Here is a 47,386-nt window from a genome sequence, read left to right as displayed (position 1 = left end):
GGCAACCCGACAAAGCACTAGAAGTCCATGACTCCCGCGCGGGTCACGAAGTTCGCGCCGCCCTTGAAGATCCGCACGTTGAAGCGCGTGCCGTCCTTCACGTCGGTCGCGATGTTGACCCAGCTCCCGCCGCCGGGGACGGAGGTCTGGTAGTTGCACGCCGACGTGTGGTTCACGAAGATCACGCACGCCTTGTAGCTGGTGCCGTTGGTCGACCTGAGGTTGATGTCGTTGCACTGCGAGGTGGTGGTGTAGGTGCCCAGGTCGATGTACGCCTCGGTCTCGAAGTACAGGCTGAACGACGCCGAGCAGGGCGCGGCCCGGCACCCGGCGGCCGCGTTGATCGATCCGCCCTCTGCCGACGCGGCCTGGGCCGGGGCGAACGACCCGAGGGCGCCCAGCAGCGCGAGCGCGGGCAAGACCCTGGTGACTGTCCTGTGCATCTGGATTCCTCCCTGTTCCAGTGGTGCTGGAGGAATCCTGGGCAGGGCCGGTTTCACAGTCGCACCACCGCGCCGGCCAATGCCCGTTTAAGAGTGCTGTTAGAACGGACTCCTAGCGTCGCCCGCAGACCATCCGACGGAATCGGTCCCGGGGAGGGGCGACGGTGGGCTTGTTGACTGAAGCGCTGGTGGACGGCGCGGTGGCGGAGGAGATCGAGCGGCTGCCGTTGCCGGAGGACTACCTGGCCGCGCACCTGCGGGCCGAGGACGCCGGGATGTTCAGCGGGGTCGTGGACAAGGACGTGCGCAAGTCCCTGCGGGTCGGCCGCGTGCCGCTGCCCGAGCTCGCGCCGGACGAGGTGCTGGTCGCGGTGATGGCGAGCGCGATCAACTACAACACGGTGTGGTCGGCGATGTTCGAACCTGTGCCGACGTTCCGGTTTCTGGCGCAGTTCGCGAAACAGGGCGGCTGGGCGAGCCGGCACGACCTGCCGCACCAGGTCGTGGGCTCCGACGGCGCCGGGATCGTCGTGCGGGTCGGCAGCGGGGTGCGGCGCTGGCGGGCCGGTGACCACGTGGTGATCAGCCCGGCCTACGTCGACGACCAGGAGCCGGGAACGCACGAGGACGGCATGTTCGGCGCCGAGCAGCGGGCGTGGGGGTTCGAGACCAACTTCGGCGGGCTGGCCGAGTTCGCCGTGGCCAGGGCGAGTCAGCTGATCCCCAAGCCCGGCGTGCTGACCTGGGAGGAGGCCGCCTCCACCACGCTGTGCGCCGGAACCGCGTACCGGATGCTGGTGAGCGACCGCGGCGCCCGGCTCAAGCAGGGCGACGTGGTGCTGATCTGGGGCGCCGCGGGCGGGCTCGGCGGGTACGCGGTCCAGTTCGTCAAGAACGGCGGGGGAATCCCGGTCGGCGTGGTCAGCTCCGAGGAGAAGGCCGAGGCGGTGCGCCGGCTCGGCTGCGACGTCGTGGTGAACCGCGCGGAGATCGGGCTGACCGGCGACCCGTCCGGCGACCCGAGCCAGGTGATCGACATCGGCAAGCGGCTCGGCTCCCTCATCCGCCGGCGGGTGGGGCGCGACCCGGACATCGTGTTCGAGCACGTCGGCAAGGCGACCTTCGGCATCTCGGTGTTCGTGGCGCGGCGCGGCGGCGTGGTGGTCACGTGCGGTTCGAGCAGCGGGTACCAGCACGTCTACGACAACAGGTACCTGTGGATGAAGCTCAAACGGGTGATCGGGAGCCACGTGGCGAACCTGCGGGAGGCGTGGGACTGCACCAGGCTGATCGAGTCCGGCCGGATCGTCCCGACCGTGTCGGCGGTCCACCCGCTCGCCGAGGTCGGCGAGGCGTGCCGGGTCGTGCAGACCAACCAGAACATCGGCAAGGTCGCCGTGCTGTGCCTCGCGCCGCGTCCCGGGCTGGGCGTCACCGACGAGCAGGGACGTGCCCGGATCGGCGCCGCGCGGTTGAACCCGTTGCGGAACGACTTCTCCGGGGAGCGGTGAGCGCGGTGGAGGCCATCGGGATTCTCGGCACCGGCTCGTACCTGCCCGAGCGGGTGGTGTCCAACGAGGACGTCCACGCGCTGGTGCCGGACGCGCCACCGGAGTGGATCGAGCGCAAGACCGCGATCCTCGGCAGGCGTTACGCGGCGGACGGTGAAGCCACGTCGGACCTCGCGGCGGCGGCGGCGCTCAGGGCGCTGGAGAGGGCCGGCGTCGGCGCGGGCCGGATCGACTACCTCGTCCTGTCCACCTCGACCGGCGACTCACCGCAGCCACCGACGTCGTGCGTGGTGCAGCAGCTGATCGGCGCGCAGTCCGCTGCCTGCTTCGACATCAACGTCGTGTGCGCCGGTTTCGTGTACGGACTGGAGCTGGCGCGCAGTCTCGTCGCCGTCAACCCGGGAAGCCTCGCGCTGGTCGTGGCCGCCGACCTGTACTCGCGGATCCTCGACTACGGCGACCGCAGGACGTCCGTGCTGCTCGGTGACGGCGCCGGCGCGGCGGTCGTCGGCGCGGTTCCGGCCGGGCGCGGGATCATCCGCAGCGATCTGAGCAGCCGCGGTGACGCACAGGAGCTGATCAAGGTGAAGGCGGGCGGCAGCAGGGTGCCCACGACGGTGCGCACAGTCGAGGCCGGCGAGCACTTCTTCACCATGAACGGCCGCGGTGTGCGCGACTTCGTCATGACGAATGTCCCGCCCGCGTTGGAGAAACTGCTCGCCGGTTCGGGTGTGGACGCGTCCGACGTCGACTGCTTCGTGCCGCACCAGGCGAACGGCGTGCTGCTCGACGAACTCGTGTCGCGGTGCGGTCTCGCGCACACGCACACCCACCGCGTCCTCGAGAGGTACGGCAACATCGGCAGCGCCTCGGTGGCGGTCGCGCTGGACGACGCCGTCGAGTCCGGCGCGGTCACCGACGGCGATCTCGTGCTGCTGGCCGCTTTCGGGGGCGGGATGTCGCTCGGCGCCAGCCTGGTGCGGTGGTCGGCGTGATCCGGCGGGTGGGTGTGGTCGGCTGCGGGCTGATGGGCGCCGGTCTCGCGGCGGTCTGCGCGCGCAACGGGGCCGAGGTGACGGTGGTGGCGTCGACGGAGTCCGGGCTGGAGCGCGGCCGGGAACGGGTGGCCAGGCTGCTCGGCCGGGCCGCGGCGAAGGGCGAGCTCAGCGGGTCCGAAGTGGACTCGATCACGGCCGGGATGGTCTGGGGCACCGATCTGAAGTTGTTGCGCGACAGCCAGCTCGTCGTGGAGATGGTGCCCGAGACCCTGCCGGGCAAGCTCGAGGTGCTCGGCGTGCTCGACGCCGTCGTGGAGGACGAGGACGCCGTGCTCGCGTCCGGCACGTCGTCGATCCCCATCATGAGGCTGGCCGGCGCCACCGCGAACCCAGGTCGCGTCCTCGGCCTGCACTTCTTCAACCCCGTGCACGTCATGCCGCTGGTCGAGCTGATCGGCTCGCTGCACACCGAGCAGGCGGCCCTCGACCGCGCGCGGTCCTACGTCACCGACGTGCTCGGCAAGCAGGTGATCCACAGCCAGGACCGGCCGGGATTCGTGGTGAACGCCCTGCTGGTGCCGTACCTGCTGGCGGCGGTGCGGATGGTGCAGGCGGGGACCGCCTCGGCGGAGGACGTCGACAAGGCCATGACGCTGGGCTGCGGTCATCCCATGGGGCCGCTCGCGCTGATCGACATGATCGGCCTGGACACCATCGTGTCCATCGGCGAGGCGCTCTACGCCGAGCACCGGGAGTCCCACTACGCGCCACCGTCGTTGCTGCGCCGCATGACCGAGGCCGGCCTGCTGGGCCGCAAGAGCGGTCGCGGGTTTTACGGCTACTGAACCCCGGCGGGTGCGGCGCGGTCGTCACTTTAGATCCACTTAAGCGCCGGTGACTACTTTCGGTTACCGCTTGGTCACGAGGAAGGGAACGCGCGTGCGACTGGACAACCTGAGGGAAGTCATCCACACGGCGGTCAAGTACGAGGAGCGGCCCGGCGTCGGGCACAGCGTGCACTTCCGCGACGAGCTGTACGACGAGGACGGTCAGCTCGTCGGCACCACGGAGGGACTGGCCGTGGTGTTCTCGCATCAGTCGGAAGGCCACCTGATGCAGCTGGTCAGTGCCGTGGACACGTTCCCGGACGGCACCGTGCACTGGACCGGCCAGTACGACCAGGAACCGGTCGAGGAGGAGCACTCCGTGGTCGCGATCGGCAGCAGCGGCCGCTATGTCGGCATGGTGGGGCGCCGGTCGTGGCGCATGGTCGAACGACCGGACGAGCTCACCACCATCGCCGCCTCCAGTCTGGTCCTGGAGCCGATCGGTGAGGTGGCCGCGCCGGCGTCGACCTGATCCGGATTCGGGCGGGCGCTAAATCTTCAGCAGCCTTACAGGCTGCGCAATTCGGTCAATCTGGCACTCGTGTCGATCCTCCGGCCCGTCCGGGTGATCGGCACGAGGCTTTTTTGTGTGAGTCCGGGCAGATCGCGCCGTTTTGCTAATCCGCTTGGATTTGGGATCACTTGTGTGGGTGATGGGATCCTGCAATAATCGGTTGGGTCAAGATCGCAACACCATGACGTGTCGGCATGAGCCGTGCTTGGGGGTGGTAGGGATCAGATGATTATGCGCTGGGTGTACGAGTGCAATCTGATCAACGGGGATCTTTCTGTGTGGCACCCAGGTTACCGATCATGAGGCAGGTTGGATGAAGTGGGTTGAGTGACTGAAGCAAGTGTTGGGGGGCTTTCTTGCGTTACGAGATTCTGGGGCCGCTGCGCATTGTCGATGACAACGGTCCGCACTCCATAGCCGCCAAGAAGATGCAAGCCGCTCTGGCTCTCATGCTGATCCTGCACGACCAGGTCGTGTCCACCGAGAGGCTCATCTACGAGATCTGGCGCGACCGGCCCCCTCGCCGGTCGATGGCCGGGATCCACGTCTACGTCTCGCACCTCCGCAAACTGCTGGCCAGGCCGTCTGACCAGGCCGAATGCGGGAACCGGAACCGGATCGTCACCACGTCCTCCGGCTACATGCTCCGGCTCGGCTGTGACGCCGTCGACTTCGAGGACTTCCGGGCGGGCGTCGAAGCCGGCAAGGAACATTACCGGGCACATCGGCACCAGGAGGCGATGGCGAGCTTCGACGACGCGCTCCGATTATGGCGAGGTACCGTACTCGACGAGATCCGGGAGGGTCCGGTGGTCAACGGATTCGTCGTCCGGCACGAGGAAATGCGCCTCGAGTGCATTGAGCTGTTGCTCTCGTCGGCGTTGTCACTGGGGAAGCATCGGGAGATTGTCGGATATTTGTACTCTCTTGTGCAGGATCATCCTTTGCATGAGGACTTCTACCAGAAACTGATGTTCGCGTTGTATCGCTCTGGTCGCAGGGCTGATGCTTTGAGGGTATATCAGTCGGCGCGGGACACGCTCAGGTCCGAACTCGGTCTGGAGCCGTCCCGGCCACTGCGGCAGTTGCACCAGAAGATTCTGGTGGCCGATTCCTGGGAGGCGGCCACCAGGCGCGACACCGTCAGCAGAAAGCTGACAGTTCGGTCCACCTCCGGGCGAGCTTGCGATCGCCGGTCACGCTGACGACCGGTTCGCCGAGCCTGCCCCAGACGAACAGCAGCAGATCATCTGCCCGCTCGGCGGCGACGGTGGCGTCGGCCGCACGCCCGGCGTCATCGTCCTCGCGCCGCCACTCGTAGCCCTTCCTGGTCAGGGTGATCAGCCACCGGCTCTCCGGGCTGACGAGCCGCAGGGTCTCACCCCTGCCGCGCAGCATCGAGATGCGCGGCGAGTAGTCCGCGGCGTAGGGCAGGATCTGCAGGAACTCCTCGGTGCCGTCGATCGTGACGTCCACGTCGAAGGACGGCACGCAACCGAGCGTGAGCTCCACGTCGGCGCGGTGGATGGCCGTGTTGTAGTACGCCCGCCGCGCCCAGAACCGGACCGTCTGCTCGTACCCCCAGGACCAGAGCGGGCGATCCGGGTCGGCCGCCCGCAGCGCCCGGAGCAACTCGTGGCCGCTGTCGATCATCCAGTCCACGTAGCCGTCCGGTGTGGACGGACCGGTCAGGTCGACGTCGCGGAACCCGACGACGCGCCGCGCCCGGTTGCGGATCATCGGCTCGATCCAGCGGAACATCTCCCCGGTCTGCCGGATGACGTCGGCCAGCGACCAGCCGGGGCAGGTCGGCGCGGGCTGGGCGAGGTCGGCGCCCGCGGCGGCCGTGGCGAGGCCGGTGATCTCCTCCTCCATCAGGTCGCAGTACCGGGCGGCGGTCCAGTTCTCGTTCACGTCTGTCCTTGTCGCGAGTGGGAGGAAGGCCGGCCGGCGGCTGGGGGCCCGCTCGGCCGGCCGGGTCGTCACCAGGTGACCGGCAGTTCCTTGATGCCCTGCACCGTGCCCGCGTCGCGCACCGGCAGCTCCTCGATCGGGCGTGCCAGGCGCAGACCGGGCAGTCTGCGGAACAGGGTGGTGAACGCGATCTCCAGCTCGAGCCGCGCGAGGCTCTGCCCGAGGCACTGGTGGATGCCGTAGCCGAAGCCGAGGTGGTGGCGGTGGCTCGGCCGGTCGATGTCGAGCTGGTCGGGATCGGTGTGCACCGCCGGGTCCCGGTTGGCCAGGCTCCCGGAGATGATCACGCCCTCGCCCGCCCGGATCAGCACCCCGTCGGCCTCGATGTCCGCGGTCGCCACGCGCAGGCCGGCGGTGTCGGTCACGGCCAGCAACCGCAGCAGTTCCTCGACCGCGGCCGTCGTCTTCGCCGGGTCGGCGCGCACCGCGGCCAGCTGGTCGGGGTGCTCGAGCAACGTGAGCACGCCGAGCGCGATCATCTCCGCGCTCGTCTCGTGGCCGGCGACCAGGACGACGAGGCCCATCTGCACGATCTCCTGCTCGGACATCGTGCCCTCGGCCACCAACCGGTGCAGCAGGCCCGCCTCGGCGTCGTGCCCTGGTCTCGCCACCAGCTCCGCGAAGTACCGCGACAGCCGCAGACCCGCCTGCTGGGCCTCTTCCGGTTTGCCGGCCAGCACCATCTGCCGCGCGGCGTCCTGGAAGTACTCGTGGTCGTCGTACGGCACGCCGAGGACGCGGGAGATCACCATCGACGGGATCGGCACGGCGAACAGCCGGACGAGGTCCGCCGGCGGGCCGTGGGCGATCACGTCGTCCACGGCGTCGTCGACGATCTTCTGGATCTCCTCGCGCCGGGCCCGCACGTGCTTGAGCGAGAACTCCCGGTTCACCAGCCGCCGGTGCACGTCGTGCACCGGCGGGTCCATCCCGATCAGGACCAGCTTCTGGGCGATGGCGGCGCGCAGCCGCGGCGACATGATCGGGAAACCGGGTGCCGCCCGGTCGACCGACAGGCGCGGGTCGGCGAGCAGCTGCCGCGCGAGCGAGTACGAGCTCACCAGCCGGGCCGGCTGGCCGTCGTACAGCACGACGTCGTGCACGGGTCCCTCGCCGCGCAACGACAGCAACCCGGACGGCGGGTCGTACGGGCAGGTCCGCTGCTGCGGAAACGGCTGGACGGGCCGCGCGGTCGTCTCCGTCATGCCGACCTCACCGGGGACGCGAGCCCGACCACCTCGGCGAGCAGCTCGTAGGACCGGATCCGGTCGGCGGGGTCGGGCACCATCGTGACGGCCATCAGCTCGTCGGCGCCGGTCTCGGCGACCAGTTCGCCCACCCGGCGGCGGACCGTGTCTGGCCCGCCGATGACCTGCGGCGCGAACAGCCCGCGGACCAGCTCGCGTTCCTCCGGCGTGTAGCGGTACCGCTCGGCCTCCTGGGCCGACGGGTAGATCGTCGTCCTGCCGGTCTGGTGGACGTGCAGGAAACCCAGCTGCACGGCTCCGGCCAGCCACTGCGCGTGTTCGTCGGACTCACCGGCGATCACGAACGCGGCGAGGATCGAGTACGGCCGGTCGAGGTGCACCGACGGCTGGAAGTTGTCCCGGTACGCCTTCAGCGCCGCGACGGACTCGCTGGGGCGCAGCTGGTGCCCGTAGGCGTAGGGCAGGCCGAGCCGGCCGGCGCTGACCGCGCTGGACGGGCTCGACCCCAGCAGCCAGATCGGCGGCCGGTTCTCCATCGCCGGCACCGCCATCACCGGGTTGTCCCGGTTCGCGAAGCTGCGCCCGGCGAAGTAGCTGGTCAGCTCCTCCAGCTTGGGGCCGAAGTCCTCGCCGTCGGGAGGCGAGCCGCGCAGCAGCGCCGTGGTGACCGGGTCGGTACCGGCCGACCGGCCCAGGCCGAGGTCGATCCGCCCGGGGTGCAGCGCCTCCAGCGTGCCGAACTGCTCGGCGATCGTCAGCGGTGAGTGGTTGGTCAGCAGCACACCGCCGGAACCGACCCGCAGCGAGCTGGTCAGGGCGGCGACGTGGCCGATCAGGACGGCGGGCGAGGACGTGGCCAGCCGGTGCGAGTTGTGGTGTTCGGAGATCCAGTACCGGTGGTAGCCCAGCCGGTCGACCCGCGGCGCCAGGTCCAGCGTGTTGCGCAACGCCCGGGTCGCCGTGGAGCCGGACCAGACCGGTGCGGTGTCCAGCACCGAGAACTTCGTCTTGTGCATGGTCGTGCAACCCCCAGTCGCGAATGACTCAGTGTTGTGGCCGTGCCGGGATGAGCACGGTCGGCAGGATCGCGATCGCCGCCATGCCCGCCGCCCACCACAGGCTCGCGGCGAACGCGTCGGTGAGCGCGGAGACCGCTTCCGGTGTGCGGATCCTGGTGGCGTCGGTGAGCGTGTCCGCGCCGGGAAGCGAGGCGCGCAGGTAGATCTGCAGCACCACGGCGAGCGCGGCGGTGCCCGCCGAGGTGCCCAGCCTGGCCAGGATGTTCGCGGTGGTGCTGGCCGACGGCACGTCCGCGCGGCCGATGCCCTGCAGCGCGCCGGCCATCAGCGACGGCGTGATCAGCCCGTGGCCGAGCCCGACGACGAAGAGCGCGCCGACCAGCAGGGCGATGCCGGTGTCCACGTCGAGTCCTGTGTAGACGGTCGTCCCGGCGGTGACGACCACGAGGCCCGCCAACGCGACCCAGCGCGGCCCGGCCCTGTCGGTCACCTTGCCCGCGATCGGGAGGGTGATCATCGCGCCGAGCCCGAGCGGGGCGATCAGCAGTCCGGTGAGGACCGGGCTGCGGCCCTGCACCGACTGGTAGTAGATGGGCAGCACGACCAGCAGGCCGAACACCGCCGAGCTGTAGACGAACAGCGCCGTGACGCTCGCGCTGAACGCGCGGTCGCGGAACGCCGTCAGGTCGAGCAACGGCCGGCCGCTCGTCATGCGCACCGCGCGGACGCTGAACGCGGCGATCAGGGCCAGCCCCGCGCCCGCCGCGACAACCGTGGCCGTGTTGTCGTTGCCCGCCTGGGAAAGCCCGTACACGAGCGCGGCCAGACCGGGCGACAGCAACAACAACCCGACGGTGTCGAGGCTCTCGCCCGGCTGCCGGTCGCGGTCGGCGGGCAGCATCCTGACCGCCAGCGCCAGGGCGACCAGGCCCACGGGGACGTTCACGAAGAACATCCACCGCCAGGACAGGCTGTCGACGATGAGCCCGCCGATGACCGGGCCGAGCACCGGTGCCAGCATCGCCGGCACCGAGATCACGCTCATCATCCGGCCCATCCGCTGCGGACCGGCCGCCTGGGCGAGCATCGCCTGGCCCACCGGCATCAGCAGCCCGCCGCCGACGCCCTGCAGCACCCGGAACACGATGAGCGCCCAGACCGACCACGCCGTCCCGCACAGCACGGAGCCGGCGATGAACAGGCTCAACGAGGTGACCCACATCGTCTTGGCCCCGAACCGGCGGATCGACCAGCCGGTCAGCGGGATGCTCATCGACAACGCGAGGATGTAACCGGTCAGGGTCCACTGGATGGTCGACAGCGAGGAGCCGAAGTCGCGGGCGAGCGTGTTGATCGCGACGTTGACGATCGTCGTGTCGAGGATGGTCATGATCGCGCCGGCGACCACGACCAGCGCCATCCTCCTGAGCTCCGGCTCGAGGCCGGGGGCGGTGCGGGAGGTCATGTCACCGGGTCATCTCACGCCGACTTGAGCAGCTCGGCGAACTGGTTGGGGTTGAAGTAGCTGCGGGTCAACAGGATCTGCCCGTCGCGGACCCGGAGGACCAGCAGGTTCGGCACGCGGAACTGCTCGCCGCTCGCGACCACCTTCCCGACCAGCTCGTACTCGGCGACGATCACCTCGGGGTCGGTGGTCTCCCACACGACGACGTTCTCGAACGCCTGGTACTCGACGGGGGAGGGGCCGCTGCCCTGCGCGTTCATCAGCGCCCGGATGGCCTCGCGGCCGTCCAGCCGCTTCGGCGCTCCCGGCGGGGCGAACGGGAGCTCGTGCACGCCGTCCTCGGCGTAGAGGTCGACCGTCTGCGCGGCGTCCTCGAGCGTGAGCTCGTGCAGTGTGGTGAGGACTTCACGGGGAGTTGCCGGAGCTGACACGCGTAATCTCCTTGATCAGGTGAGACACTATCCGGGGTGGAGGTCCCGTTTCCGACTATACGGGACCTCCACCCCGGTTGTGAAGTAGTGGAGAACGAGGAGCGTCATGGCCACGGATCCGGCGGCATCAACGCAGAGCCGCCCCATGCGGGCGGACGCGCGCCGCAATCGGGACAAGCTGCTCGAGGCGGCGCGCGAGGCGTTCGCCACCGAGGGGCTGTCGGTGCCGGTCGACGAGATCGCCCGGCGCGCCGGCCTGGGAGCGGGCACCATGCACCGCCACTTCCCGACCAAGGAGTCGTTGCTCGAGGCGATCGTGATCAGCCACGTCGAGTCGCTCGTGGAGGAGGCGCGGGCGCTCGACCACGCCGACGACGCCGGCGCGGCGTTCTTCGGGTTCTGCTTCGGCATGGTTGAACGGGGCATGGCCAACCGGGCGCTCGCGGAGGTGCTCGCCGGTGTCGGCTTCGACGCCAAGGCGAGGGTCGCGGCCATCGCGGAGGAGCTCGAACGGGCCCTCGCCCGGCTGGTCGAACGCGCGCAGGCTGCGGGCGCGGTCAGGTCGGACGTCGGCATGGCCGAGATCCACGTGCTGCTCAACAGCGTGCACCTGGCCACCGAGCGGACCAACGGCGACAGGGAGACGGCGCTGCGCGTCCTGACCGTGGTCTGCGACGGTCTTCGCCACACGGGCTGAGTGTCGGCGGCCGCCCGCGAACGCGTTTCGGGGAGGTCGTTCGCGGGCGGCCGATCTCTGGACGTCAGGCGCTGGGCGCCTCCGCGAGCTGCTGGGGCGCTGCGGTTCCGGCCGGAGCGCCGAACCAGTGGCCGAGCGCCTCGTGCAGGGTGGCCGGGTCCGGTTCGCCGGTGGCCGCCCAGGCGACGTGCCCGTCCGGCCGCAGCAGCAGGGCCGTGGCGGGCAGCGCGTCGACCGGCGCCGCCCGGACCACGTCCACGCGGTCCTGCCAGCCTTCCGCGGTCAGGCGGTCTGCGCCGGACAGGTCCAGCAGCACGCCCCGGCCGGCGTGCAGCGTGCGGGCGACGCTCGTCTGACCGTCCGTCGTGGACAGTGAGAAGTCGCGCACCCGCCTGCCCAGCAACGGATGCGCGGGGCCGGGCATCGGGTAGGTGACGCCCAGGCCGGTCACCAGTTCGATCAGGTACCGGTTGACCTCGTCCAGGCCGATCAGCCTGGACAGCACCTCGCGGATCGGTGCGGCCTTCTCCGGCGGGTGGCACAGCTCCACCTGGGCGCGCACGTTGGTGCAGACCCAGTCGCCGATCGGGTGCCGTTCGCGGTGGTAGGTCTCCACGAGGCCCGCGGGTGCGCGGCCCGAGATCGCGGCGGCGAGCTTCCAGCCGAGGTTGACCGCGTCGTGGATGCCCGTCTGCAGGCCCTGGCCGTTCAACGGGAAGTGCACGTGCGCGGCGTCGCCCGCCAGCAGGATCCGGCCGTTCTGGTACTGCTCGGCGTTCTTGGTCGGGTTGCCGAAGCGGTGCAGCCAGCGGACGGGTCCGCCCCTGAGTTCCACGCCGGTCAGACGGTGCACGGCGGCGGCCAGTTCGTCGAAGCCGGGTTCGCCGTCCGGTGCGGGCTTGTCGAACTCCGCGGTCAGCACGCGGAAGACGCCCGGCGCGAGCGGGGCGCCGAGGTAGTGGTCGCCCGAGTCGCAGTACCGCACGCCCATGAGCTCCGGCCGCAGGTCGGTGGGCTGGACCTCGATGTCGCCGATCAGGCCGTGGAAGTCGGGGTCGACGCCGGGGAACGCGATGCCGGCGAGCGCGCGGACCCGGCTGTCCCGCCCGTCGCACCCCACGAGGTAGGCACCGCGCAGCGTCCGTTCCCCCTCCGGCGTGCGGACGGTGACGGTCACCCCGTCGGTGTCCTGGGTCGCGGCGATCACCTCGTGGTCGCGCCGGACGTGCACGCCGACTCCCGCGGCGCTCTTCTCCAGCTCCTGCTCGACCCGGGACTGCAGGATCAGGATGGTGCTCTCGTGCTGTTCCGGCAGCCGGTTCGCGTCGAGCGGCAGCAGGGCGAACTGCGCGGTCGGCATGCTGATCCCGGTGGCCCGCAGCGGTTCCACCAGCCCGCGCTGGCCGAGCAGCTCGATCACGCCGGCGTTGATGGCGACGCCCGGTGCGTCCTCCCGCGGCTCGGCCCGCCGTTCCAGCACGACGGTGTCCACTCCGGCGAGGCCGAGCTCGTACGCGAGCACGAGACCGGTCGGGCCGGCGCCCGCGATGATGACCGTGTCGGTCATGGGTGTCTACCTCCAGGATTGCTGTAGATGAGTGGCGAGGGCCGTCGGCGTGGGGTGGTCGAACACCGCTGACGGCGACAGGACGAAACCGGTCACGTCGTGCAGCTGCTGACTGACTTCCAGTGCGGTGAAAGAGGAAACGCCCATGTCCGTGAACGGCGCGGCGGGGTCGACCGTGTCGGGGGACCGGTGTCCGAGCGCGGTGGCGATGAGCTGCCGCAGCAGGGCGAGGAAGAGGTCGTGCCGTTCGGCCGGGCCGGCGCCGTCGAGCCGCTGCCGCAGCGTCTCACCGTCCACGGTGGAGGTACGGGCCGGTTCGGCGCCGGGCAGCAGCCAGTAGCGGGTCTCGTCGAACGCGTAGGCCGGCAGCCCGACCCGGGACGCCCCAGGACCGAACACCGCCGGCCAGTCGACCTTTCCGCCGGTGTTGTGGACGCCGGTCACGGCGCTCAGCACCGACTCGGGCTCATCGCGTTCGCGCCGGGCACAGGGATGGGCGGTGCCGAACGCGCCGATCATCCCGGACAGCACGGCGTCCGGCCCGACTTCGACGAACCGGCGCACGCCGCGTTCGTGCAGGGCCCGCACGCAGTCGTGGAACCGCACGCACGCGCGGACCTGCCGCACCCAGTAGTCCGCCGGGGCCTGGTCGAGCGCCTGGCCGGTCACCGTCGAGATCAGCGGGATCCGCGGTGCCCGGTAGGACAATCCGGTGGCGACCGCGCGGAAGTCCGGCAGCATCGCGTCCATCAGCGGCGAGTGGAACGCGTGGCTCACCCGCAGCCGTTTCGTGCGGTGACCGCGTGCGGCCAGTTCGGCGCCGATCGCGGACACCGTCGGCTCGGCCCCGGAGATCACGACGGACGCGGCGTCGTTGACGGACGCGACATCGGCGTCGGCGCACCCGGCGAGCAGGGCGCGGACCTCGTCCTCGGTCGTGGCGACGGACAGCATCACACCGCCGGGCATCGCCTGGATCAGCCGGGCGCGCGCGGCGACGAGCCGGCACGCGTCGGCCAGGTCGAACACACCGGCCACGTGCGCCGCGGCGAGCTCACCGACCGAGTGGCCCGCGACGAGGTCCGGCCGCACGCCCCAGTGGTCGAGCAGCCGGGCCAGCGCGATCTCGAACGCGAAGATCGCGGGCTGGGTGTAGCCGGTCTGGTCCAGCGCCACCGGGTCGTCGGAGATCACCTCCGCCAGCGGCCGGTCGAGGTGCCCGCCGAACTCCTCGCAGACCTCGTGGAAGGCCTTGGCGAACACCGGGAACTCGTCCGCGAGCCGACTGCCCATGCCCGGCCGCTGACTGCCCTGTCCGGTGTGGACGAACGCGGTCCGTCCCTCCGTCACGGACACGGGCCTGCCCAGCCGGGCCAGGTCGGCCGGCGTCCTGGCGAGCACCGCGCTGCGCACCCCGAACGCGTGCCGGGTCGTGGCGAGCGAGTAGCCGACGTCCGGCAACGCGAGGCCGGGGCGTTCGGCCACGAAGTCCCGCAGGCGCTGGGCCTGGCGGCGCAGGGCGTGGTCGTCCCGCGCGGAGATCAGGATCGGCGTGACCGGGAGCAGGGCCCCGGCCGCCGGCGGGTCCGGCGGCACGTGTTCGAGGATCACGTGCGCGTTGGTCCCGCTGATCCCGAACGACGACACGGCGCTGCGGCGCGTGCCGGTGGGCCACGGCACGGTCTCCACGAGCGGTTCGACCGCGCCCGCTGACCAGTCGACGTGCCGGGACGGCGTGTCGATGTGCAGCGACCGCGGCGCCAGGCCGTGCCGCATCGCCTGCACCATCTTGATCACACCGGCCACCCCGGCGGCGGCCTGCGCGTGGCCGATGTTGGACTTGACGGAGCCGAGCAACGCGGGGTCGCCGTGTCTGCGCCCGTAGGTGGCGAGGATCGACTGCGCCTCGATGGGGTCGCCGAGCGGCGTGCCGGTGCCGTGCCCCTCGATCACCTGCACGTCTCCTGCCGACAGCTGGGCGGCCTGCAGCGCGGCGCGGATCAGGTCCTGCTGGGCGGGGCCGTTCGGTGCGGACAACCCGTTGCTCGCGCCGTCCTGGTTGATCGCCGAGCCGCGCACGACCGCGAGCACCGGGTGGTTGTTGCGCTGGGCGTCGGAAAGCCGTTCCAGGACCAGGAACCCGGCGCCTTCGCTCCACCCGGCGCCGTCCGCGGCCGTGGCGAAGGACTTGCAGCGGCCGTCCGGTGCCAGGCCGCGCTGCCGGCTGAACTCGATGAACACCCCGGGGTTGGCCATCACGGTGGCGCCACCGGCCAGCGCCAGCGTGCAGTCACCGGCGCGCAACGACCGCGCGGCGAGGTGCAGTGCCACGAGCGACGACGAACAGGCCGTGTCGACCGTGATGGCGGGGCCGCGCAGCCCGAGGGTGTAGGCGACGCGACCGGACGCGACGCTGCCCGCCGTGCCGAATCCCAGGTAGCCCTCGACCTGCGGCAGCAGCTCGGTCAGCCGGTCACCCAGCCCGGTGGCGTAGTCGGCGTACATGACGCCGGCGAACACCCCGGTCCGGCTGTCGCGCAGCGTCGCGGGGTCGATGCCGGCGTCCTCGAACGCCTCCCAGGCCGTGGTGAGCAGCAACCGCTGCTGCGGGTCGGTCGCGACCGCCTCGCGCGGCCCCATCCCGAAGAACTCGGCGTCGAACGCGGCGGCGTCGGTGAGGAAACCACCGTGCCGCACGTAGGTCTTGCCCGAGCTGGCGGGGTCGGGGTCGTGCAGGCCGTCGAGGTCCCAGCCGCGGTCGGTGGGGAACCCGCCGATCGCGTCGGTCTCCTCGGCGACCAGCCGCCACAGGTCGTCGGCGGACCGGACGCCGCCGGGGAACCGGCAGGCCGTGCCGATGATCGCGATCGGTTCGGTGTGCTGCTCCTGCAGTTCGCTGATGCGCCGGCGGGCCTCGTGCAGTTCGCCCGTGACCTTGCGCAGGTATTCGACGAGGGTGCGCTCATCCGTCATGGCCGCAGTCCGAGTTCGTTGTCGATGAAGTCGAGCAGGTCCACGGTGGTGCCCTGGCGGATCCGCGCCGCGGCGGCGTCACCGTCGCGGTGGCCGTTCGCGCGCAGGCCGGCCAGTGCCGCTTCCAGCCTCACCACGGCGTCCTCGTTCTGCTCCGGCGTGATCCCGGCGAGCAGTCTGTCCAGTTCGGACAGCGGATCGGCCGGGGCGGGGGCGAACTGGGCGAGCAGGTGCCCGGCCAGCGCCTGGGGCGTCGGATGGTCGAACACCGCTGTCGCCGGCAGCGGTGCGCTGGCGGCCGCGCTCAGCCGGTTGCGCAGCTCGACGGCGGTCAGCGAGTCGAACCCCAGGTCCTTGAACGAGCGGTCGGCGGGCACCGAGTCGCCGGAGGTGTGCCCGAGCACGGCCGCGACCCACGTGCGGACCAGGTCGAGCACGACCTGCTCCTGGTCCGCGGCGGCGAGGCCGGACAAGCGGTCGGCGAGCGGCTGGTCCGGGACGGCCGGGCGCGCGGAGGTGCCCGCCAGCGACCGGAGCACCGGCGGCAGCGACGGCGCGGCGCGCAGCCTCGCCCGGTCGAGCCGGGCGGCGACCACGGCCGGAGCACCGGACGACAGCGCGTTGTCGAACAGCGCCAGGCCCTGGTGCGGAGCCAGCGGCAGCAGTCCGCCGCGGCTCATCCTGGCGAGGTCGCGTTCGCCCAGCCGGCTCGTCAGGCCGGTCGAGGGCGCCCACATGCCCCACGCGATCGAGGTCGCCGGCAGCCCGCTGAGGTGCCGGTGCTCGGCCAGCGCGTCCAGGAACGCGTTCGCCGCGGCGTAGTTGGCCTGGCCCGGTGTGCCGGTCACCCCGGCGAGCGAGGAGAACAGCACGAACGCCGCCAGGTCGCGGTCGAGCGTGAGTTCGTGCAGGTTTCGCGCCGCGGCCACCTTGGACCGCAGCACCGCGTCGAGCCGTTCGGGTGTCAGCGACGTCAGCACGCCGTCGTCGAGGACACCGGCCGCGTGCACCACGGCCGTCAGGTCCGGTGTGGAGGCCAGCAGCGCCGCCATCTCGTCCCGGTCGGCGGCGTCGCAGGCGACGACGGTCGCCGTCGCACCGAGCCCGGCGAGTTCGGCGACGAGCTCCGTCGCTCCCGCCGCCTTCGCACCGCTCCGGCTGGTCAGGACGAGCCGGCGCGTGCCGTGTTCCGCGACGAGGTGGCGGGCCACCAGAGCGCCCAGCACACCGGTCGCACCCGTGATCAGCACGGTGCCGTCGAGGCGCACCGGTGGCCGGTCCGCCGGGAAGCGGGAGAGCGTTGGCGCGTAGGCGGTTCCGCCCCGCAGGGCGACCTGCGGTTCACCGCCCGCCGCGACCGCGGGCACCAGGTGCCGGGACACCTCGTCGGTGTCCACCAGCACGAACCGGCCGGGGTTCTCCGACTGCGCCGACCGGATCAGCCCCCAGGCCTGCGCGGCGTCCGGATCGGTCAGCTCGCCGGTCATCATGACGGCGCCGGACGTGAGCACCGCGAGCGTGCTGCCGGCGAACCGCTCCTCGGTCAGCCACCGCGTCGCGGTGGCGAGCAACCCGTGGATCCCGTCGTACCGGGCGGCCACCACACGGGGCACCGGGGCGTCGGCGGCCAGCTCCGCCAGCTCGGGCAGCTCACCGGCCACCGGGGCGAACGCGCGGGGCGTCCACTCCAGGCGCAGCAGGGACTCCGCCCGCGCGGACAGCGCGGTCACGTCGACCGGCCGGAGCGCGAGCGCGTCCACGGACAGCACCGGCGAGCCCGCCTGGTCCGTGACGAGGATCGCGGCCGTGTCCCGCCCGGTCGCGGTCAACCGGACCCGCACCTTCGTCGCACCGGTCGCGTACCGGCGGACACCGGTCCAGGAGAACGGCAGCCCGATGGTGAAACCGTTGTCGCCCAACGATCCCACGGCGAGCGCGTGCAACGCGGCGTCCAGCAGGGCGGGGTGGAGGTCGAACCCGTCGGTGCTCACCTCGCCCGGCAGCTCGACCTCGGCGTACACGTCGTCACCGTGCCGCCACGCCGCGCGCAGGCCCTGGAACGCCGGGCCGTAACCGAGGCCGGCGACCGCGAGCCGGTCGTAGAGGTCGGCCACGGGCTCCGAGGTGCCCGCGGGAGAGGTGGATCCGCCGGGCGCGGCGGGATCGGCCGGTGTCAGCGTGCCCGAGGCGTGCCGGACCCACGCGTCCTCGCCGAGCCGGGAGTGGACGGTGACGGTCCGCGCCGGCCCGGCCGGGCCGACGGCGAGCTGGACGGTCAGGTCCTGGTCCTCGGGCACGATCAGAGGGGTCTCGATGGCGAGGTCCACCGCGTGGTGCCCGTCGAGCAGACCGGCCGCGTGCGTGGCGAGCTCGACGAACGCCGTGCCGGGCAGGACGGTCCGGTCGAACACGGTGTGGTCGGCGAGCCACGGTTGCCGTCGCGTGGACAGCACACCGGTGAGCACCACGCCCTGGTCGTCACCGAGCTCGACGACCGCGCTGAGCAACGGGTGCCGGGTCGCCGTCAGACCGGCGGGCACGGCGGTGCCTCCGTCCGGGCCCAGCCAGTGGCGACTGCGCTGGAACGGGTACGTCGGCAGCTCGACCCGGCCCGTCCGGCCTGCCCCTGGATGCCAGTCGACCGGGCAGCCGAGCACGTGCGCCTCGGCGAGCGAGGTCAGGAATCGGCGCAGATCTCCCGCGCCGCGGCGCAGCGTGCCGACCGAGCTGACGGCCGCCGAGTCGGTGACGGCGGCGGTCAGCACCGGATGCGGGCTCGTCTCGACGAACAACGCGTGCCCGTCGTCGCGCAGCCGTTCGACGGTCTCGTGGAACCGGACCGGCTCGCGGAGGTTGCGGTACCAGTACTCCGCGTCGAGTTCGCTCGTGTCAACGCGCTTCGCGTGCACGGTGGAGTAGAACGGGATCTCGCCGTCGCGCGGGCTGAGGCCGGCCAGGTCCGCGACGATCCGGTCGCGCAGCACGGTCATGCCCGGCGAGTGGGACGCGTAGTCGACCGGGATGATCCGCGCCTGGATCCCTTCGCCCGCACAACGTTCCTTGAGCTCCCGCAACGCTTCGGCCGCGCCGGACACGACCACCGACCGCGGTCCGTTGACGGCGGCGACGTCGAGCCCCGGCGGCAGCATCCGGATCACCTCGTCCGCGGGCAGCGCGACGGACGCCAGCCCTCCCGTTCCCGCGATCGTCGCGATCGCCTTGCTGCGCAACACGACGACGCGGGCGGCGTCCTCCAGGGACAGCGCTCCGGCGACGTGGGCGGCGGCGATCTCGCCCTGGGAGTGGCCGATGACGGCGCTCGGCCGGACGCCGTGCTCCTGCCAGAGCCGGGCCAGCGCGACCATGACGGCGAACAGCGCGGGCTGCACGACGTCGACGCGGTCCAGCGGGTCGTCGCGCAGGACGTCGAGCAGCGACCAGTCCGTGTGCGGCCGCAACGCCTCCGCGCACTCGGCGAGGTGACGGGCGAACACCGGCGACTCCCCGGCCAGCTCGGTCGCCATGCCTGCCCACTGCGAACCCTGACCGGGGAACACGAACACCGTCCTGCCCGTGCGCACCTCGCTGCCCTGCACGACCGATGGCCACGGCACGCCGGCGGCGATCGCGCGCAGCCCGGCGGAGAGTTCGGTCTCGTCCTGCCCGATCACCACGGCGCGTTCGGTGAACCGCGCCCTCGCCGCGAGCGCCTGGGAGATGGCGCCGGCGCTGATGTCCGGGCGCCCTGCCGCGAAGTCGTGCAGCCGGCCCGCGTGCTCCCGCAACGCGGTCACGCTCCTCGCCGACAGCACCCACGGCACCACTCCGGCCGGTGGCTCCTCCGGCGCGTCCTGCTCCGGCGCCTGTTCGATCACCACGTGCGCGTTGGTGCCGCTCACGCCGAACGACGAGATCCCCGCCCGGCGCGGCCTGCCGGTGTCGGGCCACGGCCGGTTCTCGGCGAGCAGCGACACCGCGCCCGCGTCCCAGTCCACGTGCGTGCTGGGCCGGTCGACGTGCAGCGTCCTGGGCAGCACGCCGTGCCGCATCGCCATGATCATCTTGATGATGCTCGCGACCCCGGCGGCAGCCTGGGTGTGGCCGATGTTGGACTTGATCGAGCCGAGCCAGAGCGGTTCGGCGCGGTCCTGGCCGTAGGTGGCGAGCAACGCCTGGGCCTCGATCGGGTCGCCCAGCTCGGTGCCCGTGCCGTGCGCCTCCACGGCGTCCACATCGGACGGTCGCAGGCCCGCGCCCGACAGCGCCTGGAGGATGACGCGCTGCTGGGACGGCCCGTTGGGCGCGGTCAGGCCGTTGGACGCGCCGTCGGAGTTGAGGGCGGAGCCGCGCAGGACCGCGAGGACCGCGTGGCCGTTGCGCCGCGCGTCCGACAGGCGTTCCAGCACCAGCAGCCCGGCGCCCTCGCCCCAACCGGTGCCGTCCGCGGCGTCGGCGAACGGCTTGCACCGGCCGTTCTCGGACAGGCCGCGCTGCCTGCTGAACTCCGTGAACGGGGCCGCGGTCGACATCACCGTGACACCGCCCGCCAGCGCCAGCGAGCACTCGTCGTTGCGCAACGCCTGTGCCGCGAGGTGGACGGCGACGAGGGACGACGAGCAGGCGGTGTCGATGGTGACCGCCGGGCCCTCGAACCCGAACGAGTAGGCCACCCGGCCGGACGCGACGCTGGTGGTGGTGCCGGTCGCGAGGTAACCCTCGACGTCCGCCGGGATCCGGGTGAGGCCGGAGGCGTACCCCTGCGGGATCACGCCGGTGAAGACGCCGGTCGTGCTGCCGCGCAGGGTGTTCGGGTCGAGGCCGGCGTGTTCCAGCGCCTCCCACGCGGTTTCGAGCAGCAGTCGTTGCTGCGGGTCGGTGGCGAGGGCCTCGCGCGGGCTCATTCCGAAGAACTCGGCGTCGAACTCCGCCGCGTCGTGCAGGAACGCGCCGTGCCGCACGTACGTCGTGCCCGGTTCGCCGAGGTCCGGGTCGTACAGCTGGTCGAGGTCCCAGCCGCGGTCGGCGGGGAACGGCGAGACCGCGTCGACGCCGTCGCGCACGATCCGCCAGAGGGCTTCCGGCGAGCTCGCGCCACCCGGGAACCGGCACCCGATTCCGATGATCACGATCGGGTCGGTGCCGGTGCCGGCCTGGGTGCGGACAGGTGCGCTCACGTCGCGCGCGGTGTCGTCGGCCAGGAACCGGGCGAGCGCGGCCGGGGTGGGGTAGTCGAAGACGAGCGTGCTCGACAGCCGGGCGCCGGTCAGCGCGGTGAGCCGGTTGCGCAGCTCCACGGCCGTGAGCGAGTCGAACCCGATCTCGGTGAAGGCCCTGCCGGGGTCGACGGATCCGGCGTCCGGATGGCCGAGCACCGCGGCCACGTTGGTGCGCACCAGGTCGAGGACCGCGTCCGCGCGTTCCTCCGGCGAGAGGCGCGCGAGGCGCTGCGCGAGGTTCCCGGTCCGCGGCGCCACCCGGTGGCCGGGGGACCGAACCAGGTCGCGCAGCACCGGTGGCACGTGCTCGCCGCGCAACGCCGTCACGTCGACCTTGACGGGTACGAGCACGGCGTCCGGCTCGGCCAGCGCGGCGTCGAACAGCGCGAGTCCGTCCACAACGGACATCGGGAGGACGCCGGTTCCGGCCATCCGGCTCAGGTCCACCCGGTCGACCGACGCCGCCATGCCGTCGAGCGGTTCCCACATGCCCCAGGCGAGGCTCTGCGCGGGCAGGCCCCTGGTCCGGCGGCGCTGGGCCAGCGCGTCCAGGTAGGCGTTGGCCGCCGCGTAGTTCGCCTGCCCAGGACTGCCCACGACGCCGGACAACGACGAGAACGACACGAACGCGGCGAGGTCGGCGACGGCGGTGAGCTCGTCCAGCACCGCGGCGCCGGTCGCCTTGGGATGCAGGACGGACTCGAGCTGACCGGGCGTCAGCGACTCCACGGTGGCGTCGGCGAGCACGCCGGCCGCGTGCACGATCGCGGTGAGCGGGCGGTGCGCGGGAACGCCGTCGAGCAGTTCCCGCATCCGCTCGCGGTCGCCGACGTCGGCGACCGCGACCGTGACCTCGACGCCGGCGGCGGTGAGCTCCGCCGTCAGCTCGGGCATCCCCGGTGCGTCGAGGCCGCGCCTGCCGACCAGCAGCAGGTGCCCGACCTCGGTCGCGAGCCGCCGGGCGACCGCCCCGCCGAGTGCTCCGGTCGCGCCGGTGACCAGCGCGGTGCCGTCCGGGTCGAGCGGCCGGGGCACGGTGAGCACCAGCTTGCCGACGTGCCTCGCCTGGCTGAGGAACCGAAGCGCGTCGGGCGCGTGCCGGACGTCCCAGGCGGTGAGCGGTGACGGTCGCAGCGCACCGGCCTCGAACAGCGCCACGAGCTCGACGAGCATCTGCTGGATGCGGTCCGGCCCGGCGTCGCCCACGTCGAACGCGCGGTAGTCCACCCCCGGATGGTCTTCCGCGACCCGCCGCGGATCGCGGACGTCGGTCTTGCCGATCTCCAGGAACCGCCCGCCGCGCGGCAGCAGCCGCAACGAGGCGTCCACGAACGGGCCGCTCAGCGAGTTCAGCACGATGTCGACGCCGCGCCCACCGGTCGCCGCGGTGAACTCCTCGGCGAAGTCGAGGGTCCGCGAACTCGCGATCGCGTGGTCCGCGAAGCCGTTCGCGCGCAGCACGTGCTGCTTCGGCGGACTCGCCGTGGCGAGGACGTCGAGGCCGAGGTGCCTCGCCAGCGCGGTCGCGGCCATGCCGACGCCGCCGGTGCCCGCGTGCACGAGGATCGACTCGCCCGATCGCGCTCCGGCCAGGTCGACGAGCGCGTGGTACGCGGTGAGGAACACGATCGGGACGGCGGCGGCCTGCGCGAACGACCAGCCGGCCGGCATCCGGGTGAGCAGCCGGTGATCCGTCGTGGTCACCGCGCCGAGCCCGCCCGTCAGCAGGCCGAACACGCGATCGCCCGGCGCGAGCCCGGTCACGCCCTCGCCCGTCTCCAGCACGATCCCGGCGCCCTCGCTGCCGAGCAGCGCCGTGCGGTCCGGGTACATCCCGAGCGTGATCAGGACGTCGCGGAAGTTGAGCCCGGCCGCGCGCACGGCGATCCGGACGTCCCCCGGTGCGAGCGGTTCCGCCGCGTCCGGGTGCGGCACCAGGGCCAGGTCGTCGAGAGTGCCGGGCGTCGTGACGGACAGCCGCCAGGGCTCGTCCGGGATCCGCAGCGCGGCGGGCGCCGATTTGGTGAGCCGGGGCGCGTACAGCCGGCCGTCCCGTTGTGCCAGCTGGTTCTCGCCGGCCGCGACCGCGTGCGCGACGGCGCCCGCGTCCGGGGTGCCGTCGGCGTCGAGCAGGACGAACCGGCCGGGGTGCTCGGTCTGCGCGCTGCGCACGAGGCCCCACGCGGCGGCGGCGCCGAGGTCGGTGGGCGCCTCCCCGCCGTGGGTCGCGACGGCTCCGGAGGTGACGACCACCAGCACGTCGTCGTGGTCGCCGCGCAGCCAGTTCCGCAGCAGCTCCAGCACCTGGCCCGGCACCAGGAGCTCGTCGTCCGCCGGACACGTCACGTACGTGAGCGAGGCCTCGGCGGTTCCGCCGGGCAGCTGTGTCCACAACAGACGCAACGGTGACATCCCGGCCGCGGGCGGAGTGAACGGCCGGGTCGCCAGGGACTCGACGCTCGCGACGAGTTCGCCCCGCGGGTCGGTGACGGTGATCGTGACGTTGTCGTTCACCGTGCGCAGGTGGGCTCGCACGGCGGTGGCGCCGGTCGCGTGCAGCCGGACTCCGTTCCAGGAGAAGGGAACCCGGGGAACGGCCGTGCCGGCGGTCAGGGCCCGCGCGTGCAGGACGGCGTCGAGCAGCGCGGGATGAACGCCGTACCCCGCGGTGTCGGTGCCCTCGGGCAGCTCCGCCTCGGCGTACAGGTCGTCGCCGTGCCGCCAGACTCGCCGCAGTCCCTGGAACGCGGGCCCGTAGGTCAGCCCGGCGTCGGCGAGAAGGTCGTACACCAGGCCGGTGTCGAGCTCCTCCGCGTCCGGATGCGGCCACTCGGCGGGCAGGGTCGCGGCCGGACCGTCCGGCGCGAGCACCCCGGTCGCGTGGCAGGTCCAGGGCTCCTCGTCGAGCCTGGTGTGCACCGACACCGCGCGCCGCCCGGACCCGTCCGGCGCGGCCACGCTCACCTGGAGCCGCAGGGAACCCTCCGCGGGCACGAGCACCGGAGCCGACAGCGTGAGCTCCGCCAGGAACTCGCATCCGGCCCGCGCCCCCGCGTGACACGCGAGGTCGGCGAGCGCCGTGCCGGGCAGGACGGTCGCCCCGAGCACGGCGTGGTCGGCCAGCCAGGACGGCGAGTGCGCCGCCAGCCTGCCGGAGAACACCACGCCGTCCCCGTCCGCGAGCTCGACCGCGGCCGCGAGCAGGGGGTGCCGGGTCCCGTTGAGCCCCAGGCCCGCGGCGCTCGCCGGGGCGGGCGTGTCGAGCCAGTAGCGGTCGTGCTGGAAGGGGTAGGTCGGCAGGGTGACCCGGCGCGGCGCGTGGCCCGCGTACACCGCGGGCCAGTCGACCGCCACCCCGTTCACGTGCAGCCTGGCCAGCGCGGTGGTGAGCGCGACGACCTCGGGCCGGTCCTTGCGTTGCGCGGGCACCAGTTCCGCGTCCACGGCGGCCATGGAGGTCAGCACGGCGTCCGGGCCGATCTCGAGGAACGTGGTCACCCCGCGGTCGCGCAACGTCTGGACGCCGTCGTGGAACCGGACGGTCTCGCGGACGTGCCGGACCCAGTACTCGGGGTCGCACACCTGGTCTCCAGCGAGCTCACCGGTGACGTTCGAGACGAGCGGGATTGCCGGTGACTGGAACGCCAGCCCGCGCACGACCTCCCGGAACGCGTCGAGCATCGGGTCCATCAGCGCGGAGTGGAACGCGTGGCTGACGGTGAGGCGCCGCGTCCTGCGTCCCCGGCCCGCGAGCACGTCCGCGACCGCCTCGACCGCCGCCGCCTCGCCCGACAGCACCACGGACCGCGGCCCGTTCACCGCGGCGACGGAGACCTCGTCGTTCAACAGCCCGGCCACCTCGGACGGTTCGGCGCGCACCGAGACCATCGCCCCGTCGCCCGGCAGCTCCTGCATCAACCGGCCGCGCGCCGCGACCAGCGCGCACGCGTCGGGGAGCGACAGCACACCCGCGACGTGCGCGGCGGTGATCTCGCCGACGGAGTGGCCACCGACGTGGTCCGGCTCGACACCCCAGCTCTCGACCAGCCGGTACAGCGCGGTCTCGAACGCGAACAGCGCGGCCTGGGTGTACCGCGTCTGGTGCACCAGCTCCGGGTCGTCGGCCAGCACCGTCCTGATCGGACGGTCGAGCAGCGGGTCGAGGCAGGCGCACACCTCGTCCATCGCGGTGGCGAAGACCTCGAACCGCTCGGCGAGCTGCTGTCCCATGCCGGGGTGCTGGCTGCCCTGGCCGCTGAACAGGATCGCGAGCTTGCCGTCCTGGCGGGCGACACCGAGCGCGGCGGCGGTGTCGTCGCCCGCGGCGAAGGCGGCGAGGTTCGCCCGGAGGTCCTCGTCGTCCAGCAGCACGGCCCGGCGTTCGAGGTGTGCCCGGCCGGTGGCGAGGGAGAACGCCACGTCGACCGGTCGTTCGGCGTCCACGACGGACTCCAGCCGGGAGGCCAGCGCGCGCAGTGCCGCGTCCGAGCGGGCGGACAGGAGCACCGGCAGCAGCGTGTGGCCCGCGGGCGGTGGCGGCGGGGTTTCCGCGGCCGCCGGCGGTTGTTCGAGGATCACGTGGGCGTTGGTCCCGCTGATGCTGAACGACGAGACGCCGGCACGGCGGACGTCGCCGGACCACTCGCACGCCTTGGTGAGCAGCCGGACGTCACCCGCCGACCAGTCGACGTGCGGGGTCGGCCGGTCCACGTGCAGGGTCTTCGGCAGCACGCCGTGCTCGATCGCCTTGACCATCTTGATGATCCCGGCGACCCCGGCGGCCGCCTGGGTGTGCCCGAGGTTCGACTTGACCGAACCGAGCCGCAGCGGCGTCTCGCGGTGCCGGCCGTAGACCGCGAGCAGGGCCTGCGCCTCGATCGGGTCGCCGAGCGTCGTTCCGGTGCCGTGCGCCTCGACCACGTCAACGTCGCGCGCGGACAGCCCGGCGGCCGCGAGCGCCTGGCGGATCACGCGTTGCTGGGCCGGGCCGCTGGGGGCGGTGAGACCGTTCGACGCGCCGTCCTGGTTGACCGCGGTGCCCCGGACGACGGCGAGGACGCGGTGGCCGTTGCGCAGCGCGTCCGACAGCCGTTCGACGACCAGCAGCCCCGTGCCGTCGGAGAAGCCCGTGCCGTCCGCGGCGGCCGCGAAGGGCTTGCACCGGCCGTCCGGTGCGAGGCCGCGCTGCCGGCTGAACGCCACGAACACGCCGGGTGTCACGACGACGGTGGCTCCACCCGCCAGCGCGAGAGAGCAGTCGCCGTTGCGCAGGGCCTGAACGGCCAGGTGCAGCGCGACCAGCGACGAGGAGCACCCCGTGTCGAGCGTGACGGCGGGGCCGTGCAGCCCGAAGCTGTACGCGACGCGGCCGGAGGCGACGCTCGTGGTGTTGCCCGTCATGAAGTAGCCCTCGACGCCGTCCGGTGCCAGCCGCGGCGAGAACGCGTAGTCCTGGGCGATCACCCCGGCGAAGACACCGGTGTCGCTGCCCCGCAGGGACACCGGGTCGATGCCCGCATTCTCGAACGCCTCCCAGGCCGTCTCCAGCAGGACGCGCTGCTGCGGGTCGGTCGCCAGCGCCTCGCGCGGGCTCATGCCGAAGAAGCCCGCGTCGAACCCGTCCGCGTCGTGCACGAACCCGCCGGCGTCGGCGTACGACCTGCCCGGTGCGTCCGGGTCGGGGTCGAAGAGGTTCGCGAGGTCCCAGCCCCGGTTGGCCGGGAACCCGCCTATCGCGTCCCGCCCGTCGGCGAGCAGGTCCCACAGCTCGTCCGGGGAGGTGACGCCGCCGGGGAACCGGCAGCTCATCCCGATGATCGCGATCGGTTCCGCGTCCCGGCTCTCGGCCTGCTCGACGCGCCTGCGGGCGTCGCGCAGCTCGGCGGTCGCCCGCCGCAGGTACTCGCGGAGCTTGTCCTCGTTGCCCATGCGTCGCCAATCGTCAGTGCCGGTCGGACAGTTCGGTGTCCAGGGCGGTGAACAGTTCGTCGTCGGACGCGGTGGCCAGGTCCGCGTCGTCGGTCTCGCTCGACCACTTCCGCACGAGGTAGCGCAGCCGCGCCACGACCGCGGGCCGCTGCTCCGGCAGACCGTCCACGAGGGACTCGACCCGGTCGAGCTCCTCCAGCGGACCCGCCGGCCGGACGTCCAGCAGCGCCAGCACGTGGCCCGCCAGCGCGCGGGGGCTCGGGTGGTCGAACACGACGGTCGTGGCGAGGGTGACCCCGCACAGCTCGGAGAGCCGGTTGCGCAGTTCGACGGCGGTGAGCGAGTCGAACCCCATCTCGGTGAAGGCCCGGTCGCCGTCGACGTCGGCGGCCGAGGAGTGACCGAGGATCGTGGACACCTGTGTGCGCACCAGGTTCAGCACCAGCTCGTCCTGTTCGGACTCGGTGAGCCCGTCGAGGACCAAGCCGGGTGCCTCGGCCGGGCGGGACGGCGCGACGAGCCCGCGCAGCAGCGCCGGCACCGGGTCCGCCACCGAGTCCAGCTCCATCCTGGCCGGGACGAGGACCGCCTCCTGCCGCGACAGCACGGCGTCGAAGAGCGCGAGACCGGCCTGGGGCGAGAGCAGCCCGATCCCGCCGCGGGCCCACCTGGCGAGCATCGACCGGTCCAGCAGGTCGCTCACCGCGCTGTCGTCCCACAGACCCCACGCGAGCGACATGCCGGGCAGCCCCTGCGCCCGCCGGTGCTGCGCGAGCGCGTCGACCACGGCGTTGGCCGCGGCGTAGTTCGCCTGCCCCGGCCCGCCGACGGTGGTGGCGACCGAGGAGAACAGCACGAACGCGGCCAGCCCGGCGTCCCTGGTGAGCTCGTGCAGGTGCCAGGCGGCGTCGACCTTGGGCCGCAGCACCGCGTCGAACCGTTGCGGCGTCAGCGATCCGATGACGCCGTCGTCGAGCAGGCCCGCCGTGTGGATCACAGCGGTCAGCGGATGATCCGGCGACACCGACGCGAGCAGCGCGGTCACCTCGTCGCGGTCGCTCACGTCGCAGGCCGCGATCGTGACGGTCGCGCCGAGGTCGCTGAGCTCGGCCCGCAGCTCGGCGGCACCGGGCGCGGCGTTCCCGCGCCTGCTCGCCAGCAGCAGCCGACGCACGCCGTGCCCGGTCACCAGCCGACGCGCGATCCGCGCTCCGAGCGTGCCGGTGCCGCCGGTCACGAGGACTGTGCCGTGCGGGTCCAGGACGTCGTGCCGGGGTTCGGCGGCGGACGCGCGCACCAGGCGGCACGCGTGGGCGACACCGTGGCGCACGGCGATCTGGGGTTCTCCGGCGGCACGTGCGGCCGCCACCACGCCGGGCTGGACCAAGTCGGCGTCGATGAGCGTGATCCGGCCGGGATGTTCGGACTGGACCGACCGCACCATGCCCCACACGGCCGCCGCGGCGAGGTCGGTGACGTCCTCGCCGGCGCCGACGGCCACCGCGCCGCGGGTGTGCAGGACGAGATGGCTCCCCGCCAGGCGCTCGTCGGCGAGCCACCGCTGGAGCAGGCCGAGAACCTCGCTGGTGACCTTGCGGACAGCCGCGGGCAGGTCGGTGCGGTCGCCTGTGCGTGGCACGGTGGTGTGGTCGGGTGCTGTGTCGGGATCGGGGGCCTCGCCGGTGATCGTGCGGACCGCTGCTGTGGGCAGGCCGACTCCGCCGCCCACGCACGACACCGTGACGTAGTCCGGCACCGCGTCGAGGTCGAGTGCCTCGTTGGTGGTGGCGCGGACCGTGGTGGGTGGGTCGGTGCGGCCGTTCGCGCGTGGCGCGGTGGTGTGGTTCCGCGTGGTGCCGGGAGCCTCGCCGGCGACCTTGCGGACCGCCGCGGGCAGGTCGGCCGCGTCGAGATCGAGGGTCGCCCAGGTCGCCGTGGGCTGCTCGCGGAGCTCCAGCGCCGTCCACCGGAGACCGAACAGGTCGCTGGTGCCGGTCGGCGCGTCGGGTGCGTCGAGCCAGTAGCGCCTGCGCTGGAACGGGTAGTTCGGCAGCGGGACGTGGTGCGCGCCGGGGAAGAACGGGGTCCAGTCGGCGTCTGGGACGTGGGCGAGCGCCGTCGCGAAGGTCTGGCCCTGCGGTAGGTCGCGGCGCATCAGCGGGGCGGCCGCGATCCGGTGTCCGTCCAGGACCGCGCGGGTCAGCGCGGTGAGGGTGGCGTCCGGGCCGAGCTCCAGGTAGGTGGTCGCGCCGAGGTCGTGCAGGGTCCGCACGCTGTCGTGGAACCGGACGGTGTCGCGCAGGTGCCGGGTCCAGTAGTCCGCGTCGAACCGGGGGACCACCTCGCCGGACACGATCGGGATCGACGGCGGGCGGTGGTCCGCCTTCTGAGCGATCGTGTGGAACTCGGCCAGCACGGCGTCCATCTGCGGCGAGTGGAACGCGTGGGAGACCTTGAGGCGCCTGGTCCTGCGGCCGAGGCCGGCGAAGTGCTCGGCGATCCTGGTGGCCGCCGGCTCGGCACCGGAGACGACGGTGGCGTTGTGCTCGTTGACCGCCGCGATGCTCACAGTCTCGTCGAGCAGTGGCCGGACCTCGTCCTCCGCGGCCTGCAGGGAGATCATCACGCCGGAGCCGGGCGCGCTCTGCATCAGCCGTCCGCGGGCGGTGACCAGCATCGCCGCGTCGGGCAGGGTCAGCACGCCCGCCACGTGCGCCGCGGTGAGCTCGCCGAGAGAGTGACCGGCCAGGTGACGGGCTGTCACGCCGTGGTGTTCCAACAGCCGGTAAAGCGCGGTCTGCAGGGCGAACAACGCGGGCTGCGCGTACTCCGTGCGGTCCAGCGGTTCCGGTTCGCCGAACACGAGGTCGCGCAACGACCGCCCGAGGTGCTCGTCGACGTGCTCGCAGACCTCGTCGAAGGCGGCGGCGAAGACCGGGAAGCCGGCGTGCAGCTCCCTGCCCATGCCGGCGTACTGGCTGCCCTGCCCGGAGAACAGGAACGCGGTCCCACCGGTCGTCGTGGTGGCGCGTCCGGTGTTCGGCGCCCTGCTGCCCTCCGCGACCGCCTTCAGCCCGCCGCGCAGCTCGTCCAGGGTGGATCCGAAGACCACGGCCCGGTGTTCGAACGCGGCCCGCGTGCTCAGCACGCGGCCGATGCCGGCGGGCTCACCGTCCGTTGTGGACAGACGGTCGGCCAGGTCGCGCAGTGCCGCGTCCGTCCTGGCCGAGAGGACCCACGGCACAGGTGTCCCGGCCGGTGCCGGGGGCTCCGGCCGCACGGGTGGCTGCTCGACGATCACGTGGGCGTTGGTGCCGCTGATGCCGAACGAGGAGACGGCCGCCCGGCGCGGCCGGTCCACCGATGGCCAGGGCTGGGCCGAGGTGAGCAGCCGGACGCGGGCGCTGTCCCAGTCGACGTGCGGGGAGGGCGCGTCGACGTGCAACGTCCTCGGCAGCACGCCGTGCTCGATCGCCTTGACCATCTTGATGAACCCGGCGATGCCGGCGGCGGCCTGGGTGTGGCCGATGTTGGACTTGACGGAACCGAGCCAGAGCGGCTGCTCCCGGTCCCTGCCGTAGGTGGCGGCGATGGCCTGCGCCTCGATCGGGTCACCCAGCGTCGTCCCGGTGCCGTGCGCCTCCACGGCGTCCACCTGGTGCGCGGCGAGCCGGGCCGCCGCGAGGGCCTGCCGGATGACGCGCTGCTGGGACGGACCGTTGGGGGTGGTCAGGCCGTTGGATGCGCCGTCCTGGTTCACCGCGGTGCCCCGGACGACCGCGAGCACCGGGTGGCCGCGGTGCTGGGCGTCGGACAGGCGTTCGAGCAGGACCAGCCCCACGCCCTCGCTCCACCCGGTGCCGTCGGCCGCCTGCGCGAAGGCCTTGCACCGGCCGTCCGCCGCCAGGCCGCGCTGCCTGCTGAACGCGATGAACGTGCCGGGTGTCGCCATCGTCGTGACGCCGCCGGCGAGCGCGAGGTCGCACTCGCCGGCGCGCAGCGACTGCCCGGCCAGGTGGATCGCGACGAGCGAGGAGGAGCACGCGGTGTCGACGCTGACCGCGGGACCCTCGAACCCGAAGGCGTAGGAGACCCGGCCCGACGCGACGCTGCCCGCGCTCCCGGTGCCGACGTACCCCTCGAAGTCCGCGGGAGCGTTGGGGAAGAAGCGCGCGCCGTAGTCGTTGTACATCACCCCGGCGAACACGGCGGTGCGGCTGCCGCGCAACGAACGCGGATCGATGCCCGCGTTCTCCAGCGCCTCCCACGCCGTCTCCAGCAACAGCCGCTGCTGCGGGTCGGTGGCCAGCGCCTCCCGCGGGCTCATGCCGAAGAACTCCGCGTCGAAGTCACCGGCGTCGTGCAGGAAGCCGCCGTGCCGGGTGTAGCTGGTGCCGTGGTGGCCGGGATCCGGGTGGTACAGGCCGGGATCCCAGCCGCGGTCGGCGGGGAACTCCGAGATCGCGTCGACCTCGCCCGCGACCAGCCGCCACAGCTCGTCCGGTGTCCGGACCCCGCCGGGGAACCGGCAGGCCATGCCCACCACCGCGATCGGCTCGTGCGCGAGGTCGGTGAGCTCCTGGTTGCGGCGGCGCAGGCGTTGCAGCTCCTTCGCCGAGGTGCGGAGGGCTTCGAGCAGCGTCTCCTGGGTGACCGTCATCGCGCCTCGCTCCCGTTCAGCACCAGGTGCACGAGGCTCTCCGCGTCCATGGCGTCGAGGTCGTGCTCCTGATGACCGTTGTGATCGATGCCGTCGCCGGGTGCGTCGGCCAGCCGCAGCAGCACGTCCACCAGCCCGGCGTCGCGCAGCCGGGCGAACGGGATGCGGCCCAGCACCTCGCGCACCCGCGCCTCGGCCGGATCGGTGTCCGATGTGGACGTCAGCAGGTCGTGCAGGTGCCCGGCGAGCGCGGTGGGCGTCGGGTAGTCGAAGATCAGCGTCGCGGGCAGGCCGGCACCGGCGACCGCGGTGAGCCGGTTGCGCAGCTCGACGGCGGTCAGCGAGTCGAAGCCCGCGTCGCCGAACGCCTGGTCCGGATCGACGGCGTCGACGCCCGGATGCGCGAGCACCTCGGCCACGTGCGTGCGGACGACGGTCAACAGCAGTGCCCGCTGCTCGGGTTTCGTCAAGCCTGCCAGGCGTTCGGCGAGACCGTCCACATCGGACGACGTGGCGCGACGCCTTGGTACGAGCCCGCGCAGGGGCGCCGGCACCGGCCCGGCGGACCGCAGTGCCGCCACGTCGAGCTTCGCCGGGAGCACGAGCGGCCTGCCGAGGCCGACGGCCGCGTCGAACATCGCCAGGCCTTCCCCGGTGGTCATCGGGACGACGCCGCCGCGGCCCAGCCTCGCCAGGTCGGCGGCGGAGAGCTGACCGGCCATACCGCCGCCGGGAGCCCACATGCCCCAGGCGAGGGAGGTCGCCGGCAGCCCGCGGGCCACCCGGTGGTGGGCGAGCGCGTCCAGGAACGTGTTCGCGGCGGCGTAGCCCGCCTGGCCGGGGTTGCCGGTGATGCCCGCCGCGGACGAGAACAGCACGAACGCGGCGAGGTCGCCGGTCAGCTCGTGCAGGTTCCACGCCGCGGTCGCCTTGGGCCGCAGCAGTGCACCGAGCCGCTCCGGCGTGAGCGCGGTGAGCACGCCGTCGTCGAGCACGCCGGCCGCGTGGATCACGGCGGTGAGCGGGTGCTCGGCGGGAACAGCGGCCAGGCACCGGGCGAGCGCGTCCGCGTCGGCAGCGTCGCAGGCGGCGATGGTCACGTCCGCGTCGAGACCGAGCAGCTCCGCGGCGTTCTCCGCCCCCTGCCCGCTCCTGCTGAGCAGCAGCAGGTGGCGGACGCCGGTCGCGACGAGGTACCGGGCGAGCGTGCTGCCCAGCGCACCGGTGCCGCCGGTGATGAGCACGGTGCCGTCGGGGTCCCACGACCGCGGCGCCGCCGGTGCGGGGCTGATCCGGGTGACGCGGGGGACCCGGAGCCGCCCGGCGCGGACCGCGAGCTGCGGTTCGCCGGACGCGACGGCGGCGGCGAGGTCCGGCACGGCGTCGGTGTCGACGTCGACCAGCACGAACCGGTCGGCGTGCTCGGACTGGGCGGTGCGCACCAGGCCCCACGCGGCTGATCCGGCCAGGTCCGTGACGTCCTCGCCCGGTCCCGTGGCCACGGCACCGTGCGTGACGACCACCAGCTTGCCGGCCGGCTGCTCGGCGAGCCACCGTTGAGCGAGGTCGAGCACCTCGCACGCGGCCGTGGTGACGTCGTCGGCCGGCCGCCGGTCGGCCACGACGAACTCGGCCGGGTCACCGCCGGGCGCTGCCGTGAGCTCCGGCCAGTCCACCGAGAACAGCGAACCGGCGGTGGCCGCCGGGACCTCCCTGGACACCACACCGTCCACAGTGGCCACCAGCGCACCCAGCGAGTCGGTCAGCGTGATCGCGACCGCGCCCTGCCCGGCGGGTTTCAGGTGCGCTCGCACCACCCTCGCGCCGGTCGCGCCGACCTGGACGCCGGTCCACTCGAACGGCAGCCGCACGGGTTCACCGGGCGCCGCCCAGGCGACCGTGGTGTGCAGCACGGCGTCCAGGAGCGCGGGGTGGAGCTGGAACCCCGACGGGTCGAGGTCCTCGACCGCCGCCTCCGCGTACAGGTCGTCGCCGAGCCGCCACGCCCGCCGCAAGCCCTGGAACGCCGGGCCGTGCTCGACGCCGGCGAGCGCCAGCCTCGCGTGGATCTCGTCGAGGTCCACCGCGGTCGCACCGGCCGGTGGCCAGGCGTCGGCGAGACCGGACGCCGGTGCGTCCGGAACAGGGCGGGTCAGCGTGCCGGACGCGTGCAGCCGCCAGTCGTCGCCGTCGCGGGTGTGCACGGTGACGGGGCGCTGACCGCCCTCCTCGGCGCCGACGGTGACCTGCAGCGAACACGGCAGCGCGACCGGCTCGCTCAGCACGAGGCCCGCCACGCGCCCGAAGTCCAGGCAGCGGCCCGCGTGGGCGGCGAGGTCGACCAGCGCCGCACCGGGGAGCAGGACCGTGCCGGACACGGCGTGGTCGGCGAGCCAGGGGTGGGTGTGCGCCGTGACCCGGCCGCTCAGCACCAGGCCGCCGTCGTCGGGCAGCTCGACCGAGGCCGTGGCCAGCGGGTGGCCGTGCTGCCCGGCGGGCGCGGTGTTCGGCGTGTCGAGCCAGTACCGGCGCTTCTGGAACCCGTAGGTGGGCAACGGAATCCGCCGCCCGCCGGTGACGGCCGGTGTCCAGTCCACCTCGTGCCCGTGGACGTGCAGGCCACCGAGCGCCGACAGCAGCGCACGCGGTTCCGGCACCCCGGTGCGCAGCGCGGGCAGCAGCAGGGCGCCGCTGCTGTCGACGTTGTCCAGGGTCATCGCGGTGAGCACGCCACCGGGGCCGAGCTCGAGGAACGTCGTGACACCCAGGCCCGCCAACGTCTCGACGCCGTCGGCGAAGCGCACGGCGTGGCGGGCGTGCCGGACCCAGTGCTCCGGGTCGCACAGCTCGTCGCCCGCGAGGCGTCCGGTCAACGTGGACACGACGGGGATCGACGGCGGGGAGAAGGTCAGGTCGGCCGCCACGTCGCGGAACTCGTCGAGCACGGGGTCCATCAACGGCGAGTGGAACGCGTGGCTGACCCGCAGCCGCCTGGTCTTGCGGCCCTGCGCGGCGAACGCCCCGGCGATCCGCAGCACCGCGGTCTCGTCGCCGGACAGCACGACCGACTCGGGACCGTTGACGGCGGCGACGTCGCACCGGCCGTCGAGCCGCGCGAGCACCTCGGCCTCGGTCGCCTGCACCGAGACCATCGCCCCGACGGCGGGCAGCGCCTGCATCAGCCTGCCCCTCGCGGCGACCAGCGTCGCCGCGTCCGGAAGCGACAGCACGCCGGCGACGTGCGCCGCCGCGAGCTCGCCGATCGAGTGGCCGTGCAGGAAGTCCGGCACGACCCCGAAGGACTCGACCAGCCGGAACAGCGCCACCTCCAGCGCGAACAGCGCGGGCTGGGTGTACCCGGTCTGCCCGATCGCCTCGTCCGCGCCGAGGACGAGCTCTGCCAGCGGCCGGTCGAGGTGCGGGTCGAACGCCGCGCAGGCACCGGCGAACGCGGCGGCGAACACCGGGAAGCTCTCGCTGAGCTCGCGGCCCATCCCGGGACGCTGGGCGCCCTGACCGGTGAACCCGAACGCCAGCCTGCCCGCGCGGTCCGCGGAGCCGACGAGCAACCCGGTGGCGGAGTTCCCGGCCGCCAGCGCGGACAGCGCCGTTAGCCGCTCCTCCTGGGCGGCACCGACGATCGCGGCCCGGTGGGTCAGCCCGGCCCGCGTGGTCGCGAGCGACCAGGCGACGTTGAGTGGCTCGGCGTCCCGCGCCGGGGACAGCAGCCGGGCGGCCTGGTCCCGCAGGGCCTGTGGTGTGTGCCCGGACAGCAGCCAGGGGACCGGGCCCCGCACCTCGGCGGCGGGGGGAGGCTCCTCGGTGGCGGGCGCCTGCTCGATGACGAGGTGCGAGTTGGTGCCGCTGATCCCGAACGACGAGATTGCCGCCCGGCGCGGCCGTTCGGCCACGGGCCACGGCTGGTTCTCCACCGGCAGCAGCACGTCGCCCTGCTCCCAGTCGACGTGCGAGCTGGGGGCGTCGACGTGCAGGGTCGCCGGTACCGTCGCGCGCTCGATCGCCTTGATCATCTTGATCAGCCCGGCGACGCCCGCGGCGGCCTGGGTGTGCCCGATGTTGGACTTGACCGAGCCGAGCCAGAGCGGCGTGGACCGGTCCTGGCCGTAGGTGGCGATGATCGCCTGCGCCTCGATGGGGTCGCCGAGCGTGGTGCCGGTGCCGTGCGCCTCCACCACGTCGACGTCCGAGGTGCGCAGGCGGGCGTTGGCGAGCGCCTGGCGGATGACGCGTTGCTGCGACGGGCCGTTCGGTGCGGTGAGACCGTTCGACGCGCCGTCCTGGTTGACCGCGGAGCCCCTGATGACGGCGTGGATCTTGTGGTTGTTGCGCCGGGCGTCGGACAGGCGTTCCAGCAGGACGAGTCCGACGCCCTCGCTCCAGCCGGTGCCGTCCGCGGCGTCGGCGAACGGCTTGCAGCGGCCGTCGGCGGACAACCCGCGCTGGCGGCTGAACTCGACGAACAGGCCAGGGGTGGCCATCGTCGTGACGCCACCGGCGATCGCGAGCGTGCACTCGTGGTTGCGCAGCGCCTGGGCGGCGAGGTGGACGGCGACCAGCGACGACGAGCACGCGGTGTCCACGGTCACCGCCGGCCCCTCCAGGCCGAACGCGTACGCGACCCGTCCCGAGGCCACGCTGCCCGCGCTGCCGGTGCCGACGTAGCCCTCGAAGTCCCTGGGGATGTTCGGCATCAGCCGTGAGCCGTAGTCGTTGTACATGACCCCGGCGAAGATCCCGGTCGTCGTGCCGCGCAGGGTGTGCGGGTCGATGCCCGCGTCCTCGACCACCTCCCAGGCGGTCTGCAACAGCAGCCGCTGCTGGGGGTCGGTGGCCAGGGCCTCGCGCGGGCTCATGCCGAAGAACTCCGCGTCGAACTGGTCGGCGTCGTGCAGGAACCCGCCGGTGCGGGTGTAGCTGGTGCCGTGGTGGGCGGGGTCGGGGTGGTAGAGCGCGCCCAGGTCCCAGCCGCGGTTGTCCGGGAAGCCGGACATGGCGTCGGTTCCGCTCGCGACGAGGTTCCACAGGTCGTCGGCGTTGTGGACGCCGCCGGGGTAGTGGCAGCCGATGCCGACCACCACGATCGGGTCGTCGGCGTCCGCTGCCCTGGACGCCACCACGGCGGGTGCCGCCGGCCGCTCGTCGCGCAACAGCGTCACGAGGTGGTCGGCGAGAGCGAGTGGGGTCGGGTGGTCGAACACGAGCGTCGCGGGCAGCCGGAGCCCGGCGGCGGCGCCGAGCCGGTTGCGCAGCTCGACGCTCGTCAGCGAGTCGAAACCGAGCTCCTTGAACGGTTTGGTGATCTCGACGGCGCCCGGTTCGGCGTGCCCGAGGATCGTCGCGGCGGCGGTCCTGACCGTGTCGATCAGCCGTTCCCGTTGCTCCGCGGGGGAAAGCCCGGTCAGTCGCAAGGCCGTCGTGGCCGCCGCCGTCCTGCGCCGGGCCGGAACGAGCGCGCGCAGCAACGGGTGGGCTGCCTCGGCCTGCGCGCGCAGGGCGGCCAGGTCGAGCGCCGCGGGCACCAGCAGTGCCCGGTCGGCGCCGATCGCGTGGTCGAACAGCGCGAGCGCCTGGTCGGTCGGCATCGGCCGGAAGCCCGCCCGGCGCATCCTCGCCCGGTCGCTGCCGGACAGCCGCCGGGTGAGGCCGCTCTCGGTCTCCCACAGACCCCAGGCGAGCGACGTCGCGGGAAGTCCTCGGGTGCGGCGGTGCTGGGCCAGCGCGTCGAGGAACGCGTTCGCCGCCGTGTAGTTGGCCTGCGCCGGGTTGCCGAACTGGGCCGCGGCCGAGGAGAACGTGAGGAACGTCGTCACCGGGTGGCCGGCGGTGAGCTCGTGCAGGTGCCAGGCCGCGTCGACCTTGGGCCGCAGCACGGTGTCGACCCGCTCTGGCGTCAGCGAGGTGACCAGGCCGTCGTCGAGGGTGCCCGCGGTGTGCACCACGGCGGTGACCCGGTGCTCCGCGAGGAGCGCCGCCAGTGCCGCGCGGTCGGTGATGTCGCAGCGCGCGACCGTGATCGTCGTGTCCGTGCCGTCGGCCAGCCGGGTGAGGCGCTCGACGGTCTCGTCGGACGTCTCCGGCCGGGTGGTGAGCAGCAGGCGCGGTGAGCGGTGGTGGTCGGCGAGGTGCCGGACGATGAACGTCGCGAGCGTGCCGGTCGCCCCCGTGACCAGCGCGGTGCCCTCGTCGAGCCGCACGGTGGGTGGTGGTTGCACGACGGCGAGCCGCGGCACGTGCAGGCGGCCGTCGCGGATGGCCGTCTGCGGTTCGCCGCCGGCGATCGCGCCGCGCACCAGCTCGTCCGCGACGTCGGTGGCCCCGTCGATCAGGACGATGCGGTCCGGGTGTTCCGACTGCGCCGACCGCAGCAGGCCCCACGCGGTGGCGGCGGCGAGGTCGACGTCCTCGTCCGGACGCACCGCGACGGCCCCGGTGGTGAGCGCGACGATCCGGGTACCGGCGAGGTCGTCGTCCGCGAGCAGTTCCTGCAACCGCGCCAGCACGGTTTTCGCGGTGTCGTGGGCGGCCCTCGCGGCGTCCTGGTCGCCGGACGACTCCCAGCGCAGGAACACGACCTCCTCGTCGGCGCCCCGGCCGGTCGAGGTGGTCTCCGTCCACTCCAGACCGAACAGCGCGCCGTCCCGCCGGGAGCCGCTCCCGGCGATCTGGTCCGGTGCCACCGGCCGCAGCGTGAGCGACTCGACGGTCGCCACGAGCTGTCCCTCTGGCGTGGCCAGGGTGAGCGACACCGCGTCCGGCGCGGTCCTGGTCAGCACCACGCGCAGACTCGCGGCTCCCGCGGTGTGCAGGCGGATTCCGTTCCAGGCGAACGGCAACCGGAGCCGGCTCTCGCCGTCCAGCGCGAGCACGTGCAGTGCGGCGTCGAACAACGCGGGGTGCAGGCCGAACCCGCCCGTGCCGACCTCCTCGGGCAGCCGCACCTCGGCGAACAGCCGGTCGTCCGCCCGCCAGGCCGCCACCAGGCCCTGGAACGCCGGGCCGTACTCCACGCCGGCCTCCGCCAGGCGTTCGTAGACGTCGGTGACGTCCAGCGCCGTCGCCTCCGGTGGCCACTCGGCCGTGGACAGGTCGTCCTGTCCGGACCTGGGTGCCAGCACCGCGTTCGCGTTGCGGGTCCACGGCGCGTCCTCACCGAGTCGCGAGTGGACGGTCAGCGCGTACCGCCCGCCCTCCTCCGGCAGCATCCGCAGCTGGACCTGGACCGGCGTGTCCGCGGGCAGGACCAGTGGCGCCTGGATGGTCAGCTCCTCGACGAGCGCACAGCCGACCTGGTCACCCGCGTGCCCGGCGAGCTCGGCGAACGCGGTGCCGGGCAACAGGACCGTGCCGAGCACCGCGTGGTCGGCGAGCCATCGGTGGGACTCCGCGGAGAGACGTCCGGTCAGCAGCACCTCACCGCCGGCGAGCTCCACGCGGGCGCCGAGCAGCGGGTGTCCCGCCGCGGCCAGCCCGGCGCCCGACACGTCGCCGGTGCCGGGGTCGTCGAGCCAGTACCTCCTGCGCTGGAACGGATACGTGGGCAGCTCGACGGGACCGGTGGCCTCGCCGAGCACCACCGGCCAGTCCACCGGCGCGCCGTGGGCGTACGCCGCCGCGAGCGACGTGAGCCAGCGGCCGGGACCGCCGTCGTCGCGGCGCAGCGAGCCGACCGCGGCGCCGCCGAGACCGGCCGCGTCCAGCGTCTCCTGCAGCGCGGTGGTCAGCACGGGATGGGCGCTCGCCTCGACGAACAGGCGGTGGCCGTCCTGCAGTGCCCTCGTCACCGCGGGTTCGAAGAGGACGGTCTGGCGGAGGTTCCGGAACCAGTACCCGGCGTCCAGCGTCGTCGTGTCGGACACCGGTTCGCCGGTGACGGTCGAGTAGAAGGTGATCCGCGCCGCCTGCGGGCTGATCCCGGCCAGCGCGCCGAGGACCTCGTCGTGCAGGGCGTCGACGTGCGGCGAGTGGGACGCGTAGTCCACCGCGATCCGCCTGGCGTGCACGCCGTCGCGTTCGCACCGGGCGAGCAGGTCGTCGAGCGCCGCGGTGTCGCCGGACACGACCGTCGACGCCGGGCCGTTGACGGCGGCGACCTGCACCCCGGCGGGGAGCAGGTCTTCGGTCCGCGAGGCGGGCAACTGCACGGAGACCATGCCGCCGGTACCGGTGATCGCCGTGATGGCCCTGCTGCGCAACGCGACCACGCGGGCGGCGTCGTCGAGGGACAGCACCCCCGCGATGTGGGCGGCCGCGATCTCGCCCTGCGAGTGCCCGATCACGGCGTCCGGTTCGACCCCGTGCGCCTGCCAGAACCTGGTCAGCGCGACCATGACGGCGAACAGCGCGGGCTGGACCACGTCGACCCGGTCCCAGGCGGAGTCGCGCAGGACGTCGGCGAGCGACCATCCGGTGTGGGGCCGCAGCGCGGCGTCGCACTCGGCGATGTGCCCGGCGAAGACCGGTGAGGCCGCCATGAGCTCGGTCGCCATGCCGGCCCACTGCGAACCCTGGCCGGGGAACGCGAACACGATCCGGCCACCGACCCGGTCGCCGGTGACCAGGTTCGGGCTCGGTGTGCCGGCGGCGAGCGCGCTGAGACCCTGCCGCAGGTCGCCGGTGACCACGGCACGGGTGTCGAACTCGGCCCTGCCGGTGACCAGCGCGGGACCGAGTTCCGCCGGATCGGGCGCGTCGTGGCGGTCGAGCAGGCTCAGGAGCTGGCCGGCCCGTTCGCGCAGGGCGGCGGTGCCCTTGGCGGACAGCACGAGCGCCGTCTGGCCGGGCCTGGTCGCCGGCGGCCGGACGGGCTCGTCGGCCGGTGGCTCTTCCAGGACGACGTGGGCGTTGGTGCCGCTGATGCCGAAGGCCGAGACGCCGGTCCGGCGCGGCCGGTCCCCGCGCACCCACGGCCGGGGTTCGGTGAGCAGCTCGATGGAGCCCCGCGTCCAGTCGACGTGCGGGCTGGGCGTGTCGACGTGCAGGGTCTTCGGCAGCAGTCCGTGTTCCAGGGCCTTGACCATCTTGATCACGCTCGCCACGCCGGCCGCCGCCTGCGTGTGGCCGATGTTGGACTTGACCGAGCCGAGCCGGAGGGGTTCGGCGCGGTCCTGGCCGTAGGTGGCGAGCAGGGCCTGCGCCTCGATGGGGTCGCCGAGCGCGGTACCCGTCCCGTGCGCCTCGACGACGTCCACATCGGACGGTCGCAGGCCCGCGCCGGCCAGCGCCTGCAGGATCACGCGTTCCTGGGACGGGCCGTTGGGGGCGGTGATGCCGTTGGACGCGCCGTCCTGGTTGACGGCCGAGCCGCGGACCACGGCCAGCACCCGGCGGCCCGCCCGCCGGGCGTCCGAGAGGCGTTCCAGCAGGAGCAGGCCCACGCCCTCGGCGAAACCGGTGCCGTCCGCGCCGGCGGCGAAGGCCCGGCAGCGGCCGTCCGGGGACAGACCGCGCTGCCGGCTGAAGTCGATCAGGATCTTCGGGGTCGACATGATCGCGACGCCGCCCACCAGCGCGCGGTCGCACTCACCGCGGCGGATCGCCTGCGCGCCGAGGTGCAGCGCCACGAGCGAGGACGAGCAGGCGGTGTCCACGGTGACCGCCGGGCCTTCCAGCCCGAACGTGTACGAGATCCGGCCGGACGCGACGCTGCCCGCGCTGCCGGTGCCGATGTAGCCCTCGATCTCGGCGGGTGGCCGGTCCAGCCTGGTGCCGTAGTCGGTGAAGATCAGTCCGGTGTAGACACCCGTGCGGTGGCCGCGCAGCTTCGTCGGGTCGAGGCCCGCGCGTTCGAAGGCCTCCCACGAGGTCTCCAGCAGCAGCCGCTGCTGGGGGTCGGTGGCGAGCGCCTCGCGCGGGCTCATGCCGAAGAAGTCCGCGTCGAAGTGGTCGGCGTCGGTGACGAAGCCGCCGTGCCTTGTCGACGTCCTGCCCGCCGCGGCGGGATCGGGGTCGTACAGCTCGGCGACGTTCCAGCCACGATCTCCCGGGAACTCGCCGATGGCGTCGGTCTCGGACACGACCAGGCGCCACAGGTCCTCCGGGGACCGCACACCACCCGGATAGCGGCAGGCCATGCCGACGATGACGATCGGGTCGTCGTCGTCGTCGTCGGCCGGCCGGGCGGTGGTGGTCACCGGAGCGGAGGGGCGTGGCGCGCCGGAGAGCTCGGCCAGGAGGAACTCCGTCAGCTCGGCCGGCGACGGGTGGTCGAAGACGAGGGTCGCGGGCAGCGTGAGCCCGGTCGCCTCGGTCAGCCGGTTGCGCAGCTGCACCGCGGTCATCGAGTCGAAACCCAGGTCCTTGAAGGCCTTCGACTCGTCCACGGTGTCCGGGCGGGCGTGGCCGAGCACGGCGGCAGCGGCGGCGCGCACCAGGTCCGCGACGACGCGGCGGCGTCCGTCGGCCGGCAGCCCGTGCAGCCGGCGCGCGAGCTCCAGCTCGTCACCGGAGGTACCCGCCCGCGGCCGGCGCACCGCGGCCGGGGAGGGCGCCGCGGTGAGCGTGCCGGCCTCGAACGCGGCGGGAGCGGGCCGGGAGACCATCGACTCGATCCGCGCGACCGGGGCGCCGGCGGGATCGGTGATCGAGACGGTCGTCGATCCCGAGTCCGCCACCAGCAGGCGCACCCGCACCGCCGTGGCGGCCGTCGCGTGCAACCGCACCCCGGACCACAGGAACGGCAGCGTCGCCTCGGTCGCGTCGAGCCCGAGCGGGTGCAGCGCGGCGTCGAGCAGGGCGGGGTGGATGCCGTACCCGTCGACGTCGACGTCCTCGTCGAGGACGACCTCGGCGAACACCTCCCGGCCACGCCGCCAGGCGGCCCGCAGTCCCTGGAACGCGGGCCCGTAGCCGACACCGTGCCTCGACAGGTGGTCGTAGAGGCCGCTCACGTCCAGCTCGGTGGCGCCGTCGGGTGGCCACGGCGTGTCGTCGGCGGCAGGGGCGGGTTCGGTGTCGGGGGTGACCACCCCGCCGGCGTTGCGGACCCACGGCAGGTCGGCGTGCGTGCGCGAGTGGACGGTGATGGGCCGCGCGCCGGTGCTGTCCGCTTCCGCCACGGTCACCTGGAGCTGCACGGTGCCCTCGTCCGGCAGCACGAGCGGCGCCTCGACGACGAGCTCGTCGAGCCTCCCGCACCCGGTCCAGTCGCCCGCACGGATGGCGAGGTCGACGAACGCGCTGCCGGGCAGCACGGTCACGTTCCGCAGGCCGTGCTGGGCGAGCCACGGGTTCTCGTGCCGGGACAGACGGCCGGTGAACACCACCGACCCGCTCTCGGCCACCGTGATCGCGGCACCGAGCAGGGGGTGGTCGGCACCGGTCACGCCGAGCGCGGCGGGGTCGGCGCCCGGCCCGTCGTCGAGCCAGTACGACTGCTCCTGGAACGGGTAGTTGGGCAGCGTCACGACATTCGCGGGCAGCGCCCAGCCGACGTCGGCGCCGTGCGCGTGGGCGGTGGCCAGGGCGTGCAGGAACTGGCGGCGGTCGCCGTGGTCGCGCGTGAGCGTCGCCGTCGTGGCGATCTGCCCGGCGGTCTGCTCGATCACGGCGGTGAGCACCGGGTGGGGGCTGACCTCGATGAAGTGCCGGCGGCCGTCGGCGACCGCCGCTCGCACGGTCTGTTCGAAGTGGACGGTCTGGCGCAGGTTGCGGTACCAGTACCCGGCGTCGAGGCCGGTGCTGCCGGCGAGTGCCGCGTCGACGGTGGAGTAGAACGGGATCTCCGCGCGGCGCGGCACGACGGGGGCCAGGTCGGCCAGGATCCGGTCGCGGAGCTGGGCCATCTGAGGTGAGTGGGAGGCGTAGTCGACGGGGATCAGCCGCGCCCGGACCTCGTTCGCCCGGCAGCGGGCCTTGAGCTCACTCAGCGCCTCGGCGTCGCCGGCGATGACGACGGACTCGGGCCCGTTGACCGCGGCGATCGCCAGCCGGTCGTCGAGCAGACCGGCCACGTCCGCCGCGGACAGCGCGACGGACAGCAGCCCGCCGGTGCCGGCGATGGTGGCGATGGCCTTGCTGCGCAACGCGACCACGCGGGCGGCGTCGTCGAGCGACAACGCGCCCGCGACGCAGGCGGCGGCGATCTCGCCCTGCGAGTGGCCGATCACGGCGGCGGGTCGCACGCCGTGCGCCTGCCAGAGTTCCGCCAGCGACACCATGACCGCGAACAGAGCGGGTTGCACGACGTCCACCCGGTCCAGCGGCCCGGTGCGCAGCGCGTCGACCAGCGACCAGCCGGTGTGCGGCCGCAACGCCTCGGCGCAGGCGAGCAGGCGGTCGCGGAAGACCGGTTCCTGCTCGAACAGCTCGATGCCCATGCCCTGCCACTGCGAACCCTGGCCGGGGAACACGAACGTGGGCGCGCCGTCGTCGAGCGCGGTCGCCGTCACCACGGCCGCGTCGGGTTCCTGGCGCGCCACGGCGTCCAGGCCGCGCAGCAGCTCGTCGCGGTCCGCACCGATCACGACGGCCCGGTGCTCGAACCGGGCTCGCCCGGCCAGGGTGCCGCCGACGTCGAGCGGTTCGTGCGCGGCGGCCGCCTCCCGCAGCCGGGCGGCCTGGTCGCGCAACGCGCGTGCGGTCCGCGCGGACAACAGCCACGGCACCGGTCCGGAGGCCACCGCCTGCCGGACTTCGACCGGCCGCGGTTGTTCGACGATCACGTGGGCGTTGGTCCCGCTGACGCCGAACGACGAGACGGCGGCCCGGCGCGGGCGGTTCCCCTCCGGCCACGGGCGGTTGGCCCGGAGCAGCGCGACCGTCCCCGACGACCAGTCGACGTGCGGGGTCGGTTCGTCGACGTGCAGCGATCCCGGCAGGACGCCGTGCCGCATGCCCTCGATCATCTTGACGAGCCCCGCCACGCCGGCGGCCGCCTGGGTGTGCCCGAGGTTGGACTTGACCGACCCCAGCCACAGCGGGGTCTCCCGCTCGCGTCCGTAGGTGGCGAGCAACGCCTGGGCCTCGATCGGGTCGCCCAGCACGGTTCCGGTTCCGTGCGCCTCGACGGCGTCGACCTCGGCGGGGGCCAGTCCGGCCGCGGTGAGCGCCCGGCGGATCACCCGCTGCTGTGCGGGACCGCTCGGTGCGGAGAGCTGACTGCTGGTGCCGTCCTGGTTGACCGCCGACCCGCGCAGCACGGCCAGCACCGGGTGCCCGTTGCGCTCGGCGTCGGACAGTCGTTCCAGCACGAGCAGCCCGGCGCCCTCGCTCCAGCCGGTGCCGTCGGCTGCCGCGGCGAAGGCCTTGCACCTGCCGTCCGGCGAGAGCGCGTGCTGGCGGCTGAACTCCACGAACCCGGACGGGGTGGCCATCACGCTCACCCCGCCCGCCAGCGCGAGCGTGCACTCGTCGTTGCGCAGCGCCTGCGCGGCGAGGTGCACGGCGACGAGCGACGACGAGCAGGCGGTGTCCACGGTGACCGCGGGGCCCTCGAACCCGAACGTGTAGGCCACCCGGCCCGACGCCACGCTGCCGGAGCTGCCGATGCCGACGATCCCGCCGAACCCCTCGGGCGCGCGGGGGAGCAGCCGGCCGCCGTAGTCGCTGTACATCACCCCGGCGAAGACGCCGGTGGCGCTCGCCCGCAGCCGGTGCGGGTCGAGGCCGGCGTTCTCCAGCGCCTCCCAGGTGAGCTGGAGCAGCAGCCGCTGTTGCGGGTCGGTGGCGAGGGCCTCGCGCGGGCTCATGCCGAAGAACTCCGCGTCGAACCGGTCGGCGTCGTGCAGGAACCCGCCGTGCCGGACGTAGGTGGTGCCCTCGTGGTCGGGGTCCGGGTGGTAGAGCGACTCGACGTCCCAGCCGCGGTTGACCGGGAACGGCGAGATGGCGTCCCTGCCCGCGGCGACGAAGTCCCACAGCTCGCCGGGGGTGGTGATCCCGCCCGGATAGCGGCACGCGGCGGCTACCACCGCGATCGGGGCGTGCCGGTCCGACTCGGCCTCCTGCAGGCGGTGCCGGGTGCGGCGCAGGTCCGCGGTCACCTTCTTGAGGTAGTCGCGGAGTTTCTGCTCGGTGGAAAGCACGTCGGACACTGGCGCGTCGCCCCTTCTGTCGCTCATGAGGAGAGTTCGCTGTCGATCAGGTCGAAGATCTCGTCGTCAGTGGCGTCGTCGAGCTCGCCGGGCTCGTGCCCGTTCGGCCGGTCCACCACCGCCAGCAGGGACCGCAGCCGATCGGCCACCTGCCCGCGCACCGCGGCATCACCGTTCAAAGTGGACAGACGGGTGGCCAGGGCGGCGAGGTCGTCGAGCACGCCCGGTTCGGTGGCCGGGCGGTGCCGGACGGACAACTCGGTGCCGAGGTGCTCCGCCACGGCGCGCAACGTCGGGTGGTCGAACACCAGCGTGGTCGGCAGCCGCAGCCCGGTCACCGACTCGATCCGGTTGCGCAGCTCGACCGCGGTCAGCGAGTCGAACCCGAGCTCGAGCACCCCGCGGTCGGGCGGCAGCGCGGTGGGCGACGCGTGGCCGAGCACGGTGGCCGCCTCGCCCCGGACGAGGTCGAGCAGGATCCGTTCGCGGTCGGCGTCCGGCCGCCCGGCGAGCAGCGCCGCCACGTCGGTGGTGTCCGCGGTGGACTTCCGGGTGACCGTGCCGGCGACGCGGGACAGGACCGCGGGCAGCGCGCCCGACCTGGCCTCGGCGCGCAGCCGGGCCGGATCGAGGTCGGCGAGCACGACCGCGGCGTCGTCGCCGGCCACGGCGGTGTCGAACAGCCGGAGACCGACCTCGGGGGAGAACGCGCGAACGCCGGTCCTCGCGAGCCTGCCGAGGTCGCCCTCGCGCAGGTCGCCCGCCACCCCGAGGCCGGACCGTCCGTCGGACGACCACATGCCCCAGCCCAGGGAGACGGCGGGCAGGCCCGCCGCGCGCCGGCTGTGCGCCAGTTCGTCGAGCAGGACGTTCGCGGCCGCGTAGGTGCCCTGCCCGGCACCGCCGACGACACCGGCGAGCGACGAGAACAGCACGAACGAGCGCAGGTTCAGCTCGCGGGTGAGCTCGTGCAGGTTCAGGGCTCCGTCGACCTTCCCCCGGAACACGTGGTCGACGTCGTCCTCGGTCAGCTTCTCGACCACGCCGTCGGAGACCGCGCCCGCCGCGTGCACGACCGCGGTCAGCGGGTGGCCGGGGTCGATCGTGGCGAGCACGGCGGCCAGCGCGTCGCGGTCGCCCACGTCGCAGGCCACCGCCCGCGCCGCCGCGCCCAGCCCGGCCAGCTCCTCCGCGAGGCCGGTGGTGGCCGTGCCGCGCCCGACCAGCAACAGGTGCCGGACCCCGTGCGTGGTGACCAGGTGCCGCGTGACGATGCGGCCGAGCGCGCCGCCCGCTCCGGTGACGAGCACTGTTCCGCCGGTGTCCCAGGGAGTCCGGGTCGGGGTGGGCTCCAGCCTGCCGAGCCGGGGGAGGAGCAGCCGGTCTCCCCGGACGGCCACCTGCGGTTCCCCGGACGCGATCGCCGCGGGCAGCAGCCGGGCGGAATCGTCCAGGTCGACCAGCGCGAACCGGCCGGGGTGCTCCGACTGGGCGGACCTGACGAGGCCCCACAGCGGCGCCGACCCGAGGTCGGCGTTCCCGGCGGTGGCCCGGCGGGTGACGAACACCAGCCGGGTGGACCGCAGCGCGGGTTCGTCCAGCCACGACCGCAGCAACCGCACGGCCTCGACCGTCGCCGACCGCGCCGGCCGGCCGGCGAAGCACACGACCACGGCGTCCGGCGGGCTGCCGGCCGCGATGTCCGCGACCTCGTCGTACCGCGCGCCGGCGTCCAGTCCGAAGTGGTCGGTGCCGAGCAGCGCGTACCGGCCGGACGCGGCCGGGGGATCGGCGGCAACCCAGTCGAGCCGCCACATCGGCAGCCGCGGCGCCGCGGGCGTCAC

The 47,386-nt window shown here is 73.3% G+C and carries 16 protein-coding genes and 2 pseudogenes; 6 read left to right on the top strand and 12 right to left on the bottom strand.

Features of this window, described 5'->3' with window-relative positions; translation table 11 throughout:
• Positions 1 to 17 precede the first annotated feature (17 nt).
• Complete coding sequence (locus B0F77_RS29130) at positions 18 to 443, bottom strand: hypothetical protein (protein ID WP_086666197.1); 426 nt, start codon at positions 441 to 443, stop codon at positions 18 to 20.
• Positions 444 to 607: 164 nt separating this feature from the next.
• On the opposite strand from B0F77_RS29130, the gene ccrA reads away from it, so the two are divergent.
• The 5 genes from ccrA to B0F77_RS29105 all read left to right on the top strand — a co-directional run bounded on the left by ccrA (position 608) and on the right by B0F77_RS29105 (position 5,558).
• Positions 608 to 1,954 (top strand): crotonyl-CoA carboxylase/reductase, encoded by a 1,347-nt coding sequence (gene ccrA, locus B0F77_RS29125; protein ID WP_086666196.1) that lies wholly within the window; start codon positions 608 to 610, stop codon positions 1,952 to 1,954.
• A complete protein-coding gene (locus B0F77_RS29120) occupies positions 1,951 to 2,949 on the top strand; it encodes a 3-oxoacyl-ACP synthase III family protein (RefSeq protein ID WP_245848791.1) in 999 nt (332 codons plus the stop codon). The genes ccrA and B0F77_RS29120 overlap by 4 nt, the downstream gene beginning before the upstream one ends.
• Positions 2,937 to 3,797, top strand: coding sequence for a 3-hydroxybutyryl-CoA dehydrogenase (locus tag B0F77_RS29115; RefSeq protein ID WP_086666195.1), 861 nt, complete (start codon positions 2,937 to 2,939; stop codon positions 3,795 to 3,797). The genes B0F77_RS29120 and B0F77_RS29115 overlap by 13 nt, the downstream gene beginning before the upstream one ends.
• Before the next feature lie 94 nt (positions 3,798 to 3,891).
• The gene (locus B0F77_RS29110; RefSeq protein WP_086666194.1) at positions 3,892 to 4,311 is read left to right on the top strand and encodes an allene oxide cyclase barrel-like domain-containing protein; all 420 of its coding nucleotides are present in this window, start codon (positions 3,892 to 3,894) and stop codon (positions 4,309 to 4,311) included.
• A gap of 398 nt (positions 4,312 to 4,709) precedes the next feature.
• Positions 4,710 to 5,558: an AfsR/SARP family transcriptional regulator gene (locus B0F77_RS29105; protein ID WP_086666193.1), complete on the top strand. Its 849-nt coding sequence runs from the start codon at positions 4,710 to 4,712 to the stop codon at positions 5,556 to 5,558.
• On the opposite strand, the gene B0F77_RS29100 is transcribed toward B0F77_RS29105, so the two are convergent.
• The 5 genes from B0F77_RS29100 to B0F77_RS29080 form a co-directional block, all read right to left on the bottom strand.
• Positions 5,497 to 6,267 (bottom strand): maleylpyruvate isomerase N-terminal domain-containing protein, encoded by a 771-nt coding sequence (locus B0F77_RS29100; RefSeq protein WP_086666192.1) that lies wholly within the window; start codon positions 6,265 to 6,267, stop codon positions 5,497 to 5,499. The two genes, B0F77_RS29105 and B0F77_RS29100, sit on opposite strands and share 62 nt — an antisense overlap.
• Positions 6,268 to 6,335: 68 nt before the next feature.
• Positions 6,336 to 7,532 (bottom strand): cytochrome P450, encoded by a 1,197-nt coding sequence (locus B0F77_RS29095; RefSeq protein WP_086666191.1) that lies wholly within the window; start codon positions 7,530 to 7,532, stop codon positions 6,336 to 6,338.
• Positions 7,529 to 8,551 (bottom strand): LLM class flavin-dependent oxidoreductase, encoded by a 1,023-nt coding sequence (locus B0F77_RS29090; RefSeq protein WP_086666190.1) that lies wholly within the window; start codon positions 8,549 to 8,551, stop codon positions 7,529 to 7,531. Before B0F77_RS29090 ends, B0F77_RS29095 begins: the two co-directional genes overlap by 4 nt.
• A gap of 28 nt (positions 8,552 to 8,579) precedes the next feature.
• A complete protein-coding gene (locus tag B0F77_RS29085) occupies positions 8,580 to 10,019 on the bottom strand; it encodes an MDR family MFS transporter (RefSeq protein WP_086666189.1) in 1,440 nt (479 codons plus the stop codon).
• A 14-nt stretch (positions 10,020 to 10,033) separates the two neighbouring features.
• Entirely contained in the window at positions 10,034 to 10,450 is a 417-nt protein-coding gene (locus tag B0F77_RS29080) for a nuclear transport factor 2 family protein (RefSeq protein ID WP_086666188.1), read from the bottom strand.
• Between the two features lie 106 nt (positions 10,451 to 10,556).
• On the opposite strand from B0F77_RS29080, the gene B0F77_RS29075 reads away from it, so the two are divergent.
• The gene (locus tag B0F77_RS29075; protein WP_211294099.1) at positions 10,557 to 11,147 is read left to right on the top strand and encodes a TetR/AcrR family transcriptional regulator; all 591 of its coding nucleotides are present in this window, start codon (positions 10,557 to 10,559) and stop codon (positions 11,145 to 11,147) included.
• Positions 11,148 to 11,211: 64 nt separating this feature from the next.
• Here B0F77_RS29075 and B0F77_RS29070 read toward each other — a convergent pair whose 3' ends face one another.
• The 6 genes and pseudogenes from B0F77_RS29070 to B0F77_RS29015 all read right to left on the bottom strand — a co-directional run.
• Positions 11,212 to 12,714: an FAD-dependent monooxygenase gene (locus tag B0F77_RS29070; RefSeq protein ID WP_086666186.1), complete on the bottom strand. Its 1,503-nt coding sequence runs from the start codon at positions 12,712 to 12,714 to the stop codon at positions 11,212 to 11,214.
• A 6-nt stretch (positions 12,715 to 12,720) separates the two neighbouring features.
• Positions 12,721 to 15,669 (bottom strand): annotated as a pseudogene (locus B0F77_RS29065) (type I polyketide synthase); the annotation flags it as partial.
• Between the two features lie 14 nt (positions 15,670 to 15,683).
• Positions 15,684 to 26,801 carry an SDR family NAD(P)-dependent oxidoreductase gene (locus tag B0F77_RS49190; protein WP_425435739.1) on the bottom strand — a complete coding sequence of 3,706 codons (11,118 nt, stop codon included), beginning with the start codon at positions 26,799 to 26,801 and terminating at the stop codon, positions 15,684 to 15,686.
• A 43-nt stretch (positions 26,802 to 26,844) separates the two neighbouring features.
• Positions 26,845 to 31,479, bottom strand: a pseudogene (locus tag B0F77_RS29025) (type I polyketide synthase); the annotation flags it as partial.
• 8 nt (positions 31,480 to 31,487) lie between these two features.
• On the bottom strand, positions 31,488 to 45,491 hold the full coding sequence (locus tag B0F77_RS50015; RefSeq protein WP_425435738.1) for an SDR family NAD(P)-dependent oxidoreductase: 14,004 nt from the start codon (positions 45,489 to 45,491) through the stop codon (positions 31,488 to 31,490).
• Positions 45,492 to 45,565: 74 nt separating this feature from the next.
• Positions 45,566 to 47,386 (bottom strand): type I polyketide synthase (locus B0F77_RS29015; protein WP_211294095.1); only part of this gene is annotated, 1,821 nt, incomplete at its 5' end.

It is taken from the genome of Lentzea kentuckyensis (assembly GCF_002150765.1).
Taxonomy (GTDB): domain Bacteria; phylum Actinomycetota; class Actinomycetes; order Mycobacteriales; family Pseudonocardiaceae; genus Lentzea; species Lentzea kentuckyensis.
This window is presented reverse-complemented; position numbering and strand designations above follow the sequence as displayed.

Coding starts and splice junctions, on each gene's coding strand:
- B0F77_RS29130 (WP_086666197.1), bottom strand. CDS start 443: ATGCACAGGACAGTCACCAGGGTCTTGCCCGCGCTCGCGCTGCTGGGC.
- B0F77_RS29095 (WP_086666191.1), bottom strand. CDS start 7,532: ATGACGGAGACGACCGCGCGGCCCGTCCAGCCGTTTCCGCAGCAGCGG.
- B0F77_RS29090 (WP_086666190.1), bottom strand. CDS start 8,551: ATGCACAAGACGAAGTTCTCGGTGCTGGACACCGCACCGGTCTGGTCC.
- B0F77_RS29085 (WP_086666189.1), bottom strand. CDS start 10,019: ATGACCTCCCGCACCGCCCCCGGCCTCGAGCCGGAGCTCAGGAGGATG.
- B0F77_RS29075 (WP_211294099.1), top strand. CDS start 10,557: ATGGCCACGGATCCGGCGGCATCAACGCAGAGCCGCCCCATGCGGGCG.
- B0F77_RS29070 (WP_086666186.1), bottom strand. CDS start 12,714: ATGACCGACACGGTCATCATCGCGGGCGCCGGCCCGACCGGTCTCGTG.